Source organism: Nonlabens sp. (genome assembly GCF_039941875.1).
Classification (GTDB): Bacteria; Bacteroidota; Bacteroidia; order Flavobacteriales; family Flavobacteriaceae; genus Nonlabens.
Map to the genome: position 1 here is coordinate 1 of NZ_JBDVDQ010000016.1, position 57671 is coordinate 57671.

The following is a 57671-nucleotide window of genomic DNA, read 5'->3' on the forward strand; positions in this document are numbered from 1 at the left end:
CACCTATTCAAATGCACAAACAAAATCAATTAACAAGAAAAACATACAAATCAAAAAAATCTCAACGAAGCTAGCTTCATTGAGATTTAAATAATAAATTTAATCCTTTAATAATCTGTATCGGTTATTTAGGACTAGACAGGGATAAAATTAATCTACTGAATCTTCTATATCATCAGCGACATCTTCTACCTTGTCCCCTAGTGTTTTTTCTTCTCTACAGCTTACAGTCCCTAGTGTAAACATTGCTGCTATTGCGATAACTACAAATCTCTTGATCATAATAATTTAATTTAGTTAGGTTAATTTAAGTTGATATTATAGAGGCTTTCTACCTGAAATAATATTTATTAGAATTACGATTACTGCAATTACAAGTAAGATGTGAATTAATCCACTCTCTCCCATTCCGCCACCTACGCCTACTAGACCCAGTACCCAAATGATTACACAAACAACTGCTACTAGCCAAAGTATACTTCTCATAATATTTCTTTTTTATTGGTTCGATACAAATGTAGGAATACTCTGAAGTTACTGTTGTTAACAAAATAGCAATTGAATAATTTTTAACAAATATTCGTAAGGAATTCGTAAAAACAAGACGTGAATAAAAATTTAAAGAATGTATTTAGTTTAATAATGTAATAATATCAATTTAATAATTTGAAGGTAAATGAATAACGTCCTGAGCGCGCGCCTGGTGTTTCTTTAACAATTCTGGATCCATTTTTTTAAGTAAAGCCATCATCATGTTCATACGTTGATTGCCTTTAAAATGTTCTTTTTTCTCTTCCAGAAAATTCCAATAAAGAGAATTAAAAGGACACGCATCTTCCTCGGCTTTTTTCTTAGATACTTTGTAAACACAACCTTTACAGTAATTACTCATTTTATTGATATAACTACCACTACTTACATAGGGTTTAGTAGCGACCAGACCACCGTCAGCCCATTGTGACATACCTCTAGTATTAGTAATCTCCACCCATTCTATGGCATCTATATAGATACCCAAATACCACTCGTCTACATAACTAGGGTCTGTCATGGTAAGTAAGGCATAGTTACCAGTCACCATTAATCGTTGTATGTGATGCGCATAAGTGTTATCTAATGAATTATTAATAGAGTGTTTTAAACAATTCATTTTAGTATCTCCAGTCCAATAAAATTCTGGGAGTTTATTTCTATTTTCTAATTTATTCTTAGTTTGATATCCAGGCATGTAACTCCAGTACATTCCGCGCATGTATTCTCGCCAGCCTAGAATCTGTCGTATAAACCCTTCTACTTGAGAGATGTCTATTTGTGGTGTTCCGCTTTCGCGAAAGCGAGATAAAACAGTCTTAATTACCTCGAGCGGAGAAAGCAACTTACAATTCATAGCAAAGCTTAACCTGGAATGAAATAGATAATCCTGATCAGTGTGCATCGCATCTTGAAAATCTCCAAAATGTACCAATAAATGCTCACAGAAATAATTTAAAACATCTAGTCCATCTTGCCTAGTAGTGGGCCAATTAAAATTATTAGCATCTATGCGGCCTATAGTTTTAACTCCTTTTTTTTCTAATAAATCTGTTATTTCTGTTACTTCTTTTCTAAAACCTCTTTCATGTGGTATGGCAGTTTTCTCGTCCCATTTTTTACGATTGCTCTGGTCATAATTCCATTTACCACCTTCTGGTTCTTTATCTCCTTCTATCATGATGTCGTACTTCTTACGCATATCGCGATAGAAATACTCCATAGTCCAGCGTTTTTTTCCTTCAAAGAATTTCTCTACGTCTTTTCTTTTGGTTAAAAAATGCTCTGTATCATACCCCTGCCATTCTATCTCTAGGGATTTACAAAAATCACGTAATTGCTGGTCCAGTCGCCATTCATCTGGTGCGAGGTATTCAAATTTTTCAATCTTATGTTCTTTAATAAGCTTATTAAGATTTTCTATTAAATCCTGAGTGTTCTCTTTATGATCTAATCGATAATAAACACTTTGCCAACCACGGTCCTTGATCCAATCATTAAAACTACGCATCGCCATAAAAAACGCTACCACTTTCTGAATGTGGTGTGTTACATAATCTGTTTCCTGACGCATCTCTGCCATGAAATAAATCACGTGTTCTTGATCTTCTTGAAACCAAGAGTGCTGGTGGTTCAATTGATCTCCTAATATTAATCGTAGTGTTTTCATGGTGGTTTATCTATTAATTTTATTAGTAATGCCATTACAGAACGGCACTACTTTATTACCTCTCAGGTTTTTAAAACTTAAGCTTAAATTTAAGAGATCGTCGGAATAACAAATCTTATTCACTCATTTTGAGTAAGTTATTATTTTATTTCAGATTTTTTCCTATTACAAACCGATCTCGACCATCACTCGACCTAGCATCTTTTATGCGATTCTAACTTTAAGTTCTTTTTTAATTTCAATTTCAAAACAATCCTTCTTGCAACCACAATCGTTGAAACTTTCCATCACTATCATAACGGCTGGCTTGCAACTGGATATTAAATGTTCTATTTCTAGGGTCATTTCCTACACCGCTATTATACATCCAGTTGCCATAATTAGAATGCACGTCATAATCGATGAGAATGTGCTCAAAGTAGGCTGCTCCTATTCTCCAATCTTGTTCTCTGTGCATGGACCAGTAGCTGGCAACATTTTGCCTACCGCGATTACTCATCCATCCTGTTGTGGACAGCTCTTTCATATTTGCATTTACAAAAGCCTCATGTGTAGTACCATTGATCCATTTATCCAGCTCTCGTAAACTAGATTTCCATTCATATTCCTTCTGTAAAATACCACCTAACATGAAAATCTGACTTTCATGTTTAAGGGATACAAACTTGAAAAAATCTCTCCATATCAATTCAAAGATTAACCAGTAGGTATCTTGATTCTTCTTGATCTCTTTTTCAAATCGCTGCACTTCATGATAAATCTGTCGTGCAGATATACAACCTATCGCCAGCCACGCACTGAATTTGCTGCTGTAATCTATACCTAGAAGTCCATTTCTAGTCTTTTTATAGTATTGAAGTTTCTCAGTTTGCCAGAAATAATGATCGAGTCGTTCCCATGCGGCAGTCTCGCCACCTTGCCATGGAAAGGCACTGCGAGTATCTTTTTTAAAATCTTCTAGTCCTAAGTCTTTTAAAGTAGGTATTTGCGTTTCTACTGCTTGTGGTTTTACTTGAGTATATCCAGTTATATCTACTAATTCTCTAACCTTAGACTGCTTCTCACACTTCTTACGGAATTCAGTAAAAACACGCGGTATTTTATTCCAGCTATCAAAAGGAACATCTTCTGGATGGAATAAAAACTGGTCGTACACACGATAGCCTTTTACCTCATTTTTAAGTCCAGCTTTATCGATCGCTTTGCCTAGATCTTCTTCTTGTTGCAATTCATCTCGAGTCCATTCCTTTTGTAGATAGATATTTTTAATATCTAGCTTACCGATTAAGTCTGGAATAACCTGAGCAGGTGACGCGTGAAAAATTAATAACGGAATATTGTATTTCTCTAAATTGGCTCTTAGATTCTCTACGGCTTCTCTTATAAATTGCGCTCTATATTTGCCTGTCTTACCAAATGGCAACTCTATATCTAGATCAAATTTACTCTTCTCGTAAAAATTAGGATCAAAGAAATAAACGCCTATTACTGCACCATCATTCTCACATGCTGCTTTTAAACTATGATTATCTTGTACTCTTAGGTCGTTTCTAAACCAAACTAGGTTACTCATGTGGTGTAAATTAAAATCTAAACTTAAATTTAAACTCAAAAGAAATATTTTGAATTAAAACCTCTATTATCTATCAGGCCTTCGCAGGGCGGTTTAGTTAAATTCTATCTCAATGTTTTTTTTTACATCGTCAACAAATTCTCAAATCACTTATTAGAGCTACATTTCTTACTGCAGTACTTTACTGTTTCCCAGTTCTTTTCCCATTTTTTACGCCATGTAAAATCACGATTACAGACGGGACAGGTTTTAGTAGGTAAATTGTGCTGATTGCGCATGGATTATAATTCCGTTAATTTTTTACCTACCTGAGCGTATGAAAGTCTCTTATCTACTTGTGCTGTGGCATAACCATCTAATCCATTAATAGTAACTGTACCAGCTTTTCCTAGATCTAACCACCCATCTTGCGCCTGAATTTCTTCATTGAAAAATACATCTGTGATTTTACAAATTACTAGAATGCAATTGTTCTCTGCTAGATGGTATTCATTTACATATTCGGCAGCAATTTGAACGGGAGATTCTTTTACAAATGGAGAGTTAAAACCATCTCTTTCTAAAAGCTCAATATTTAATTCTTCAAACTCTGAAATACTAGTATCATACTTAGCACTAGATTGATGTGCACGTTCTACAAGAGTTTTACTCACATGATTAAGCGTTATTTTACCTGTCTCTTTAAGATTATGATAGGTATGTCCTGCACCATGACCCAGTGGCCTTTGGACAAAACTAAATAAGGCAGGATTGCTACCTAAATGCGTCACACTGCTAAATATGGCAACGTTATTTACACCGTCATTTGATCTCGTGGCAAGCAAGTTAGCACTTTTAAAGCCTGTTATACTATTTACAAGATTACCTCTATAAATGCGCTCGTAACTTTTAAGCTCTTGTTGATCTATGTGTTTCATTTGTTTAACTTATTAAGTCAAAGGTAAAACAAAACAACGTCGATAGCTGTTTTTTAACTGTTTAAACTTTCCTAAATTGCTGTCATGGATTTACAGAAAGCATTTGAGATCAATAAAGAAACCTGGAACACAAAGGCAGAGGTTCATTATGAGAGTGATTTTTATGATAAGCACGCTTTCGCGAAAGCGAGAAACTCATTAAACTCTTATGAAATAAACGCAATAGGAGATGTAACCGGCAAGAGTTTACTGCATTTGCAATGTCATTTCGGTCAAGACTCTTTGAGCTGGGTTAATAAAGGTGCTCTAGTTACCGCTGTAGACATCTCTGACAAGGCTATCAATAGAGCAAGAAAACTGAGTGCCGAATTAGAACTGCCAGCAAAATTTGTTTGTTGCAATGTGATGGACACCTCGCAATATGTAAAAGAACAATTTGACATTATTTTTGCTAGTTACGGAACCATAGGCTGGTTGCCCGATTTAAAACCATGGGCACAAATGATTGCAGAGCGATTAAAACCAGGTGGTATTTTCTACTTAGTAGAATTTCATCCTATATTATGGATGGTAGACTATACAGAAGAAGAGCCTTCTTTAAAATATCATTATGCACAAAATGAAGCTATCTATGAAGAATATTCAGGCACCTATGCGGACCAAGATTCAAAAATGATTTCTAAAGAATACGGCTGGAATCATTCTTTAAGCCAGGTTATTCAATCCTTGATAAATGCAGGATTAACCTTAGAGTTGTTTGCCGAACATGATGGCAGTCCCTACAACGTATTCCCTGATATGGAAAAACGAGAAGACGGACTTTATTATATAAAAGATGGCTTGAGCCCCACTCTATTTGAGGTAAAAGTTAGAAAGGGTGAATAATTTAAAATTAAAATACTTAGTCACCAAATCCAAGTTTCAGCAAGTCTTCTATTATTCATCATTTAGATTTTATAGCCTATTTGGCAAAAAATATTACGGCTATAATAAATACTCCGGTCTCGTATTAATGAGTTTTCTTAAGAAGCATAACGACAGTAAAAACACTTTAAGTATATCGGTCGTAGATAAGAACTTAAACCAAGTTAATCTTGAGGAATTACATAATTACGGTTTAAGAGCAAACTATAATGATCATATCACTTTGTTCTTAAATCCTTTAAAACATCAGTTTAAAATTTTCGTTGGAAGAAATCTCAAGTCTCTTATTAATAAAAAGACTTCCTTAAAAATAAGTGGAGATGTCCAACCTTATATTAATAAAGGTGAATTTTTAGTTGGTATAGAAATAGCTTTAATAAATATCAGTAAAAAACTGAAAAAGTTATAATGTGAGTAATCCAAAAAAAAATCCCTTTTCAATTAAAATTGAAAAGGGATTTTTTTTAAACCTAGAATAGTTCTAAGATTCTACCACCTTTGCTTCAGGTGCATTTTTCATAACGCTCTCGATTCCATTATCTCTAGCGGCTTCAGAATTATACATCTCGCTTTTACCTATTACCTGACCGTTAGTTGCAGTAAGGTTGAAATAAGGCTGATCTGATTTACTAACTCCGTTTACAAAACGCTTCTCATCTTGAGAGTTCTTACGTACCGATTCAATACCATTATCTCTAGCTGCTTTGGTTGTATAACCTTCACTAGCAAGAATAGTCTGACCGTTAGATGCTTTAAGTCTAAAACGGAACTCTCCTGACTTATTTTTATATATTTCAAATTTTCCCATGTCTGTATTTTTAATGAATAGCTAAAGGTAGTAAAAAGTAAAAGTTGTTTTGAGGTTTTAGAATATTCTTATCTACTCTACAAGTATTTACACATCTCAAATCATATGTCTAAAAGCTCCATAAAATTCATACATACTAGATTATAATCTTAAAAATTAAATCTTTATCTCTAGCGTCATGTAATAATTACGGTTAGGTGACGGTATAATTCCTGGACCAGGATAACCAGTTGCTCTTCTTGTAAAGTAAGCATTATCCAGTACATTGTTGATTCCTGCTTCTAACTTAAATCGCTTATTAAACTTATAAGAGGTAGAAAAATCCATAATATCATAAGATGGTATAGAACCTATCACACCACTTAAATTACCATCTACGGCATTTGTAGCATCTGTAAATTGCTCTGATAGATAAGAGTATTGAAGACTGGCAAGAAAGTTCTTATACCCAAACTTTAAACCTGTTTTAAAATTGAATTCTGGTATAAATTCTACCTTATTACCTTCTACTCCATTCTCTTCAGAACTGGTGTATTCAGAACTTAAAACTGATGTATTAAAAAACAGATTAAACACATAATCTGTATCATTAATAAATAATTTATTCAAATTAAAATCTACTAGACTCTCTAGTCCATAGATAAAAGCATCACCTACATTACCTCGCTCACTTTTTACACGACCGTCAGACACGATCTGTCTAAAACCTATACGATCTTGATATACTAATGCAAACACACTAGCGTCATAGGATACCAAATCTCTATAATTACCACGAGCACCTACATCTGCTGTAAAGCCTTTTTCATCATCAATATCTGGATCGATCTCAAAAGCTGGATTTGCTGTGCTTATATCTGTATAGGTAACAGATCGGTAGTTTTGAGATATGTTACCGTAAAACTCTAATGATTTATTTGCTTTATAACTGGACCCTAAACCTAGTAATACAAATGTTCTTTCATTAACACGATTCTCATCTACACGTTCATTAAAAATGACATTTCCAGCTGCATCTGTTCTTATTTCTCTCGAGAAACCATCACTTTCAGTTTTTATATATTCCAGTCTAAAACCAGGAGTAATGGATAGCTTATCATTCAAGTAAATGATATTCTCACCAAACAAAGAAACATTTAAATTAGGATACACAAATTCATTTTGATTGGGATAATTAGGAAATTCTTCTGTTTGAAAATCAAAGTTGGCATCACTACCGTCACTTCCAGGACCTTGCTGGCTCGTATTATCTGCCTTATAGAATTTAGAACCTATCAAGAAAATTGATTTTTTACCAGCTAGCTCATAATTACTTAAGAAACGAGCCTCTGCACCAAAGTTGTTGAACTCTCCTTTTATTAAATCACGCTCTGTTCCTGGATCTACTTGATCTACTCTATTAGTTCTAAAACCTAGAGCATTTCTTTGTGCATCGAGTCCAAAGGCACTAAAAGTAAATTTAGTATCCTCAGAAAAATCGTGAGAAAAAGTAACGTTATAAAGTAACCAGTCTACTTCAAACCAGTTGCGCTCTCTATTGCTTTGAAAAGGATCTTCTTGAAACTGATTATCATTTAAACCACCAGCCTGTTGCGCTAGGTAATTCAGGTAAGTAACCTCGGCAGTTACTTTAGTTTTTTCATTGAACTGATAACCTACATGAGCATAAGCATTCTTTGATTCAAAACCAGAATTAGGTCTAAAACCATCACCACGCTTATAATTAAAGAAGGTGTAATAACTCCACTTACCAGCTGTACCACTAAGACTTGTGAAATTAGTATACAGTCCATTACTTCCTACTGTATTACGAGTTATAAACTCAATAGGTTGAGTAGCATTAGGCTTTTTAATAACAAAATTCACTAACCCACCGAATTGTGTTCCATATTGTAAAGAAGCCGCTCCACGTATAATCTGTATGCTACCTAAAGCCTCAGTAGGTGGTGCATAATAACTTTCTGGATAACCTAAAACATCTGCACTGATGTCATAACCATTCTGGCGCGTGTTAAAATTTGCAGTTCTATTAGGGTCTAGTCCACGACCACCTATATTAAGCTGTAAACCTGCATCGTCATTTTGATAAATATTAAGCCCAGCTACCTGATTATAAATTTGTCTCGCATTGTTAGTAGCTAGGTTTGCCGTAGAGTTTTCTATAAGAACAACTTCTGTCTTTTTACCGGCATAAATAGCCGTTCCTTCTACATCTTTTAAACGTTCTATCTGGAATATTTTTTCCTTTCTAGCCGTTATTTCTATCGCTGTTAATTGTTCAGAAAGTTCTTTTAATTTAAAATTATGAACCGCATCGCTAGATATGGAAAGATTGGTTTCCAGCACGTCATATTCATAAGTAAAGAAAACAAGAGTAAGAGTCGTTTTTTGAGTCTCAAATCGATAGTTACCACTAGCGTCCGTAGTAGCGAGTACACCAGCATCTTTATCATAAATATCTACATCATTAATAGCAACACCAGTTACAGCATCGGTTACTTTTCCAGATATTTGAAATTGTGCTATCGCACTACAGCTCATTAATAGAGCTATAATTATAAAACTATAATCCTTTAATCTCATCGTTGAATGGTAAAATCCAGCTTTTATGCTGGAATGATTCTTTAATCGCGTACAAATTTACCGCTTTATCTACGTACGGCTGGCTTAATCTTCCATTAAGAGCTACATAACTATCCACGTAAACAGCCACGTTCTTATGACCTTGTTGGGTAAAATGGTCTCCTAAAAAATGTGCGTATTGTAATATAAAATCTGGCTGGTAGCTCATTTGCTTTTCTTGAAATGGAGTTAAGAAGTCACTGTTTTGTACATAAAATGACTTCCCATCTTCATCAACTATTTTAAACTGAGCACTTCCCATTTTTTCCATAAGCATGACGCGCCATGAAAATCGATACCCTTCTTCTGTCCAGAATAACTCTCCAGGATAGGCTAGATAACGCCATGGCAACAGCAATTGTAAGGCAAAGAAAATACCTAAAATTGGTAAAATGAATCGCTTGTATTTAAGTTCCATTGCTTTTTTGGGTACTCGCTTTCGCGAAAGCGGAATAAAAAACATCTTTAATGGCAACAACAGTCTTCTTATATAATTAATGATTCTTTCATGTAGTCCAGAATCAAAAAAGATAAGTGCGCTTACTATCATAACAAATGGGAACATACCGATAGGGAATAAAACACGTGTTAAGACGTGAAAAACGACCACGGCTACAAATGCTAGAATTCGCGTTCTTTTATAGAGAAGTAAAAAAGGTATGAATAGATCGTACAACATCCCAGACCAGCTGAAGGCATAGTGCACCCATTCTTGTTCCATGAGGTTTCCTAATAGTGGTATATCATATTTAGAAGGCAACCATATTTTTAATGGCATGGCTTTTATAAGCCAGTCGCTATTTAATTTGGCCAGACCTGCATAGAAATAAACTACTCCTAGAAGTAATTTTATACTATCTATAGTCCATTTAGGGATTTGAGGAGTTTGTTTATTTTCATCCTTTGCAACAGTATTATCTAAAGTATCTATGGAAAAATAACGTGCTGCTGGTAAAAAAAGCAGTAAAAAACTTAACGCACTTATAAAGTAATAATGGTTGAGATAGGTGGTTTTATCCATCAACTCGATGTAGGTAAAACTGAGAAAAAACACCAGCATAGATATGCGATATTTATAACCTAGCGCTACAAATAATGCTGCTAGTCCACAAAGTGCAAAAATCAAATAGGTCGCATTACCTACAGGTTGCACCCAAGTAAACCCAAAATAACTAAAATGAAATTGTGGTTCTATATATAAGGTATTGATCCAGCCGTGAGCTGCAAATCTTATAATGCTATATAACATCATGACCCCAAAACCTATACGGAAAATCGCCAGTGGCGCCGCAGATGTTGTTCTATTGAAGTATGTATGAATATTTGATTTCATTCCAAAAAAAAGGTTGCCACAAAGATGGGCAACCTTTTTTAAATATTAGTTATCAATTAGTCACCGTCTGCATCTACAAAGTCAACGCTTATATTTAACGTTTGCAGCATATCTATTTTAAATAAAACAGTGGCAAGTTGCAACTCGTCATAAGTTCTAGTCATTAAAGAGTTATCTGTATTCACCTGATTTGCAAAATTGTCATCTAGTACATTCATTTGTGCTCTTGCCGTTGCTAGTTGGCTATTGATAGCAGTGGTAAGATCTGAAGTACCGCTGTTGGTTCTCAACTCTGTTACATAACTAGCATAACTAGGTCCTGTGGTTGATCCATCATAAGCTCTACCATTAAAGAAATCATCTACTGCTTGTAAACCTTCTAGAGCAAGTTCTTTAGAAAATTCTTCACTGTAAAAGCCTTCTACTCTATCTGCTAGAGGTGTCGTAGAAAACACACCTGCAGGTATACCTACTTTATTAGCTCTAAGTCCTTTTTCATAATAAAAGATAAAGTCATTTATCAATAAATTTACCGAACTAGTTACCGTATTTCCTGTACTATTAACAAATATATCTCTATAAGAACCTGTCCAGTCGTTTAAAACTGCAGTTGTTAAAGAATCCATTTGATCAATAACATCACTCAAGTAATCTTTATATCCTTGAGCATTTGTATTATTTGTGTAAGTATCTAGAATGCTAAGATCATCTGTTGCAACACCATATAGTAAATAGTCTACTGCAGGAAAACCTACTGCGTCATTATTATTAGGGCTTGTTAAATCATAAGACGCGCTTGCAATATTATTTTGAATATCAGTAACATTTGTAGGATAGATATTCATCTGGAAAGAATATAAAATCTCCTCAGCTCTACCTATGTTAAACATTTCTACATATTGCCATGTCATGTAAGCATCTAACCACTCTTCTCTTAGCTCATCTAGGTTAGCCTGATTAGGCGTTGCGATAAAAAGATCTTTAGAAGTTTTAAGTGAATTCAAGTCATCACTTAAATCTTGTAATGCTGGGATAATAATATTATCGGCTGCATTCTCTAGCAAAGCTTTTCTATCAAAGCTATCTGTAGTAGTTGCTACTCCATCATCTTCAGACTCACTACATGATCCTATAGCGATCGCTGCAAAAAGTACTAATACTAAGTTTCTTAACTTCATTTTTTAATTTTAAAAAGTTTGCAAATTTAAGATGGTAGTCGAGAATATGACTCATTAACAACACCAACTTAATGTTAATCTTTTAATCCAGAAAAATTCCAAAACCGCCCGAGGACAGTTTTGAAATTTTTCATTGGCTAATTATGACTTTTTAGTCTGCTGCTTGTGCAGTAGTAAAAGTAAATCTTGCAGAGATCTCATCAGAGATTCTATCTAGAGTTGCTGTATCTACATCCCAGAAACCGTTACCTGTCATTAATTCTGCTAGGTAAGCATCTACTTCAGTTTTTGTGAAGTAAGGTTGTGTAGTACCAGGCTGTCTAGTAAACTGTAAACTGTATATAAAACCATAAGCCTCAGAAAGTGCATGAAAAGCACTAGCAGGATCAGAGCTTAAGTTAGATTTACTTGCTTGCATATAAAACACCGCTCTTACAGCAGGGATTTTAGAAATATTTTCTTTAATGATATTTGCTTGCTCATCTCTTAAATCATAATCACCTTCTACTATTGCAGCACGACCTAATTTAAAAGCGTCATATATAGTTGCAGCAATACCTGTAAAATCGCTATCACCTTCTACACGGTCTAGATATTCACTTAAAAAGCTATCTTGATCTAGAACTGGTGCAGTAGCATCTGCCTCAGCACCGTATAGGTAACCAAAAGCCTCGTCCCATTTATGCTCCATAGTAGTATAGTTCTTACCGGTTTCTAGAACAGCGTTATCATTGTCCACTCTATTATCTCCTGCATCAAGAACAGCTGGACTTAGGTAGTTATTAAGAATTTGATCTGTCATTAACGCACCTAGAAGACCTTTTGCAAAGGCCTGATCGTACTCAAGACCTTTTGCATTTACATATCTTACTGTACCACCACCAGCTTGTTGAATCTGTCCTGCAACACCAGCGGCTGCATTAGAATTCCATACTGGGAATACGTCGTTTACTTGAGAAGAGATAAAACCATCAAAATCTGCTTTGATAGCTGCTGCAACAGTTGTGTTTGCAGAGAAAAAGTCTGCACTAGCAGCTACTTTACTACGTACACTTTTATCAGATGCGTTTAAATCTGCATCAGTAAAATCACTTGCTCCTTCTATATGAGCAAACATGTTATCTAATTGCGCCTCTGTAAGTGCTGTGTTTTTAAAACCAGACTTAATTTCTTCGGCCATTGCGATTCTAGTAGATTGTCCAGAATAGCTTACCGTTGTAGCACTATTTCTTTGGAAAGAATAAGTTGCAGGAGTCTGTACAGCGATAGTCGCTACGTCATCATCACTATCACAAGATGTGAAAAATGTAGCTGTTAATGCTGCGATGGATAAAATAGATATTTTGGTAATTCTCATTTTACTTTTATTTAGACTTGATATAAATAATTGTTATTTGCGAGCGCAAAGATAAAACCCTTATTTAGATTAAATAAACATAACTGATTCTTTTATCAATTGTTATTACTTATACTAAGTACCTGTACTATTGATAAAATATATAGAATGATTCTAAATAGAATAAAGTAAAAACTTACATAACTTATTACTAGTCACATAGTAATAAGTTAATAGATTCTATATGAAGTATATGTGTTCTCGCTTTCGCGAAAGCGGAATCATCAAAAAAGCAAGTCTATTAAACCAACTCTGCTTCAAAAAGCTCTACAAAGTATTTTTGAATTTTGGACTTCACTTCTTCCATATCAACCTCTCTTTTAAGTTCTGCCGCGAGAGAAGTAACGGCCTTATCTTCTATCCCGCAAGGAATGATGTGGTCAAAGTAACCCAAGTTAGTATTTACATTAAATGCAAAGCCATGCATGGTCACCCAGCGACTAGCCCTTACACCTAGTGCACAAATCTTGCGAGCAAATGGAGTCCCTACATCTAGCCAAACACCTGTCTCGCCATCACTGCGTTCTCCTTTAAGTCCATAGTCGGCAAGGATTTTAATGAATACCTCTTCTAAGAAACGTAGGTATTTATGAATATCTGTAAAAAAATTATCTAAATCTAGAATAGGATAACCTGTAATCTGTCCAGGTCCATGATAGGTAATATCACCACCACGATTAATTTTATAGAAAGTTGCTCCTATATTTTTAAGTAAACCCTCGTTTGCTAGTAGATTTTCTAAATCGCCGCTTTTACCTAATGTATATACATGGTCATGCTCTACAAATAATAAATGATTTTGAGTCTCTAGACCAGCGTCTTCTCTCCTATTCTTGATTTTGGTATCGAGAATACTTTTAAAGAGTTGTTCCTGGTAGTCCCAAGTTTCTTTATAATCCTTGCGTCCTAGATCTTGAAAATTCACTTTCTTATTCATGTTGCAAAGGTAGAAGTATGTATTCAGTTTACCTTATAGTAAGAGATAGTATTTACCTATCAGGATTATTTAAAATAATCAAAGCCGCAATTACTCCAGGAATCCAGCCTAGCAATGTTAACAAGAATACTATAATGATAGATCCACAGCCTTTACCTATAACAGCTAGTGGTGGAAAAATGATGGCCAAAATAACGCGCCAAATACTCATACTTTAAAGTCTTTAAATTAATGGTAAGCAACTAGGTGTATATTAACGTTTAACGAATTAACAAAAAGTACCGTTAATAACAGCTGCCTATATAAAAGACTTACAGAATTCTATTTTGTTACACGGTTATACCAAGTTATCTTTGCAAGCTTAATTCAAATAAAAATTATGCAACTTTCTGAACAAGAAATCGTACGCCGTGAGAAACTAGGCAAGCTGCGCGAGATGGGAATAGATCCTTATCCAGCGGCACTTTATCCAGTAGATAATACGTCTAAAAAGATTAAAGCCGATTTCCAGGAAGGTAAACAGGTAGTAATCGCTGGTCGATTAATGCGTAAGAAGATTCAAGGGAAAGCCTCCTTTGGCGAGATTCAAGATGCAGACGGTCGTATACAGGTATACTTTAACCGCGACGAGATATGTCCTGGTGATGATAAATCTATGTATAATGATGTATTTAAAAAGTTATTAGACCTAGGAGATTTTATAGGTATTAAAGGAGAACTTTTTAAAACCCAAGTAGGTGAGATTACGGTTAATATTAAAGAATACACTTTATTAAGTAAGTCTTTAAAACCATTACCATTACCTAAAACAGATGCTGAAGGAAAAACTTATGACGAGTTTAATGATCCTGAAATGCGTTACAGACAGCGTTATGCAGATCTTGCTGTAAACCCACATGTAAAAGAAGTTTTTGTAAAAAGAACTAAACTTTTTAATGCTATGAGATCGTTCTTTAACGACAGAGAGTATTTTGAAGTAGAGACTCCTATCTTACAACCTATTCCAGGTGGAGCGTCTGCACGTCCATTTATAACACACCACAACTCTCTAGACATGCCGCTTTATATGCGTATCGCAAATGAGCTGTATTTAAAGAGACTTATAGTAGGTGGTTTTGATGGTGTTTATGAATTCAGTAAAAACTTCCGTAATGAAGGAATGGATCGCACGCACAATCCAGAATTTACTGCTATGGAAATCTATGTAGCTTATAAAGACTACAACTGGATGATGGACTTCACAGAAAAACTGTTAGAAAACTGTGCTGTAAAGGTAAATGGAGCAACGACTAGCCAGTTCGGCGAGCATACTATAGAATGGAAAGCACCATATCCTAGAGTAACCATGCGTCAGTCTATCATCGATTTCACTGGGTTTGATATCGATGGAAAAAGTGAAGAAGAGTTATTCGCTTTCGCGAAAGCGGAAGGAATAGAAGTAGATGCTACCATGGGTAAAGGAAAGCTTATCGATGAGATCTTTGGAGAAAAATGTGAAGGACAGTACATACAACCTACTTTTATCACAGACTATCCTAAAGAGATGTCACCGTTATGCAAGCAACACCGTGATAATCCAGAATTAACAGAGCGTTTTGAATTAATGGTTTGTGGTAAAGAGATAGCAAATGCTTATTCTGAATTAAACGACCCTATTGATCAAAGAGAACGTTTTGAAGCACAATTAAAACTAGCAGATCGTGGTGATGACGAGGCTATGTTTATAGATCAAGATTTCTTGAGAGCTCTTGAATATGGAATGCCTCCTACTTCAGGATTAGGAATAGGAATGGACCGTTTAATCATGTATCTTACAAATAACCCATCTATACAAGAAGTGCTTTTCTTCCCTCAAATGAAGCCAGAAAACACAACAAGTGTTGAGCTTAATGAAGATGAAAAACACGTTTTTGAACTACTTTCTAAGTCTGGTAAAATAGAGCTAGCTGCTCTTAAAGATCAGGCTGGTTTAAGTGGTAAAAAATGGGACAAATCTATTAAAGGACTTACAGGTAAAAAAGTCGCAAAGGTTTCTAAAACCGATGATGGACTTTTTGTAGAGGTAGTTTAATTTACATATTTAAATAATTATAAATCTGCTTGTTATAACTAATAAGCAGATTTTTTTTGTTAAATAGTATAAGTCATTTCTAGAAAAAATTTTCTACAAAAGTCACAAAACCAGTTATAGACATGCTTAATAAATAACGCATGATCGATCTCTATGACGTTGTTTTAAATGATTAATATGAATACATTTGGCAAAATTTAAAAAACCACAAATGAAAAAAATTATCGCTCTAGCAGTTATTTTAATAGGCGCAGCATCTTGTCAAGAATCACAAAAAATAGCATTTGTAGACAGTGAAAAAGTTTATGAAGAATATCAAGAAAAAATAGATCTTGAAGCAGCTATAACAAAAAAGCAAGAAGATTTTAAAAAGAAAACAGACAGTCTAGGAATGGCTTACCAAATGGAAGCAGCACCTATGCAGGCTAAATTCAGTAAACTGAGCCAGCAACAACAACAAACTAATCCTGAAATAGCAGCATTTAGTAAAAAATGGCAAATGATAGAGTCTCAAATCAAGGCTCAAGAGCAAAGTTTACAAGAGCAGCTAGACAAAGACTTAAAAGAACTAAATACTAACGTAGAAGAGTTTATTGCGTCCTATGCAAAAAAGAATAATTACTCTTTTGTATTAGGTAAAAATAACTCTGGAGGATTAGTTTATGGAAATGAAACTAGTAACATTACTGAAACGGTAATCACAGAATTAAATAAAGCTTATAACAGTAAAGATGACTCAAAAACAACAAATTCTGAGACATCAACAAAAACTGAAGAATCGGATAAATAGTCATCATTATCAACTATTTACACATTGTAAAAAAATTAAAGTCATGCCTAGAGCATGACTTTTTTTTGCACTTTAATTAAACCTTATTGAAAATATCATGTCATAGAATTGTAACATTAAAACATAAACACATGAAAAAGATATTGTTTTTATTAGCTATTTTAAGTGTAGGAATTACACAAGCTAACAACGGAAAAAAAGATCGTACTCCAGAGCAAATTGCTTCTATACAGTCTAAGAAAATGACTCTAGCTTTAGACCTAGATGCTAAACAACAAACTCAAGTTGAAAAACTATTATTAGTTGAAGCGAAAGATCGCAAGTCTAACAAAATGAATAGAGAAGATAGACAGAAACTTACTGAAGAACAAAAATTCACAAAGTCTGAAGCTGCTCTTGAAAAAAAGATTGCCATGAAACGTGAAATGAAAAGCATTCTTAATGCCGATCAATATGCTAAATGGGAGAAAATGATAGCTAAAAGATCTAGAGGAAAAAAAAGAGGTGGCAAGCACAGAAAAGGACAAGATGAAAAAAGAGGAAATCGTAACTAGTCAATCTTAAAGTAATTAACTAACAACGTATTACTTTCCCTTTTTACTAAAGCTGGATTCTTAATTGAGTCCAGCTTTTTATTTTATTATCCAAATAAATTCTTATTTTTAAACACTAGAAAACTCCCATCATGAAAAAAGTATTATTTATTGCGGCTATTCTTGCCAGTTCTGTAACGTTTGCACAACAAGAAATAAGCCCAGCACAACAAGAATTAAGTAGAAAAACTACCGCTAGAGTCCAAGATTTTAATTCTAAAATGGATGCTAAAGTGGATAAGATTATGGATATTACTAAATTAGAAAGTGATAAACGCAGTCAACTTAGTGAAATCGTTACTAATAAAGAAAGTAGATTAGATCGCCTTGCTCGTGAAGGAAAAGAAGCTACTGATGTTCAAGGTAGGAAAAATGATATCATGAATACGTATCAAACAGAATTAAAGCAACTTCTAGGTGAGGATAAATACACTTTACTACAAAGTAAAGTAAGCACTAAATAGTTATTATTTTACAAGCATAAAAAAACCGCTCTTTTCAAGAGCGGTTTTTTTTTATATCTGAAATATTTAAATCTAGTATTTACCAACTAGCAACCACTTCCTTTGTTGCTTGTATAGTCCTGTCTAGATCTTCATAACTTAATGCATCATTTAAGAAGTAAGATTCAAAAGCACTAGGTGGTAAATAAATACCACGGTCTAATAAACCATGGAAATATTTCTTAAACCACTCATTATTACCTGTCGCAGCACTTGCAAAATCCACTACTTCTTGATCTGTAAAATGAACAGACATCATAGAACCGATACGGTTAATTTTATAATCCATTCCTTTTTCAGAAAGTACGGTATCAATTCCTTTATGTAAATACTCTGTCTTTGCAGCTAGATTATCATAAACACTAGGGTTGTTATTTAAATGAGTCAACATCGCCAGACCAGCACTCATCGCTAGTGGATTACCACTTAAAGTTCCCGCTTGATACACTGGACCTAATGGCGCTAGATGATTCATAATTTCTTGACGCGCGGCAAATGCACCTACTGGTAAACCACCACCTATCACTTTACCATAAGTAACGATGTCTGCTTTAACCCCAGTAACTTCCTGAGCGCCACCACGAGCTAACCTAAAACCAGTCATTACCTCATCAAAGACAAATAATGCTCCATGTTCATCACATAAAGATCTGATACCTTCTAAGAAACCGTCTTGTGGTAAAACACAACCCATGTTACCTGCAATAGGCTCAATGATTACACAGGCTATTTCACCTTTATTTTGCTTAAATATATCTGTTACTTGTTCTAAATTATTATAGTCTGCAAGTAGTGTGTCTTTTGCCGTTCCTTGAGTAACGCCAGGACTATTAGGACTACCGAAGGTTACCGCACCACTACCAGCTTGTATCAAGAAAGAATCACTATGTCCATGATAGCAACCTGCAAATTTTATAATCTTATCACGTCCTGTATAACCACGTGCTAGTCGTACAGCACTCATACATGCCTCTGTACCAGAGTTAACCATTCTTATCTGGTCTACATTAGGCGCCATAGATACCGCTAGCTTTGCTATTTCAGTTTCTATTGCAGTAGGCATTCCATAAGAAGTACCTTTTTCTGTAGCTTTAATAACCGCTTCTACAACTGGCTCAAAAGCATGACCTAAAATCATAGGTCCCCATGATGCGATGTAATCTATAATCTGGTTTCCATCTTCTGTTTGTAAATACGCACCTTTTGCACGTTCTACAAATACAGGATCTCCACCTACCGCATTAAATGCACGTACTGGAGAGTTCACCCCACCGGGAATATATTTTTTTGCTTCTTGAAAAAGCGCACTACTTCTTTGGTATATAAATGACATGAAAAATGTGTAATTATTTAACGATAAGTGCTTGACCTACACTTAGCACGTTAGTTTTTAATTTATTAAGCTTTTTAAGCTTATCAACTGTTGTATTGTATTTCTTTGAGACGCTGTATAACGTATCTCCTTTCACCACTACATGCTGCTTAGTAAATCCAGATGTATTGTTTTCTTTTACCTCTTCTATAACCCTTGGCTTCTCATCTACTGCTTTACCTAAAGCAATATTATCATACTGATACAATTCATATCTCTCGATAAGGCTTATTAATTTTTGAGGATACCTCTTATCTGTAGCATATCCTGCTTTTCTTAAGCCTTTAGCCCATCCTTTATAATCATCCTGATCCAGCTCAAAAAGACTTGCGTATCTTTTACGGTCTTTTAAGAATAAAGAATGATCGCGATAAGAGTAACTAGCATCGTTATACGTGCGGAAACATTCTTGATCTTCATCATCATCGTGATAGATACGTCCACCAGTCCAGCCCGTATGGCATTTGATACCGAAGTGATTATTTGCCTCTACCGCTAGTCTACCGTTTCCAGAGCCACTTTCTAAAACTCCTTGCGCCAGTGTGATACTCGCTGGTATTTTATAAAGTTTCATTTCCTTCATTGCGATATCCTTAAAGTCATCTATGTAATTAGCGACCTTATCTTTACTACGTGGACTTGTGGTAGTCGTTACTTTATCCTTCTCATCTGTAACACCTACTGGCGTATTAGTTTCAGATGTTGTTGTTTTAGTTGTTTTAGGCTTTGTGGTTCTTACACTCTTTTTTGATCCACATGAAGTAAGTAGCATTCCTGCTACCATTAAAGAGCAAAGTAGTCTATAGTTGGTTTTCATAGTTTATCTTAAGACGTCGTTTTTTTTCTAACACTTTGTTATATCCAGTGATAGATTGTAAACCACCAGTATGAATGGCTAAAATACGAGTTTTCCCATTGATAACGCTACTCTCCACCATTTGTTCTATGCCGTACATCATTTTTGCGGTATAAATAGGTTCTAGTGGTATTCCGCTTTCGCGAAAGCGGATATTCATATAATCTATCAATCGATCATCTGACTTTGCATAACCACCAAAAGCTGTTTCATTAATCACCTCAAAATCTTTTCCATGAGTATATTTTTCAATTTCAGATCGCATAAAATCTCCCTTTAAGGCAGAGAATACCATAACTTTTTGATGTGGTGCAGCACTGTTTATGATTCCAGCAGCTGTACCGCCAGTTCCTGCAGCAACGCAAATGATATCATAGTTCTCTTTATCACTTTCTGTAAGAATTTCTTGTGTTCCTTTTACAGCTAGCTCATTAGTACCACCTTCTGGAATATTATAAAAACTATCGAATAAGCCTTTCATTTCTTCAAGAAAAGAATCTGTTTCTTTATCTCGATATTTCTCGCGCGTGACAAAATGAAATCTCATTCCATCTGTATGTGCTTGTCTTAAGGTAGCATTTCCTGCAAGTGTTTTATTGAGGTCTGCTCCTAACTCTTCACCACGTATAATACCTATGGTATTAATTCCTAGCAATTTACCTGCAGCTGCAGTAGCCGCTATATGATTAGAAAAAGCACCGCCATAAGTTAGAACAGTATCTTTTCCCAATTCTTGTGCCGCGAGAAGATTGTATTTTAACTTACGCAATTTATTACCAGACACTTCTTTATGTAATAAATCGTCTCTCTTTATGTCTACAATTATATCTAGATCTCGATAAGATTTAAACTTCTCGATAACGGAATCTTGAGATTTAAAAAGTCTATTCATGTACATACTTTTTATCATAGAATTTAAAAAAGGAAAATAACTTTCTCTTTTTTAAATAATCTAAATCACTTTCATTTAAATATGCCTCTCTTTCAAACACTATGTTTCTATAAGCCACATGATGATTCTTATAACGTATGAGATTAATTGCATAATCGAGACCATACCATAAATAGAAAAATAAGACTAATAATTCCTTTTGTTGTACGGCATGAATGTTCTCATGATTCATAAAAACAACATCCTTTAATTTACCTTTATTACTCACTAGTAAAAAAGGCCACAGCGTCATGCCATTATATTTTTTAAGATATTTTGATTTTAAAGGAATCATATCGCAAAGTTATTGAATTAGCCAGTGCTATCGTTAATCCTAAGAAATCATTTGCTCTTACTTAAAACCAATCTCTTTGCAATTCTTATATCTCTAGCAACTATTGTATTTTTATAGCATGAAGAAGATTATTCCCGTAGAAGAAGGCGATTATTACTTAACACCAGAAGGATACCGCTGTTTTACAGAGCAATACCACCTTAAAAGAGGTTATTGTTGTGAGAGCGGTTGCCGTCACTGCCCATACGGATACGATAAAAAGACAAACAGCCAAAACTAAGAATTCATGAATGAAGATATTTCTATAGCACGCTTTCGCGAAAGCATACAAACAGGAATCCCTGAAAAACTACCAGCACCACACGTTTATGATACTAATGTCAATCATGCTCCTAAACGCAAAAAAATACTCAATGCTGAAGAAGAGAAACTAGCATTGCGCAATGCACTGCGTTATTTTGACCCAAAACACCATGAAATTCTTTTACCAGAATTTAAAGAAGAGTTAGAAAAGTACGGTCGTATTTACATGTATCGTTTCATGCCTAATTATAAAATTAAGGCTAGAAACATTGCGGACTATCCTGCAAATTCTCAACAAGCAGCAGGTATCATGCTCATGATACAGAATAACCTAGATCATGCCGTAGCACAACATCCACATGAACTAATTACTTATGGTGGTAACGGTGCTGTTTTTTCTAACTGGGCACAATATTTACTGACCATGCAGTACCTAAGCCAGATGACTGACGAGCAAACACTGGTCATGTACTCTGGTCACCCTATGGGATTATTCCCTTCTCATAAAAAAGCACCGAGATGTGTAGTTACTAATGGAATGATGATTCCTAATTACTCACAACCAGACGACTGGGAAAAGTTTAATGCTCTAGGTGTTACTCAATATGGACAGATGACAGCAGGTTCTTTTATGTACATAGGACCACAGGGAATAGTACATGGAACTACCATAACGGTACTCAACGCATTTAGAAAAATAAAACAAGAACCTACAGGAAACATATTTGTAACCTCAGGTCTAGGCGGTATGAGTGGTGCACAGCCCAAAGCTGGTAATATCGCCGGCTGTATCACTATTTGTGCAGAGATGAATCCTAAAGCTGTACACACCAGACACTCACAAGGTTGGGTAGATGTAGTTATTAAAAACACAACAGATTTAATCTCTCGAGTACAACAAGCTCAGGAACATAAAGAAACCGTATCTATAGCCTTTGAAGGAAACATAGTTCACGTTTGGGAAGCGCTTTACGATGCAGGTATTCACATATCGATAGGTAGCGATCAGACCAGTTTGCACAATCCATGGGCTGGTGGCTACTATCCAGTAGATCTTACTTTTGAAGAATCTAACGAGATGATGAGCAATCAACCTGATGACTTTAAAAAAGAGGTTCAAAGATCTTTGAGACGTCATGTAGATGCGATTAATAAACACACAGAAAAAGGAACGTATTTCTTTGACTACGGTAATGCATTTTTGCTAGAATCTAGCCGTGCAGAGGCTGATATAACAGGAACAGACACTGAGTTCCGTTATCCTTCTTATGTACAAGACATAATGGGACCTATGTGTTTTGACTACGGTTTTGGTCCATTTAGATGGGTTTGCGCATCAAATGATCCAGAAGATCTTAAGAAAACAGATCAAATTGCGACTCAGGTATTAGAGCAACTATCAAAAGAGGCTCCAGAGCGCATCCAGCAACAAATGCAGGATAACATAAAGTGGATAAAAGGTGCACAAGAAAACAAACTAGTAGTAGGCTCACAGGCTAGAATTTTATATGCAGACGCAATAGGTAGAATAGAAATTGCTCGTGCCTTTAATAAAGCCATAGAAGCTGGCGTTATAGGACCTATAGTTCTAGGTCGTGACCACCATGATGTATCTGGTACAGACTCTCCATATAGAGAGACTTCAAATATCTATGATGGCTCTCGATTTACTGCAGACATGGCTATACAAAACGTTATAGGTGACAGTTTTAGAGGTGCAACATGGGTTTCTATTCACAATGGCGGCGGCGTGGGCTGGGGCGAGGTGATGAATGGAGGTTTTGGAATGGTAATTGATGGTACTAAGGAATCAGAAGATAAGCTAGAATCTATGCTTTTTTGGGATGTAAATAACGGTATTGCTCGTAGAAACTGGGCGCGTAATGAAAATGCTGTTTTTGCTATTAAGAGAGCGATGGACATAAATCCTGCTTTACAAGTCACGATACCACATATGGTAAATGATGATTTGATCGATAATAATTAATCCGTTTTTAAGAAGGTGGTTTTAGGTTCCGCTTTCGCGAAAGCAAAAAAAACAAAAAGCAATGAAAAAAGTATTAACTCTTCTCGCAGTAATTACATTATTAGTAAGCTGTCAAACGGTACGTGTTTCTCAAGATTATGCTATAGGAACCGAATTCAACAACTACAAGACCTATGCTTTCTTTAAAAAAGGAATAGACGAGGCTAAAATATCTGAGCTAGACAAGAAACGTATTCTTAGAGCTATCGATACAGAAATGGCAGCCAAAGGTTTTGTAAAGTCTGAAAATCCTGATATTATGGTTAGTATTTTTACCGACTCAAAAGAACGTGTAGACGTTTACAACAATAACTGGGGCTGGGGCTTTGGTTACGGCTGGGGCTGGGGCGGCGGTTTCTGGGGTAATAACAGGAATAACGTAAGCAGAACCACAGAAGGTATTCTATACATTGATTTAATTGATGCACAAAAGAAGGAACTTATCTGGCAAGGTGTAGGAAAAGCACCGCTTAAATCTACACCAGAAGAAAAGGTAGAACGCACTAACGAGATCGTAAAAGAGATCTTAACGCAGTATCCACCTATGCCTAACAATTAAGAAAATATAATTAATCACATATTGAAAACCCCTTTTCATTGAGTTGAAATGGGGTTTTTAAGTATTTAAAAAAAGAATTGATAGCTTAAAATAATTTGTCTCCCTAAAAGTGGAAAGCTATTGATAGATGTAATATTTGAAGAATTGTTAATACTCGTAAATCTTTTTTGATTTCCTAGATTAAGAATTTTAAAATTAAGTTCTCGGTCAGATTTTAACTTCCAGACATATCTAAAGTCAAAAAGGTTATTATAATTATCATTTTCTAGAAAAATGTTTCTTTGCCCATTCCAAGTAACTTCCGTAAAATGATTCTCATTCCATTCTTGACCAAAAACAATGTTCGTATCGAAACTATAAGAATTTAGTGTACTGTTGCTTGTTTGTGACTGACTATTATAAAAATCCATTTTAGCAATGATATAATACCAGCCTAATGGATCATAGCTTATGCGAAGAGATGAGTTATAACCTCTAGAATCTAATTCTATAAGTTCATCATTAATAAATATGTCATTTAAAAATTGATTGTAAGAAAAATCTAGTTTTAGATTAAGGCTTTTACCTATGGCCTTTGAAAAGTTTGTGCTTATACTAACAGAGCTATTGGAATTCACTAAATCCCTGAAAGAATTCACTCTAAAACCCTGTTCATCAAAACTTAGTGAAGATACTAATTTGTTTTCATTCACATTATAATTTGTATCTATGTTAAAGAAAAAGCCATTTAAAATATCCTTATACCTTGTATTAAAACTTATATTATAATTTCTAGTTTCTTGAATTCTATTCTCAAATCGTGAAGAAGAATTATAATCCGTAATTAAAAAACTTGTAGGAGTCTGGTTGATGTTTGAAAATGTATTCTCTAAACTTGTCGATATTCCAAAACTCCATTTGGAACTTGCGCTATAATTTAAATAAGCACTGGGCTCTATATAAACTCCATTAATGCTTTCTTTACTTTGTGAAATATCTTTATTTAAAATATCGTTATAATATATGTCGGATGTAACTGACAACCTTAACTTTCCCCATGTTTGATTAAGTCGTGCTTTTAAATTCAATTTGTTCCTTTTATATTTTTGTAGGTTATCAAAAGGAAATACATCATAAGAATTATCATTTACAAGTCCAAAGTCAGACGAAAGCTTTTGTTTTCTATAACTTCCTTGCAATTGAAATTCTAAACTCCCGTTTTTAATGTCGTTATAAAGACCTGCTTTTAGTTCATAAATATTTTCTTGTGTGTCTATATTCTGAAAAGTACCATTAGAGGATCCAGTTTGAAGAATATCGAATACGGTACGGTCTATAAATAATTCACCATCTGTATCTTTAATTTGTGCTTTAGCATCCATTGAAAACAAACCCAAAGACGTCTTTTTATCAAACTGTATACTACTAAAAATAGTCGTACCCAAATTCTCTAAACGTCTTTTAAAATTCACGCCATTTAGTAATGTATTTGCATATTGATCCTTATGAAAACTTTGAGCATAAAGATCAATTTTTAAATAAGACTCCAGCTTATTACGTTCATAATATCCTTTTAAATAATGATTACGCGTTATACTAGTTATATCATTAAATTGATTATTCGTTATATTTTCATCTCCTAATTGTATGACTTCTTCAAAAGAATTATCAATCTGTACTTGATCAAAATCTGTAGAATAACTTAATTTAAAAAGTTCATTTTTTTTCTTGTTCGTTAGATAATCTAATGAAGTATTTCCTGTATAAGTATCACGCCAGTATTGCTGTTTTAAATTGCTTCGTTGCTTGTTATAAAACTGAAAACGTTCTATAAAATCTAGCTCAGGCTCAGGTTTTCCTAAAGTAAGAACGTTGATACTGCGATCGTTAAATATATAATCATTTCCAAAATTTGTACCTTTTAAAGAACCTATTAGTTGCGATTTAGGATTGATAACTATAGGTGTGGCATCAAATCCACCACTTAAAACAGGATTTGCTAGTTGAGTTGTTGCAATACCTGTCAAGATACTTTTATCTTTTGTTTCTAGGTTGATAGAAACACCTTTAGACTTACCTGTATTCCTATTAATTTGTTTGTGAGAATGTTGTTGCAATACTTCTACATTTTTGATCACACCTGCAGGAAGACCTTTTGTAGCGATTGTGTACCGATTTTCCAATAAATCGATACCATTAATATAAAGATGGTTGATACTGTTACCATTGTGTTTAATGTAGCCATCATCATCGACTTCTATTCCAGGAATACGTTTCAGCACATCTTCTATACTGACATCTTTTTTATCTTTCCATTGACCCACTGCATAGCTTAAGGTATCGCCTTTTATTCTAAGAGGTTTTTCAGCTTCAACAATTACTTCCTTTAGCTTGTTAGTCCGTTGTTCTAATACTATAGATACCGGTTTATTAATCTCGACAATGATCTTTTTATCATTATAATTGAGATGCTTAATTTCTAAATAATAAGAGAATTTTAAATCGACGTTATCCAATCCAAAATCAAATCGACCTTCAAAATCACTGATTTTGAATTTAAGAAAATTTAAAGAATCACTTTTTTTGTAAAGTAAAACAGTAGCTGAAGACACAGACTCTTTAGTATTATTTAAAAGAATACCTGAAATCTCGTTATTTTGAGCTTTAGTAAAGAAGACACAACAAAAAAGCGATAAAACAAATATCGCTTTTGGAATTAAATATTTATATGATAATATTTTTGTAATGTTATTTAAATTTTAAAATTATTTCTCAATAAATAAAATTATAGGTTACATTTTATTCTATTTCGATCATAATTCTATTTTTTAATCTCCGAGAGAGTCTTCGTGAAATAGCCTGATCAAAAGTTACAGTAACTCCATCTGCCTCATTAAATGTTTCAATACTTGATCTTGCTTTTTGTTTAGCAACGATAAATTTTGTTCTATTAGTAGTGGAAGCTTTTCTATCACGTGATCTGTATTTTAAATCTAAAGTAGCATCAAATCGTAAACTATGAAAACTGAAAACAAAAAACTTCTGCTCATCAGATATTTCTAATATTAACCCAGGAAGTCCTGAAAATTTATAAGGACCATCTTGAACAGGTATTTCAACAGTATACCATGCTGTCCACAATCTACCTCCATAAGAAATTTTAGCAGATTTGCATTTATATCCTTTAATAGTTTTTATGCTATCATCAATATATTCCCATTCTTTCAGTTTTTTTTCTTGATAACGTGAATATTCTATACTTGATGCTTTATCATAGGTAACTAAATTATCAGGTGATTTAATAATAGTAAAATCAAAATTAGGGATATACAAGTTTTTTATTTCTTGTCTAGAAATATTCTTTTTATTTTCAATAAGACTATCTCGTTTAAAATTACTTTGATTATCAAAAGCAGATAAACTTTTACCTATAACCAAATTAAAATAATCCTTTGAACGAATGGTATCAGAACTTGAAGTTCTATAATCAAGTTCATAAACAACATTTAAAATCTCATTCTCTTGTGAGAATGAGATTTGAATGTTACAAATCATTAATAAAATTATTAATTTAAAATCGCTAATAATCAAGCTCATATTAGGCAGGTTCTATAGAAGGGTTTGGCTTTGAATCACAAATACGAGCGTCTGTTCTTTCTACCCAATCAATCATTTGTCCAAATGTCCAACTTGAATTAAACGTTACGCAACTTTTGTTAGGAATACAAGACCATGTTATTTCTGTTGACCCATCAGGACAAGCATAATCATAATTTTCAGATTTATCTACCGTAGTAAAACTAAATAAGGATAGAGCCAAAGCCCCAAAAAATAAATTTTTCATAAATAATTGATTTTGGCTATGCCCTAAAGAAATAAAGAAATAAAGAAATTTTACGACAATTATTTTTGACAATTATTCCATTGACCAATATCTTAATTAACAACATTCTATTTATCAACAAGTTAAGCTATTGTGTTTTCTTAATTCACATAATTCTTAAACCAAGAACATTCTTTTAAAACCTCTCGATAATACTTCGTATCGGAATATTCATTATTCAATTGATTGAAGTAGTCTTTGTGCTGTCCACAAATATTAAAGGTGTACGTATTTGTATCATAGTCATAACGACCATCTTCACAGCTGTTTGTTTTGGCCAGCATAAATAAGATAGCTGCCTTAGTTTCTCTAGAACCGCTTTCTGCTTGTAATCCTTTTAAGAAATAATCATTTGCTTGGTACATGATAAAACTATCATCTATTTTACTCTCGTCACTGTCATCATCTCCATAGCTAGATCCTGCTAGTTCATTACGGTTATTATTACCTACATAGTAACTGTTATTCATAAACCAGCCTTTATGACTCATGTTATACCAGGCATTACCTATCATGTAATAATAATCGGCAGTTTTACCAGGTTGTGTTTGTGCTAGCTGCTTTAATTTTATTAAAATTTCTGTTAGTTTTATCTTATTATCTTTATAATTTTCACGTTCTAGATCTTCCTCTTCTATCAAAACATTCTCACCTAAAACAGCACTATAGCCTTCATGAAAACCGTTAGACATAGAGATAAATGGAACATTCATATATTCTTTAATAGATGCTGAGAATATTTCTGTACGCAAGCCTTTTTCCCAAAACACCTCAGGGCTTTTTACTTGTTTAAACTCAATTACAGCATCTTCCAGTAAATCTTTTCTCATGTAATAAGTACCTCTTAAATCATGAACATAATCCTTAGGCGCCGCTTTCATTCTTTTTAAAATCGTTTTTTCAAAAGCTGTAGGATTAGAACGACTAATAAAAAGGTCAAAATTATTAATGTAATCATCTCTTAAATAATGATATTTTGAATCGTATTCCCAACTATAACCGTGTGTTGCACCTACTCCTGCCCAATCGTACTTTTCATTATTAGTATAAGAGTCATAATTTATAGAAGTAAGAATACTGGCTATAGGATTATCAGCTTCATTATATAAAGCGCTTATATGATTAAAAAATGCAGCAACTGTAGGCTTGTGAATATGCAAATCTACATCGCTAGCTATAGTTTCATAACTGCGATTAATAGCCTGTCTATCTAGTGACTTAATTGCCATAAAAGAAATGGCTGCTTTAAGTCTCTTAAAATGTTTTTTAAACCCAACTGCTGGTTTGTGATTTTCTAAAGTGGCTAGTGCTTTATTATTTTCTTGATTATATAGTTGAGTAGTGGCTAGTATCAACGTCCATAAATCTCTATTCTTAAGGTTTTTATTTTTCAGTAAATCTTTGGCAAAGAAACCCAAAGCTGCAGTATTAGAGTCAGCAGAATCTTCATCATCACCATAATAATAGTTAGAAGTATGTTCAAAAACCTCTGACTGCATCTGGTCCAGCCATCTTACTGCTAGTACATCTAGATAAGGAGAATTCACATTTTCTCTAGAGATGTTCTCCATTTCTCTCAACACATTACCACGACCGTGAAATGCTTTGAAAAAACTCTTCACATCGTTATTATCATTAAGCTTTTTAAAATCATAACTATTTTCTAAAAGATCCCAATTTAAAAACCTCAGACTTACACCTGCGGTATATCTTCTATCTGGTAGCTGATCATAAACATCTAAATAAGAAATTGCTGCAAGAACTTGATTATTGTTATTAAAAGCTGCACCAGCCATTTCTTCCATAGCGCGGTAATACATGTAATTACCTGTTGGAGACTTTTTAAGTATGGTATTAAAATACCTTATAGCTACCTCATTTTCTTGTAAATAATGCGACAGTTTTACCGCTTGAAAACCGGCACGATTACGCATAAAATCATCTGGTGCTGTAGCAACCAGCTCTAGTGCCTTAGAAAGTAATTCTCTTTTATCTATCTTTCCTGCATCACCACCATAATAATCACGTTCTCCTTGGTACCAGCCACTACCATTTGATTTATCACTAGAGGCATGTTGAGATATTTTAGCTAGCGCGAGGTATTTCTTAAAAAATAGATTTTCTGGTTTATTTAATTTGTCACCTATTTCATCGTTGTAAGATTCAAACCCTTCTTGATCTAGAAACCACCCTACGGGACGTTTATAAATTATATCAATAAGCTCTTTTTCTGTAAAAACACCTTTGTAGTACGTTGTCCATTCTGCCATGTTTTGTGACTTTTGATCATCTACTGTAATAGAACAAAAAGGTGAATCCGGACAATTTAAAAATGCATGAAAATCTGGGCTTACCAGCGAGAATTGATCTACAATAGGATAATAATTATCTTCCCATGCAGGATCCCAACCGCAAAAAGCTCCATTTGTATTATTAACTGTATTCCCAAAAGCAACTACCGGCAGTACCAGTAACCATAATTTACTTAGCAAAAGACGAAAGATCATCATATGAGAATTTTGAAGTTAATGAAGTATTGATGTGGTAATAAATAGTCTGATAATCTCTATTAGACGGCGCTGCATCCTTAATCATAGCGGCCAGCTCTTCCAGTTTATCTTTGGTAATGGTTTCCACTCTTAGATGGTCTCCTTTATAAATAAAGATGCCGTTTATGTAGGAGTCTGATGTTGCTGTATAGCTATTTTCTTTTTCCGCTTTCGCGAAAGCGGACTCTAACAAACCAGGAGTAAGATCTCTTAAAAGACCTTTAAGTTTTCCATCTCTGTATAAAACACCCCACTCAAAAAGAGGAAGCGCAACATCAAACGGTAACGGATATTCATCTAACTCTTCTAAATATTGAGCGGTAATCTGGTTGCTTAAAATAGAATTAATCTCTTCTACACTGCCTAAATCTCCCACATTATAGGCCATCAAAACTACTTTATCCACTGGCGGCACACCAGTACGATCTTTGTATTTCACCTGATGCAACCTCAGCGTAGAACTGATACTGTAGCCAGGCATTTGATTTTTAAGGGATTTTAAGAACGTGAAAAAATTATCTCTCGTACTATCTGTCCAGTCGCAATCTATTTGTATTTCTCTTACTGCAACTTCACCAGTTAAATGCTTATTCTGGATTCTTTTTATTTTATCGGCCGTATTTAAAGCTAATTTTTGAATATTATTCCCACTACCTTCTTCATGTAAAAATACCTCGTTACGTAAGTAAATAACAGGCACTATTTCAGTGGCTAGAAAACTTGTATTTTCTTCAAATTGGACAGTTGCAACTGGATAAACTTTATCTGCATTTTGATCTATAACAAGATCAAAGAAGCGCACATACTCCTTAAAAGTACCACCCTGTTTTATGAGCTGGTCCGTTTTATTAGTAGGCTTAAAGTTTGTACTCCAGTGGTAAAAAGAATAGTTTTTACCTTCATTTTTCACATCTTCTTTACAAGATATAAGCAATAAAGCAGAGCATAATATTAGGAAAATATAGCGCATGTAATCGTGTTGAAAATCAATGACAAATATACTATTTACATCAGTTGACAATCAAAGAATTAACAAACTTAAAAATGATAAAAATTAATGAATTTATTAATTCACCTTAATCTCATAAGTAATCTCAACACACTTATCAAAACTCTTTGAAACAGAACAGTATTTATCAAAACTTAAATCGGCTGCTTTTTGAGCTTTATCTGGATTGATGTCTCCTTCTAATTTCACAAGAACATGCATAGATTTAAATGGTTTAGAATCATCTAATTCATAACGCTCTCCAGTGACCTCAACTTTATAACTAGTAATATCCTGACGTTGCTTTTTTAAAATCGCGATAATATCTATCGCACTACAAGAACCTACACCCATGAGAAGTAACTCCATAGGACTCACTCCTTGAACTGTTTCCATACCGCTATGGTCTATCATTACGGTGTTTCCTGAAGTTCCTTTTGCTTCTAGTAGATATTCTGTGTTTTTTCTTTCTAGGGTTACTTTCATTTTAATAATTTAGGGTTTGCCGCCACAGGCTATTTTAATAATATCACTATAATTTCGAGTGAAATCTATACTCTTACATATCTTTATAAAATCTTCATCATTTGGTTTAAAGCCATAAGACTTCATTAGTTTGACTTTAATAGATTCTTTAAATTCTACGAAGTCTAAATTGTCAACTTCTCTTTTCAAAATAAATTCTCCTTTATAAATACAAAGAGTATTTTTAAATATTTTTTTCCAACTAGACTCGTTGAAGTAATGATCAATTATTTCATAAACATGACCATTACCATCTACATATTTCTGATGAATGAGTTGCTCTCTTTTTGAATAGCAAACTTCTAGATCAGACAAAAAAACCGTATCGTATTCAGCGAAACCTTCTGTCCAGCTTTCAAAAGTTATATTCATCAATGGAAACTTAATCAACTTGATTAATAATTAAGAATCTCCTCAATCTTCACCTTCACTTTCTCTGTACTCGGTATCATCGTTTCCTCTAGAACAGAATTTAATGGAATCGCTGGCATGTTTTCAGAACCTATCACCATTACTGGTGCATCTATGTATTTAAAACATTCTTCTTGAATGCGTCCTTGTAATGCCCGAGAAAAACTATTATCGCTAGGTTCTTCAGTTACAACTAGACATTTACCACATTTCTTTACACTAGTAAAAACGGTTTCATAATCTAGCGGATGCAGCGTTCTTAAATCCACAACCTCTACTCTATCCTGCAAACCTAGTTCTTCTGTAGCATTCATTGCCCAATGCACACCCATTCCATAAGTGATGATACTCAAGGTTTCTTCTTCCTCTTTTTTCCAAATTTCTTGAAGTACCCATGCTTTACCGAATGGCAATACATAGTCCTCACTAGGCTCTACACTCGTAGCTCCTTTAGTTCCTTTTACCTTAGACCAGTACAATCCTTTGTGTTCAAAAATTACCACTGGATTAGGATCATAATAAGCAGCTTTCATCAATCCTTTTAAATCGGCACCATTTGATGGGTAAGCTATTTTTAAACCCCTTATGTTAGAAACCACACTTTCCATAGAACTAGAATGGTATGGACCACCAGAACCGTAAGCTCCTATCGGCACTCTCAAGACCATAGAAACCGGCCATTTTCCATTACTTAAGTAACAAGAACGAGAAACTTCTGTGAACAGCTGATTCAATCCAGGCCAGATGTAATCTGCAAACTGCACCTCTACGATAGGTTTTAAACCTGCCGCACTCATTCCTACGGTACTACCTACTATAAATGCTTCTTGAATAGGCGTGTTGAATACACGATTATCACCAAATTTTTGCGCTAGCGTTGCTGCTTCCCTAAAAACACCACCTAATCTACCACCTACATCTTGCCCATATAACAAGCATTCTGGATGTTTTTTCATTAATTCTTCAATGGCAAACAGTGCACAATCTACCATCACGACTTTATCAGCACCTTCTGGAGAACGCTCTCCTTTTTCTTCCGTTATCGGTGTTGGTGCAAAATCGTTTGTGTATAAATCTGCCGGCTCAGGATCTGGCATTTTCATTGCTTGATCCAGAGCTTTTTTAGATTCCGCTTTCGCGAAAGCGTCATAATCATCCACATCTTGCTCACTAAATCCATTATCGAGAAGCAACTGTCTCATACGCGGATACGGATCACGGCTTCTCGCCTCTTCCAAATCATCGCGATAAAACTCCATTCTTACACCACTAGTGTGGTGGTTTAATAATGGCACTTTAGCGTGAACCAAAAACGGCCTGCGCTCTGTTCTTATTTTTTCAATCACCTTATTTAAGGTATTGTAACTTTCTTCAAAATCAGTCCCATCTATAGAAATAGCTTCTATACCATGGAATCCTGCAGCGTATTCAGCAGCATTTTGCGCACGAGTTTCGGCAGCACTAGCACTAATATCCCAGCCATTATCTTGTACTAGATAAAGAATAGGCAATTGCTTTAAAGCCGCCATTTGAAAAGCCTCAGCAATCTCACCTTCGGTCACAGATGCGTCACCTAGAGAACAAACGACAACAGAGTCTGATGTTACACTAGAGTCAAAACTTGAATCTATAGCTGCACGCTGCTCGTCAGTTAAACTCTCGCGATAATGAAAACCTAACGCCACACCTGTGGCAGGAATAGCCTGCATTCCTGTAGCACTAGATTGATGTGGAATTTTAGGCTTATCGATATCATTCAACGATGGATGCGAGTAATAGGTACGTCCACCAGAGAAAGGATCATCTTTTTTGGCCAGTAACTGCAACATTAAATCATAAGGTTTCATACCTATGGAAAGTAACATCGCGTCATCACGGTAATATGGAAAAGCATAATCCTGTGGCAACAACTGCATTCCTAGAGCCGTCTGAATCACCTCGTGACCACGACTAGTTGCATGCACATACTTAGAAACTGTTTTAAAGTTCTCTTCGTAGAGTTCTGCCATAGCTTTGGCAGTGGTTAGGTTTTTATATCCGAATTCTAAAATTTCTTTACTTATTTTCATAATATCTTGAATTTCCGCACTTGATGCGGAATCTGATTATACTTACTCCATACTAATTAATAATTCTCATCATCCCACCAGGCCTCTGCTAGATCTAGCCATTCTGGATTATCCTTTTCAATAAGGTCTATTTTCCATTGCCGCTTCCACTTCTTCAATTTCTTTTCTCTTGCTTGTGCATCTTGAACCCATTGAAATTCTTCAAAATAGACCAGTTTTTTAGTCTGGTATCTTTTAGAGAAAGCTTTTTTATATTTTTCTTCCTTGTGCTGATTTATTCTATGTTTTATATCATCCGTCATTCCTAAATATAAAACACCATCTTTCTTGTTAGAAAGTAAATAGACGTAATATTTGTGCTCATATCCAGCCATGAGATAAAACTAGCAGTTTCCGCGTCGAGCGCGGAAAATCAATTTCTTTAATAATCCTCACTAGGCGCAGCTTCCAAATTCAAAGCAACTTGCTTTAAAAAACTACCTCCTAAAAATCCATCTACTACTCTATGGTCAAATGATAATGATAACATCATCATACTTCTTATCTCAATACTGTCCACACCATCTTTAGTCATGACCTCAGCACGTTTTTTAATAATTCCAGTAGCAAGAATCGCCACCTCTGGCTGATTAATAATAGGTGTTCCCATTAATGATCCAAAAGTTCCCACATTTGATATCGTAAAGGTTCCTCCTTTAATATCGTCTCCACCTAATTTATTCTCACGTGCTAGATTTGCCATGCGATTCACATCTGCAGCGATTTCTTGTAGTGATTTCTGGTCTGCATTTTTAACTACAGGTACTATTAAGTTTCCTGATGGTAATGCAGTCGCCATTCCTACATTGATATTTTCTTTAACGATGATATTGGTACCATCTACACTAGCATTAATATTAGGATATTCCTTAATCGCTCTAGCTACCGCATCTACAAACAAAGGAGTAAAAGTTAAGCGCTCGCCATACTTTTCTTGAAAAGGTGCTTTATTTTTGTTACGCCAGTTCACTAAATCTGTCAGGTCTGCTTCTACATAAGCCGTCACGTGTGGACTGGTATGTTTAGAATACACCATATGATCTGCAATCATAGAGCGCATGCGGTCCATTTTTACAATGGTTCCTGTTCCTTTATCTAGTTTTAATTGTGGTATGCGATAAGCGGTAGGATCTGGCTCATTTGAGACTGCCTGTGCAAATTGAAATGGCCTACCTTCATTAATATAATTTACCACGTCACTCTTGCGCAATCTACCTTCATGACCAGTTGCTGGTATCCGAGCTAACTCTTCATAAGACATATGGTGTTTGCGCGCCATACTATCTATGAGCGGACTCACAAAAAGATCTTGATTTACATAAGAATTAGAAACTGAAGTGGTTTTTGAACTTGCTTTTACCGCTTTAGGCAACTCATTTACAAGTACATCTTTTTTAGCTGTTTTATTAGAATCTGCAGATTTTGGAGCCGCTACCGTCTTTACAGACCCATCCGACTCTTCAAATTGAGCAATCACGCTACCTATCTCCACCACATCACCGTTTGCACATAAATGCTTAGACATAATACCTGCCGCTGGTGCTGGCACTTCATTATCTACTTTATCGGTACCTACTTCAACAAGAATATCACCTTCTTCAAAGGCTTCTCCTTCTTGAACGAGCCAGTTAAGTATCGTTCCTTCCGTTATTGATTCTCCCATTTTTGGGAGCAAAAAATCCATAGTCTTTGCCATGGTATAAAAATAAGAAAACTAACGCTTGTTAGTTGCATAAATTTTGTTGTAATTCCGCTTTCGCGAAAGCGGACACAAAAAAAACGATATTATAAATTAATGAATCATATATTTTTATTAACTATTTTCGAATTTTTTAAATATTCTTTGATGAAGTTCTTTTGTACATTCGTTTTATTAATATCACTAAATTGTTTTTCCCAAACAACACTTACGTATAATAATTGTGATTTCATAAATGGAATGCAACAGTCCTGCTCTTACACTCCAGCTGGTTACGCGCGAAACTACTATCTTACTGATTTTGGAATAGGACCCAATGAAGCGTTTACTATTACAGATATAGACTTTGCTTTAACATATGCAGAGTTTGGAGCAAATTATAGTATAAATATATATTTAATCGATAATGGATTTCCCGCAAACTTCAATGCTGTTGCAACAACACCACTATATAGAAGTGCGTCAGAGAGATTGCCGCCAATAAGTTTTCGCACTATGCCTCCTGTAGAAATAAATCATACCATTTCTTCACCTCTTACAATACCTTCAGGAAATAATAGATTTCTGGTAGAAATAGTCAAAGGATCAGAGTTTGGGTCTGGTTTAATTCATCTCGCCGGAACGACCATTGACAGCGGACAAGATTGGTTTTACGCGTGTCATCCTGCTAACGCAACTCATTCTGGGAGTTTTAGAAATATTGACCTCATACAAAATGCAAATCCTGCAGGAATAGACTGGAAAATATACATGAAAGTCAATGGGTATGTTTATGACCCCAGTGAGGATTATTCTTTTGATTATGATAAGGAGTGTGGTTTAGAAATAAATTTCACTACTATTAATCAAAATAACATTCAAAGTATATCTTGGGATTTTGACGACTTAGCTTCTGCTACTAATAATAACTCTAACCTAGTAGACCCTTCTCATGTCTTTTCTTCTTCTGGAACGTATAACGTAACCGCAACTATCACGAGAATGGATGGAACGACATACTCAACAAACAATGTTGTAGAAGCTTTTGAAGCACCTACTGCGCTACCTATAAATGATTTAAACGCTTGTGAAGTTGGGCTTTCTGGATTTTCAGATAACTTTGACACCTCAAATCTTGTTAGTTCTATCTCTGGAGGACAAAACAATGTAATTGTCACTTTCTATAGACAAAATGGAGTCCCTTTACCTTACCCTCTACCATCTAGAATATCAAATAACATAGCTAATTCAGAAACAATCACTGCTAGGGTGGCATACCTTTCCGATTTATGCTGCTATAGTGAAACAACCTTTAGTTTAATAACTAAACCGGCAGTAATAATTAATCCTATCCCAAACCTCGTAGCCTGCGAAACCACAACTACCAGCGGTTTCAGCAACTTTAATCTTAACCAAATAATAAATACTCCACAAAACAATATATCCCAACCGACGTATGAATTTTATGATAGCAACAATAATTTAATCCCACAATCTAGTATTTCTTCATATCGTAATATTATTCCAAACAATGATTTTATTACCGTTAGAATTACCGATGGAAATTCTAATTGTTACTCAGAGTCTAATGTATCTTTATCTGTAAACTCTTCTCCTATTTTACCTCCATTACCGACAATATATAGCTGTGACTCCGACAACGATGGAATATCAAATTCTTTTGATATATCGGGAGTTGAATCTACTTTACTTAATAATAGGACAGATTTGAGTGTTTCCTATTTTGACGCAAATGGAAACGATATTTCTTCAACATTTATTAGTCCTTTTACAAACACAGTTGCATTTAATCAAATAGTAACTATAGAAGTTACTGACAATAATACAAATTGCTCATCTACCGCCTACTTAGCTCTAGAAACTATTAGTCAACCAATAGTGAATATTCCTAATAATATTTATTCGTGTGACGAAGGAAATGGTTTTTCAACTTTTGACATTAGTCAAGTTACATCTGAAATTCTGAATGGGCAAACAAACTTGACCGTTCAATATTATGATGACAATGGTCTAATAAATTCATTATCTAATTATCAAAATATTACTGCCTATAACCAACCTATAACTGCAATTGTCAGTTTCCTATCTAATGATCAATGTAATACTAGTATTACATTTGACTTAATTACCGAAAACTTACCAGAAATAAATTTAAATACTAATTACATAATTTGTGGTACCGATCCATATATAGACATAACTGTTTCCAGTGAATTTGATAACTATATTTGGACTCAACTAGATACAGGAATTGTCATCTCTAACTCTCCTGCAACTCAATTAATAGACAATGGAAATTATAGTCTAGAAATTTTCAAAACAAATAATGGTATTAATTGCTCTAATATATATTTTACAAACTTGAATAGATCTCAATTACCTACCATCACATCTGTTAATACAGGATCTTTAGGCAATAATTATGCAGAGATTATTGCAATAGGAGATGGAGATTTTGAATACTCTGTTGATGGAATCAACTATTTTCAAACTAATTATTTTGATAATTTAGAGGGTGGTACACATCAAGTTTATGTTAGAGATAAGAACGGTTGTGGAAGTGATAGTCAAATTATAAACATTATAGATTATCCAAAATATTTTACGCCTAATGGTGATGGATACCATGATTATTGGAAAATTAAAGGTTTAAATAATGATGACTCCGCAAAAATTTATATTTACGATAGATACGGTAAACTCTTAAAACAAATCAGTGGAAATAGTGTAGGATGGAATGGAAATTTCAACTCATCTCCTTTACCATCAGACACCTATTGGTTCAATGTAATACTTGAGAATGGAACAGGGTTCAAAGGGTATTTTGCATTAAAAAGATGATTAGTGAAAAATAACTTCTTTCACACACGGTATTGCAATACGTTAACATTTTTGATTATTAACTGCTTTTTCCTAAGTGATTAATAATTCCGCTTTCGCGAAAGTGAGAAAAAATCATATTACGTTAATTTAATATTTTCACTGTTTATTTACCAATCATGCAAATTCATTACAAAGAAAAAGCGCTGCTGGCAAATCAATATAAAATTGAAAAAGCAGAACGCTCCAAAAATTGGATAGGACGCAACTGGATTAATGTTTTATTGTTTGGCGTTTTTATCAGCTTTGTAGGCCCCTCGTACACAAGTGTTGCTGACGGTGTTTATAGAAAAGAGAGTGTCATGGCGTTAGATCTTAGCGATTTTGGATATTTCGGAACTGTACTATGCATCGCTATATGGTACGCTGCATGTATGACTATCGCTTATTTTGCATGGAACTATCAAGACAATCGAAAGATTAAAAACCTGAAAAAACAAAGGACTGAACTATTAAAAGAACTAGAACTTTTAAAAGAAGAGTTTTAAGTTATCCCTTTTTAATTTCTTGTAAAGTCTTATAAAAATCTTCTTGAGCTGGTCTGTTTTCAGGAATTTCACGCAGAGGCTCAACTTCTTTCATAGTTGAGTGACAGTCTGCAGGAAGTTGTTGATATAATTTAGTTCCAGCGGTTTTCCAAGCGATCATTTGATCAGAAACCTCTTTTATCTTTTTTGCTGGATTACCTACTATTAATGATCTTGGTTCAAAAATAGCCTCGGCTTTTACAAATGCCATTGCTCCTACTATACATTCATCTCCTATAATAGCATCATCCATAATAACGCTATTCATTCCTATCATACAATTGCTCCCTAGATTTGCACCGTGGATAATTGCGCCATGACCTACGTGCGCTCCTTCTTTAAGCGTGATGCTTTTTCCAGGGAACATATGTATGGTACAATTCTCTTGCACATTAACACCATCTTCTAGAATGATCTCACCCCAATCACCACGTATCACTGCGCTCGGTCCAACATAACAATGTTTACCTATAATCACATTACCGATTACCGTTGCTTGTGGATGAACGAAACTGGTCTCGTGAATTACTGGAATGTGGGATTTGAAACTGTAAATCATGTGGTATGTGGTATGGGGTATGTGGTATGTGGTATGTGGTATGTGGTAAATTATTATTTATTCAATCGTTGACGTATTTTAGATCGCAAACTTGTCAACATTTTCTGTATTGTGGTAATTTGTTTACGAATTTCCTCTCTTTGTTCATAAGAGATATACTCACGCATTAAAGCTTTCTCATTTGCTGACACACATTCGTTTGAACTATACAATGCGTGATTAATATGCTTCACAAATTGTGCATCACTTCCAGGATAACCTTCAGCGATGTTGAGTGCAATAGAGTCAGCTGCTCTTCTAAATTGAGAACTTAAAGCATATAATTCTCGTTGCGGAAAATTAATTACCAATTGGTCTACTTCTTCACCAAAATGCATAGCTTTTTTATAAACCAACAAATCTTCAAATTTAAAATGATACCGACTATCCATAACGTTCTACCTCATCCCACATTGCTCATTCCTAAAACCTAAGCAAAGCGCTTCAACGTCTCCTTAGTAAACTCACTCAAGACCAACCTTCCTGAAATCTTTGCTCTTTCAAAAAGTAATTGATCCCAGTTTTCACAACCAGACCAAAACATCTTTTTCATCTCTGCCATAGCATCTGGATTATAAGTACATAGATTCTCAGCAAACGCTTTTATTCCTGCATCCATCTCTTCTGTGGATTCATAAACCTCTGCAAAAAGACCGTTATCTTTTGCCCATTGCGGTGAATAGAATTCGTTTGCGTTTATGGCAATCTGGCTCATACCTGTTAAACCTAGTTTGCGCTCTACCGCTGGACCTACTACAAATGGACCTATTCCTATGTTGAGTTCGCTCAGTTTAATACTTGCAAATTTAGTCGCAAAACAATAGTCCGTTGCACTAGCTATACCTACTCCACCACCTACTGTTTTACCTTGTACACGTCCTAGTATAAATTTAGGACACTTGCGCATGGCATTAATCACATTTGCAAAACCAGAGAAGAATATCTCACCTGTTTTCGCATCGTTTACAGCTATTAATTCTTTAAAGCTAGCTCCTGCACAAAAAGTACGTTCTCCACCAGATTTTAAGATGATCACCTTAGTAGCGTCATCGTTACCAGCATCAGTAATGGCTTGTGCCAGCTGTGCTAGAATATCACCTGGTAGCGAGTTATGTGCTGGGTGAAAGAATTCTATGGTTTGTATTTGATTTTCTGTAGTTGTTTTTACGTATTCTTTAGTCACAATATATGTCTTAATGTCAAGCCGCTGTAGAGCGGCTTCGGTTATAATTTATCTCCAGAGCTTTTAAATATCAAGCCCTATTTAATTTATCTCAATTTTATTCAAATCTCTTTTTACTGGTAATGTATCCAGTGAAATCCCAATCATCAGCTAGATCATTCCAATCTGGATTTATACTCTCTATCAAATTAATCTTATATTCTCGTTTCCACTTTTTAATAAGCTTTTCACGCTTAATTGCTTCTGTTGGGTTGTCATGTTTTTCAAACCAAACTAATTGTTTAATATTAAATTTACCAACATGAGTTTCAAATGTAGCATTCTTATGGTCAAAGACTCGTTGTTTAATGTTGTTAGTCACACCGACATAAAATAATTTATTCTCAATATGAGACATTAAGTATGTATACATTATTTTCATAATCTTCTCGTTTAATATTGAGCGAAGCCGTCCTGCGACGGCTTGACATTCTTAAGGTCAATCCGATCTATAACGGCTAAGATTAGTCAATCAGCCCAAACTGACTTAGATGGTGATATACATGTTTCCTTTCCAACAAGCACCATTCATACTTACTCAATTCCCCAAAAACAGCATTCTTCGTAGTTGCTTTTGGATTCTTTTTATAGAAGTCTAGATATTCATTTCTAGCTTCTAGCATTTTAGATTTTGCCGTTTCTAAATCTTCATGTTTCAGGTCTTCTAGTTCGCCATCTTTCATTAATGGCATTTTGTGATTTTGTGGCATTTTATCATAATTCCACAAAGTCGCTGCTATTTTTTCTAGATATTCATCTGGGGTAGCAACTTCAAAATCTTGAATCTCTCCACTTGCGATACGGTAACTCATCTCTAAGTGTTCTACCATATGCTGCGGTGTCATTGTACCCCATTGAGGTTTTGAATCAGCACTCATTTCAGCGAAAGCGGACTTGATATAACTCTCTGTAATTTCTGGAAAAACAGTTTGCTTTTTCTCTACCATAGTTAAGATAGTGGCTACACAAACTAACGCCTCAGCCTCTTCATCTATCTTACCATTTTCATAATCTACTGGCTCTGCATCAAAAACCTCTACATACCATTTTACAATTCCAGATGGATGCTCACGACCAGCGACGTCTCTTTCTCTTTTTTCTTTACAAGTTAATCGTACATAAATCGTATCATTATGATACAAAGGTCTCAAGAAACGGATGTCTTCTAGACCATAATTGGCACTTACAGGCCCTTTATTAGGATATACAAAAAGTCCTGCTGCGGCACTGATTATAAAGTAACCGTGCGCGGTACGTTTCTTAAAAATACTACCATCTAAACTAGTAATATCTGTATGTGCATAGAAATGATCCCAAGTCAAGTTTGCAAAATTCTGGATATCATTATCAGTCAGTGTTCTTTTATGAGTCTCTAGGCTCATTCCTGGTTTTATATCTTCATAATGGTATGAGAATGGATGATTCTCTGCTTTTTTATAAGCACCATTAGGCTGATATATTCCGGTGATTTCAGTTAACGAAGTTGGACTTCCCTGAACTGCACAACGCTGCATGTAATGTTTAATGCCTCGCAGTCCACCCATTTCTTCACCACCACCAGCACGTCCTGGTCCACCATGCACTAACAGTGGTAATGGAGAGCCATGTCCTGTGGATTGTGGTGCACTATCTCTATTTAAAGTCAATATTCTACCATGTGACGATGCTGCGTTTATGGTGTACGCTTTCGCGAAAGCGTCATCACTAGTAACTACACTGCTCACCAACGAGCCTTTTCCCATGTGAGCCAATTCAATTGCCTCATCTAGATTTTTATAAGGCATCAACGTACTCACAGGACCAAAACATTCTACTTCATGAGCCGCGGTATTTTTAAACGGTTGATCTTCTCGCATTAAAATAGGAGACATAAACGCTCCTTTTTGCGCGCGATCTCCTAAAATCTCTACCTCATCTAAGTTACCATAAACCATTTGTGCGGTCTGAGCAATTTTTGAGATTTGTGATTTAGTAGTTTCTCTTTGATCGTTATTAATAAGAGCACCCATACGAGTTTCTCTTAATAATGGATCTCCTATCACTGTTTTAGAAAGTTGTTTCCCTAATGCGATTTGCACGTCCTCCATTAAGTTTTCTGGGACAAGAATTCTTCTAATAGCAGTACATTTTTGTCCAGCTTTAGAGGTCATCTCTTTACGTACTTCTTTTACAAATATGTCAAATTCTGGAGTTCCAGGAACAGCGTCTGGTCCTAAAACAGAAGAATTTAATGAATCTGCTTCCATCGTGAATGGAACTGATTCTTCTAATAATCGTGGATGTGCTTTTAATTTCCTACCTGTATGCGCACTACCTGTAAAGGTCACCACGTCTTGCGAATTTACCGTATCTAGAATACTTGTGGTAAGTCCACTTAAGAGTTGTAAAGATCCTTCTGGTAAAATTCCTGAATTGATAATCTCGCGTACTACAGCTTCAGTTAAAAACGCTGTTTGCGGCGCTGGTAATACTACTGCTGGCATACCAGCCATCCAGTTTACAGCACATTTTTCTAACATTCCCCAAACAGGAAAATTAAATGCATTAATATGCACGGCGACACCTTTGCGAGGTACTAGAATGTGATGTGCCATAAATCGACCACCACGCGATAAATCAATAGGATCACCTTCCACCGCATAGGATTGATCTGGAAAGAGTTTTCTCAAACTAGCATTTGCAAATAGATTTCCAAAACCACCCTCTATATCTACCCAACTATCTGCTCTAGTCGCACCTGTTTTGTAACTGATCTCGTAAAACGCTTTTTTTCTTTTATTGAGATAAAGTGCTAATTTTTTAATCATGTTACCACGTTGCTGAAACGTCATATCTCTCAACACTTTACCGTGGTCACGACCATATTGTAACGCACTAGCGATATCTAAACCTTCCGTACTTGTAAGACCTATGATGTCACCAGTAATGGCGTCATACATATTACGTGTAGATTTTTCCTCACCAGCGATCCACTGGCCATTGATGTAACTTTCTAGAATCATAATTTCTTAATAGATGGTTGTGACCTCGCTTTCGCGAAAGCGTAACACTTATATGCCTACGAAAATACAAAAAGCAACCGAATAGACTAACACTTGTTAGTTAAAGTAGATAAAGCCTTTATAAAATTAAGGAGAATAAAAGATTTGATAAGTAGTTTTACCGCATTTTATCCGTAAAAAATAACTACTGGTAGAAAAGATTTAAGCTTTTCTAATAACTGCATTTTTGAAACTGTATTATTCATTAATTTCGATCTTCCAAAATTTTACAAACTTCAAATTGAAATATCATATAACACTCATAACTATACTCTTAGCCATGTTAAACATGAATGCTCAAGTAGGAATAGGAACCATAAATCCGTCAGTAGGAACCACCCTACATATTGATGATTCAACTGGTAATAAAGGGGTGAAGTTTGCCTATGTAAACATCATTGATTTAAACACTGTATCACCATTACCTATAAATACTGAAATAGGAACAATGGTTTATAATACAAATGCTTTTACAGGAGAAGGCTTCTTTTATTGGAATGGCTTTTTATGGGCACCCAATCAATTATTTGAAAAAAGAGCTGCAAAATTTGAACATGCAAAAGCCGTAGAAAACATCCCTGAAGTGAGCCTGAGTAAGGATATTACCACTGGTGGCGTGGATGTCGAATTAATGGATCGTACTGTTTTTAATGAATCTAATGCATTGTTTGTTCCTATTACAGATGCAAATAACCGTGTAAATAGTGTACAAATAAATAAAGATGGTAGATACAGAATATCTGTTTTTATAAGTTTAGAACAGGATGACTCTAATATTTCTGTAGGTTCTACTGCTATACTTGCTAGATTTAAAATAACAGATTCTTCTAACTCTATAACTTATGATGGAGGAACTCATAGAAGTACGGAAATGGATAAAAACGGAACTGGTGATGATGATGGTACCTTAAATTTTACTGAGGTTATTGAATTACACCAAGGAGATACATTAGCTATAAATTGTATAAAAGCAGAAGGCACATCTGCAGTATACCAGCGTGCTTCTCATCAATCTGCTTTTATCATTGAAAAACTAAGATAACCTATACAACCACCTCTTTTTAAACACTCCTAAAAATGAAATCTGTATTACTAACCTTATTCTTCTCACTATTTGCTTTGAGCTACCTTCAGGCTCAAGTAGCTATAGGAACGAGCACACCTGCACCTGGAACCATTTTACATATGGAAGACTCTACAGGTACAAGTGGTGTATTATTCCCTAAAGTAGATATTCAAGATCTCAATACAGTAGCTCCATTACCTACTGGCTCTCAAGATGGTACCATAGTTTACAACACTAATACTAGCACAGGAGCGGGATATTACTTTTTAAAAGATAACAGATGGCAACCTATTTTTGGTACTATAGGAGGAATGGCCAAATTTACCAACGGAATATCAGGCAACTCTTCTCATAATTTGAACAATGGAGGCGTTTATGTACAAATAGCTGGCGCGACTTATTTCAATGATAATGCGGTGGTATATCAAGTACCTACCTCAACACCTGGCAACAGTACAGTAACTATAGGAGAAACTGGCAGGTATAAAATCATTGTCAATTTATCACTAGAAGGTATTTCTAACAATACAAATCAGAGATTGCTTGCTATAGAAGGAAGGTTAAGAGTAAATGGTAATAATACAGGTGGTATATACCGTAGTCAAGAAATGATCTCACCTAATAATACTACTCCTGACTATAGTAGCATCTCATTTACAGAAATAGTAGACCTTAGTATTAATGATCAAGTAACTGTCTATGTAAATAGAACACAAGACAATGGTAATGTCTATTTGAGAAGTGATAACACCTCTTCTATTTTTATAGAACGTCTTAACTAATTGATCTTAACCTCTTAAAAAAAAGCCTCTAAATCTTAATGGATTTAGAGGCTTTACTTTTAAAATAAGAAATCGTATTTTGATTAACTAACATTCTCAATCACCATCGCATAACCTTGCCCTACTCCTACACACATAGTTATTAAGGCATACTTCTTATTAGTCAATTGAAGTTCTAAAGCGGCACTATAAGCAAGTCGAGTTCCAGTAACACCCAGTGGATGACCTATCGCGATAGATCCACCATTAGGATTTACACGAGCATCATCATCTGCAAGTCCCCATGCTCTTGTGCAAGCTAGTGCTTGCGATGCAAATGCCTCATTAAGTTCTATCACGTCCATATCTTCTAAAGTTAGACCTGCTTTTTCTAGGGCTTTATTACTAGCCGTAACTGGACCTATTCCCATTATGCGCGGCTCTACACCTACCACCGCACTACTTACCACTCTCGCTATAGGCTTTAAGTTGTATTTCTTTACAGCATCTTCACTTGCAATAATTGTTGCTGCAGCACCATCATTCAAACCGCTGGAATTCCCTGCAGTTACAGATCCACCTTCTTTCTTAAAGGCTGGACGCAGTTTTGCTAGAACTTCTCTTGTAGTAGTTGGTTTGATGAACTCATCATCTTTAAAGATAATTGGATCTTTTTTACGTTGTGGTATTTCTACAGCAACAATTTCCTTAGCAAGTCTTCCTGATTGTCGAGCTGTTGTGGCTTTTTGTTGGGACCATGCTGCAAAGGCGTCTTGATCTTCTCGAGAGATCGTAAATTTCTCTACTAGATTCTCTGCAGTGTTTCCCATTCCGTCTACACCATACATCTCTGCCATTTTATGGTTAACAAATCTCCATCCAAAACTAGAATCATACATTTTAGAATCTGTACCAAACGCACTACTAGGTTTTGCAATTACCAGTGGTCCACGAGTCATGTTCTCTACTCCTCCAGATATAAACACATCTCCATCACCGGTTTGTATTGCTCTATGAGCGTGAACTATGGCACTTAAACCAGAACTACATAATCTGTTTACCGTTTCTCCTGGAACTGTAACTGGTAACCCAGCAAGCAATCCTGCCATACGAGCGACATTACGATTATCTTCTCCAGCCTGATTTGCACAACCCATTATCACATCTGCATAAGCATCTGTTGGAATATTAGGGTTTCTTTCTACTACGGTTTTTATAACATGTGCCGCAAGATCATCTGGTCTTATGGTAGATAATGTTCCTTTGTAGTTTCCTATCGGTGTGCGAACACCGTCTATTATATATGTGTTTTTCATTTTGTTTTTATTGATTAGTCAATTTGATTCTTTAGTTTATCATACAGAAGAAATAAATACCTTTTCTCCTTGAGGAAAATACTCTGGTGGAATAAAAAACTGTTCCGTTTCCTTTTTAAACTGTAATTGTCCATTTTCATTTACAAGATTTCCTACTTTATTCCTGAATTGAATATTAAACAACTCTAACAATTCCTTACTTGCATTAGGATCTTGATAAATAATTTTATCAAAACTATTACTTTTTCCACTTAATAAACGTGAATCAATGGCTCTATTAAAAGTTGGAAAGGAATATCCAATGATGACAAGAATATCTGTCTCATTAAATATCCGTTTTGCCTCCTCTATTTTAGAATCATTGTTATCCCACGCATAGTTTATTAGACTTTCGCTCTTACCAAAATTAGAAGGTTTATATAGCTCAGAGATACGTTGAATAATTGATTCAATCTCTAATTCATCATTATTTTGAAAAATTCTTTTTAAATCTTTATTATCATCTATCCAAAAGTTGGAAATTCCATTCAGATGAAGAATTCTATTTTCAGCATAAACATTTTCACTATCAGGTAAGAATTTTATTTGTTCATTTATTTCTGTTAGGTTTAATTTATTCTTGAAAAATAGCGAAAAAGCGCTCTCTAATTGATGATCGTAATTCCAACTAACAAAATTAATATTTGGATCAAGTTCTGGTAAAGAGTCCTTCGTTTTAATTAAATAATTTGATATTAAACTTTTGTATCTTGAATCTATATCTGAATAAAAAATTGTGTCAAAATCGTTTCCTCTTAAGACTTCTTTGTTATAAAAATAACCTTGCCAAATAGTAAAGAAGATACTCACTAAAAACTTCAACTTTGTAAGCTCCTCTTTTTCTTCATTCAAATCTAATTTTTTGGCATACGTATCAATAGTACCGTATTCATTGCTTTTATCAGCCAATGATCTTAAATCTTTACAAAATTCTGAAACTATAGTTCGAAAAGGCGAATAATCAATAATATCATTTCCTGAGTTCTGAACTCTATTGACTTCTTTTTCTAACTTATCAGCAACACTGTACATTTTATAGGACAAAGAATTCAAAATAGGTACAGCATTATAACTTGCTCCTGCTCCAAATAAATAAGTAATCTTCTTAGCTTTCTTCATTATTCCCAATCCTTATTAGTCCTATAAACCACACCTTTAAAAAGCGCTACAAGCTCATCATCTTTTTTTACCTCAACGATGTTAAAACCTACTTTGGTTTTGGTTTTGTCTAGTGTACATTCTGCTGTGATGTAATCGCCTTCTTCTAATGCTTCTATATGATTGATGCTGGTTTCTATGGACACGGCAAATTTACCATGCGTGTTTGATGAAAAACCAAAAGCAGTATCTGCCAGTGAGTATGCAATGCCACCATGTGCTTTCCCCATACTATTGAGCATTTCTGGTCTTATGGTCATACCTAACTTCACACAACCTATTTCTACAGACAAGATCTCAATACCTAACCATGTAGAATATGGATCAAGTGAAAGCATTTTTGCTGGAATCTTTTTTCCGTCTATCATCTTTTTAAAGTTCTGTCAATTTAAGAGTTGTGTTATAATTTCTCATGGTAGATGTCACACCAAGTTTCTTTTCAAACCAAGCATTAGTCATTTTAGTCTTGCCAAAACCTACTCCACAATAGAAATAAATAACGTCATCTATTATTTTAAAAGTTTCCACGTCATTTGAACATTCTTCCGTAGCTGTTACTTTCTCTTGAACAGGACATTCACTCAAAAAGCCGAAACTCATAAATTTTAAGTTCTCTATAGTTCTCGTTTTAAAAGGATTTACTTTTAAAGTGTCAGAAATCACTTCTTGTTTCTTTACCATAACAGGAACGACTAAATCAAATTCTGATTTCAATAATTCACTAATAATATCAGCACATTGCGCAGACTTTAAATCACTATTAAAAACAATATTACCAGACTGGATATAAGTAGTCACTCCATAAAAGGACGTTTTATCTAAAGCATCGCGCAGTAACGCCATAGGAAGTTTATTTTTCCCGCTAACATTAACGCCACGCAATAGTGCTACATACCTTGTCATTATAGAGAGAATTGAGTTCCTGCCGCTTTCATTTTGCGCAATATCGGTGAGCATCTATAGCGATCTTCTCGGTATAAATCATACATGGCGTCCAGTCCGTTTACACACCATTCTATTCCTTTTTCGTTTGCCCAGGCGAGTAATCCTTTAGGGTAATTTACACCTTTGGTCATCGCGCTATCTATTCCTTGCGCCGTTGCGATGTTTAAAAATAACGCATCAGCCGCTTCATTAATGATCATTAATAAAACTCTATCTTGTATTTCTTTAGTGAGTTCAGGAGATTTTTCTGGGTCCGCTTTCGCGAAAGCGTGCTCACTTTCCACATTTACATAATCATAAAATCCTCGTCCAGATTTACGACCCAGCCAGCCGGCTTCCATCAATCGTTTCTGAGTCAACGCAGGCTTATATCTTGGGTCAAAATAGAAGGCCGCAAAAACAGTTTCCGTCACTACATAATTCACATCGTGACCTATATAATCCATCAATTCAAAAGGTCCCATTTTAAAACCTAATCCTTTTAAAGCGTAATCTATAGTGGCAAAACTCGCCATTCCTTCTTCATAAATACGCAACGATTCACTGTAAAATGGACGCGCCACACGATTGACTATAAAGCCTGGAGTATCCTTTGCTACGGCAACTACTTTTTTCCAATTCTCGATAGTAGCCACACAAGTATCTGTAACGTTTTGGTCAGTTTGTACCGCAGGAATTACCTCAACGAGTTTCATCAACGGCGCTGGATTAAAAAAGTGAATTCCTATACAGCGCTCTGGTTTATAGAGTGATGCTGCAATACTCGCTATACTTAAACTAGAAGTGTTGGATGCAATAATACAGTTGTCAGACACGTGAGATTCCAGTTCTTGAAAAACCTTTTTCTTAATATCTAGATTCTCAATGATCGCCTCTATAGTCAGATCAGAATCTGCGAGATCTTTTACTGTATTTACATAAGAAATATTAGATTGAATACGGTTTTTCTCAACAGCATCTATTCTACCTTTCTCAATAAGTCGGTTCATTATCTTTTCAAGAGCTGCTTGCGCTTTTTCTAACTGTGCTTGATTAACATCAAACAGTTTTACTTGACAACCAGCCGTGGCAGCTACTTGAGCAATTCCACCACCCATTGTTCCTGCTCCTATGACGCCTACTCGACTAATTTTTGATTCTTGATCTTGCATTTCTTTGATTAACGAATTAAGATTAACGATTTTTGATTAACGAGTTACTGTGATTTTGAAGTACTCGTTTTTATACTCACGACAAAGATGGAGATCAATTGGTTGTTTTCATCTAATAATTTATCGATCATTTCGAACTTTGTTATGGTTTTAGCACCTTTTTGGATTTTGAGATTGACAAATGTTTCTCTTAACTCTTTTAAAGCAATTTTCATTTTATCTAAAAAGTCACGATTTGATTCTGCTGATCTTGCCTCTCCATAATTTAAAGCAACTGATGTTGCTGATCTTATTAATTGTTTTGATAAATGTTGAGATGCAAAACTTTGGTCGACAAACTGACAAGTTTTTATAACTTCAATAGAAAAATTTATCAGTCGATCTTCAAGTTGGTTAGGATTCATAAATTAAATATTAAAGCTACAACAATCAATCAGAAATCGTTTATCGTTAATCTCCAATCGTTAATAAATTATTTACTTTCCTTTAAAAACAGGCTTACGTTTCTCCATAAAACTAGCAACACCTTCGGCATAATCTTCTGTAGAAGCGCTTTCTATTTGTAGTTTAGACTCAAGCGTTAGTTGCTCTTCTACCGTATTGTAAAATGATTGATTCAGTGCTTTTTTAGTATTAGCTAAAGCTACTGTAGGTAATGCAGCTAATTTTTGTGCTGTTTTTTGAGCTGTTGATAGAAAATCTGCATCAGAAACGGCTTTATAAATCATTCCCATTTGGTCAGCTTCTGGAGCTGTAATTTTATCGGCAAGCATCATCGCAGCACTTGCTTTTCCAAAACCTATTAATCTAGGTAAAAAGAAAGTACCTGCACTATCAGGAATTAGCCCTATTTTAGAAAATGCTTGTATAAACGCAGCACTTTCTGTGGCGATTACGACATCGCAACATAAAGCAATATTTGCTCCCGCACCAGCGGCAACACCATTTACAGCCGCAACTACCGGTTTTGCTAGGTCTCTAATTTTGAGCACAATCGGATTATAATGATCGTCTAGAATCGCTTTAAAACCTGGATTCAACTCTGGATCGGTAATTTCTTGAATGTCTTGTCCAGCACAAAATGCTTTTCCTTCTCCTACAATCATTACAGCTCTCACCTCATCTTTTACCGCACATTGATCAAGTGCGTCCTGCATGGCAAATGCCATCTCGCGATTAAAGGAATTAAATACTTGTGGTCTATTTAAAGTTATAGTTGCAACGCCGTTATCGACTTGTAATAGGATAGAATCTGACATATTATTTTATTATTGTTCCAACCCTAATCTGATTAAAAGGTTGTTGTTTTTTAAGTTGATTATAAAGATAGTGGTTGTTACGCTTTCGCGAAAGCGAGATTACTTCAAACACTTAAAGTAATCAAATGGCTCCAGACAATCCTCACATTGAAACATTGCTTTACAGGCTGTAGAACCAAACTGACTAACCAACTTCGTATTCTTTGAGCCACAATTGGTACATTTCACGAGTTTCTTCTCATTGAGAAGCACATCTTTATCTGCTGTTTCTTCTAGTGGAGCGGCGATTCCATACTCTTCGAGTGCTTTGCGACCACGCTCGGTAATCCAGTCTGTAGTCCACGGCGGACTCATAATTAATTGAGTCGTTACAGAATAACCATGAGCTGCGAAAGCACGTTCTAAATCATCACCTATCACATCCATCGCTGGACAGCCGCTGTAGGTAGGTGTGAGTTTTATGATAATTTCTTTTCCTTCAACTATAACTTCTCGGATTACCCCAAGGTCGACCACGTTTAATACAGGTATTTCAGGATCTTTTACAGATTCCAGAATATCCAGAAGCTCTTGTGGTATGTTATAGTTTTGGATCATTAGAATATCGAACAAGGATTAACGAATAATGAATAACGAAATTTTGATTTAGGAATTTTTAGCTTTTGAAGTTTTGATACTGGCAACAAAAATTGAAATAAACTGATTATTCTCATCTATGAGTTTATCTATATCTGCTATGTTTTTAATGAGTTCTGCCCCTTTTTGAATCTTGAGATTTACCATCGATTCTCTCAACTCCTTTAAGGCTATTTTCATTTTATGAAGAAAATCTTTGTGAGACTCTGCGCTTTGCGCTTCTCCATAATTTAATGCTGCTGCCGTTGCGCTTCTTATTAATTGCTTAGATAAATGGTTTGCTGCATAACTATTATTCATTGAATGATCTGCAACTTTAATAATATCGACAGAAAACTGAATTAATCTACCTTCCAAATCAAACTTCATAAATTCAATATTTTAATTCGTTATTCAATATTCCGTAATCGATATTTGATATTCTTAAAAACCTAAGTTCAAAAAATCACCACTTAGAGTCAGGATACGTTCTCTGCATATATTGCATATCAGCAAGAATGTAGCCCATGTGTTCACTGTGTAAACCTTCTTTTCCTCCTTTTTGGAAATACTCAATTTCTGGAATTTCTAGAGTTGCTGTAGAAAGTAATTCGCCTACCTTTTCATAGTAGTATTCTTTTAACTGTAACATATCTGGTGCTACACCAGCTTCAATCATAGCATCATCTGCATTGGTGGTGTGAAACAACTCATCTGTATAAATCCACAGATCGTTTACAGCTTGTTGCACACGTGTTTTACTTTCCTCAGTTCCATCACCTAAACGTTTTAACCAATCTCCAGAAAAACGCTCATGATAGCTCGCTTCTTTGATACCTTTAAAGGCCAAAGCTCTTAAAGTCTCGTCTGCACTTTGTTGTAATGCTCCTAAGAACATTCTGTTGTATACATCAAAGAAAAACTGACGTACAATCACGTATCCAAAATCTGTATTAGGCTGTTCTACCAGTAATACATTCTTATACTCACGTTCTTTTCTTAAAAAAGCGATATCATCTTCAGTAGTTTTATCACCTTTCAATTGCGCGATATACTGATAAAAGCTACGCACTTGCCCTAACATATCTAGTGAGATATTAGTCAATGCAATATCTGGCTCTAGATTAGGTCCGTGACCACACAGCTCTCCTAGACGCTGACCAAGAATCAAATAGTTATCTGCCACACCCAGTAGATAGTCTATTAGGTGTTTTTTATTTTCTGTTGATTCAAGGAATTGTGGGTTTAATTCTTTTATTGGTTTCATATAAAAGTTTAAGTTGAAGTTTAAGATAAAGCCTAACTCAGCCTTATTTAACTCTATGACTTAGATTTGATTATTGCTCGTAAAATTTTAATTAATTCTAAAGACTCTTTCGATAATTGCTCAAGCTCAGTTTTATCATTTAATTCTGCTCCTATTTGGATTAAAAGGTTGTTACGACATTCTTTTATCTCTTTATGAGCAATGTTGAGCTTATTTAATTTGTCTTTTTGACTACTTGCGCCTAAGAATTCACCAAAGTTTAATGCCACAGATCCAGAAGAACGAATGATTTGTTGCTGATAATAACGAGAAGCATAATCAGTCCAGTCCGCTTTACGTGAAACTTTCACCATATCTACGGCAAACTTGATTAACCTATCCTCTAAATCATATTTCTTTCCATCCATATTTTAAACTTGATCTTAAACTTAAGTTTATGCTTAAAGAATTACATATGTTTTAATTCTTCAGGCAACTCATAAAAAGTAGGATGTCTGTAAACTTTATCTGTTGCAGGTTCAAATAACTCGCCACTTGCTTCTGGACTACTGGCTGTTATATTTTTAGATTCTACTACCCAAATGCTGACACCTTCATTTCTACGTGTATAAACGTCACGCGCATTATTCATTGCCATTTCAGCATCTTCAGCATGCAGGCTACCGCAGTGTCTGTGTTCTAATCCGTTTTTAGATCTTATAAAAACTTCCCAAAGTGGAATTTCTTGACTCATATTATTTCATTTTTAGTTCGCGCGCATTGCATGCGCTACACTCAAAATGGGCACATGCGATGCACCCTTGCTAGCGAGCTAGCTATACGGCTTACGCAGTTTGTTGTTTTCTATCTTTTTGTTTAGCTGCATATGCAGTGGCTGCTTCACGTACCCAAGCGCCATTATTCCATGCATTACGTCTATCATCTAGACGTTTTTTATTCATAGGTCCATGGCCTTTTACTACTTGCCAGAATTCGTCCCAGTCAATTTCACCAAAATCATAACTTCCCTTTTCATCATTCCATTTTAAATCTGCATCTGGAATAGTAAGACCTAAAAGTTCTGCTTGTGGTACTGTTTGATCTATGAATTGCTGGCGTAATTCATCGTTGGTCTTACGCTTCAACTTCCATTTCATGGATTGCTCTGTATGCGTACTTGCCGCATCTGTAGGACCTAACATCATTAATGACGGCCACCACCAGCGATTTAATGCATCTTGTGCCATTTCTTTTTGCTCTTCACTACCATTACATAGGGATAACATAATTTCATATCCTTGTCTTTGGTGAAAACTTTCTTCTTTACAAACACGTACCATCGCACGGGCATAAGGTCCAAAAGAGGTACTACATAATGGCACCTGATTAATAATCGCAGCACCATCCACTAGCCATCCTATCGCTCCCATGTCTGCCCAAGTCATCGTAGGATAGTTGAAAATCGAAGAATATTTTGCTTTACCAGAATGTAAATCTTCATAAAGTTGCTCACGAGTAATACCTAAAGTTTCACAAGCGCTGTATAAATAGAGTCCATGTCCAGCCTCATCCTGTACCTTTGCCAGTAGCGCTACTTTGCGTCGCAATGACGGCGCACGAGTAATCCAGTTACCTTCTGGCAACATCCCTACTATTTCGGAATGGGCATGCTGGGATATTTGTCTGATGTGCGTCTTACGATACTTCTCAGGCATCCAGTCCTTAGGCTCAATCTTTTCATCTCTCGCAATTTTTGCATCAAATTGCGCTTCTAAATTTTTGATTTCTGCTTCACTCATGGTTTATATGTTATTAACGCATCGCATGCGTCGTTGATACTTTGTTCATGTTCGCATGCGATGCGAACTTACTTTTCTTTCTATATACTTGTTGCGGTTCCGCTTTCGCGAAAGCGATATAACAACATATTTTTTTCATTTTCTAGACGTCGTAATCTACAACCAGTTTCTTACTCGTTGGTACACTTACGCAACTAAGCACAAATCCCTTTTCTACTTCTTCATCAGTCAGTGCATAGTTCACTTTCATGGCCACGCTACCTTCTACCACTTTACATTTACAAGTACTGCAAACGCCACCTTTACAGGCATAAGGCAAATCTGCACCAGCTCCTATAGCACCATCTAGGACGTTATCAAAGTCTTCACCTAGTACAAAATGAAATTCTTTACTACCATCTATAATGGTCACATCTACTCCATCTACTTTTTTCTCTAACGCTGCAGCGGCACGGGCTTTATCGGCATCGCTTAATCCGCTTACAAACAATTCAAAATGAACATTTTCTTTTTTCATTCCTGCAGCGACTAACTCATCTCTTATTAAGAAAATCATTTCTTCTGGACCACAAATAAAAGCGTGATCTGTATGCGGTGCATTTATTAAAGTCTTAGTAAGCGTTTGTAATTTTTCTTGGTCAAAACGCCCATTAAACAATGGAATATCTCTATGCTCACGACTTAAAAAATAAAAGACTTCAAAACGACTTAAATACTTATTTTTCAGCGCTTCTATCTCTTCTTTAAAGATAATTGATTTTACAGTTCTATTAAGATAGAATAACTTGAATTTGGCATTAGGCTCGCTAGCAAGGTGTGTTTTAATGATGCTCAACATAGGAGTAATTCCACTACCTGCGGCAAATGCGATATAGTTTTTGGCATCATTCTCTTCTGACACTTCGATTCCAAAATCACCACTAGGTGCTGAAACTTGTAAAACATCGCCAGTTTTTAACTCGCGATTTACATAGCTAGAAAACTTACCTTCGAAGATTTCTTTAACGGCTACTTTCCACTCATCATCCAGCGGACTGCTGCATAAAGAATAGCTGCGACGCAAATCTTCACCGTTAATCATAGCGCGCAAGGTCAAAAACTGACCTGGACGATAGTTAAATTCTTCTTTAAGTTCTTGTGGAACGTCAAAGGCGATTACCGTGGTATCATCTGTCTCTTTATAGACTTGAGATAATGTTATGTTATGAAAATTGCTCACAGATATTAGGTCGTTAAGTTTACACAAAACTAACACTTGTTAGTTTGGAAAGCAAGTGCCTTTTTTAAGTATGTCTTTTATGGTATCGTTAATTAACCTTTAACGCGATTTTCACGACCATAAATAATGTGATCTCGTATATTGCTTTTATGAAGTATCCTTATATCACAGCACCAGATTCTATTTTAAAAGAAGCAGAAAAAGCGATGTCTTTTTATCCTGCTTTAAAGAATACTGAAATAGAATTTAAGTTCAATGATATGGTGCGCAAAAATTTCATGCAAGCACAACCTACTTATAAAAGTATTTTTAGAAGTAAAGAAAATCGCAGTTACATCATCTTAATAAGTAAAGAATTTAAAGTAGAAAATGAGATCTTTACTATAAATGAAATTCCAAGCGACGTCCTTACAGGATGGTTGGGTCATGAACTAGGCCATGTTATGGATTATCGGTCTAGATCTACCATAGACATGATTTTCTTTGGATTAAAGTATTTA

At 35.1% G+C, this 57671-nt stretch carries 60 protein-coding genes (1 of these 60 running past the window's edge); 14 read left to right on the forward strand and 46 right to left on the reverse strand.

The annotated features are described in order from the left end of the window. Window positions 1-150 precede the first annotated feature (150 nt). The 6 genes from ABJF08_RS09865 to ABJF08_RS09890 all read right to left on the reverse strand — a co-directional run bounded on the left by ABJF08_RS09865 (window position 151) and on the right by ABJF08_RS09890 (window position 4690). Entirely contained in the window at window positions 151-282 is a 132-nt protein-coding gene (locus ABJF08_RS09865; protein WP_348115993.1) for a hypothetical protein, read from the reverse strand. Window positions 283-318: 36 nt separating this feature from the next. Next, a complete protein-coding gene (locus ABJF08_RS09870) occupies window positions 319-486 on the reverse strand; it encodes a lmo0937 family membrane protein (RefSeq protein ID WP_348115994.1) in 168 nt (55 codons plus the stop codon). 172 nt (window positions 487-658) lie between these two features. Beyond that, a complete protein-coding gene (locus ABJF08_RS09875; protein WP_348115995.1) occupies window positions 659-2200 on the reverse strand; it encodes a cryptochrome/photolyase family protein in 1542 nt (513 codons plus the stop codon). Window positions 2201-2444: 244 nt separating this feature from the next. Continuing rightward, window positions 2445-3773, reverse strand: coding sequence for a DASH family cryptochrome (locus ABJF08_RS09880; RefSeq protein WP_348115996.1), 1329 nt, complete (start codon window positions 3771-3773; stop codon window positions 2445-2447). A gap of 146 nt (window positions 3774-3919) precedes the next feature. Continuing rightward, complete coding sequence (locus tag ABJF08_RS09885; RefSeq protein ID WP_104515565.1) at window positions 3920-4051, reverse strand: DUF2256 domain-containing protein; 132 nt, start codon at window positions 4049-4051, stop codon at window positions 3920-3922. Between the two features lie 3 nt (window positions 4052-4054). Next, the gene (locus ABJF08_RS09890; protein WP_348115997.1) at window positions 4055-4690 is read right to left on the reverse strand and encodes a flavin reductase; all 636 of its coding nucleotides are present in this window, start codon (window positions 4688-4690) and stop codon (window positions 4055-4057) included. A gap of 84 nt (window positions 4691-4774) precedes the next feature. On the opposite strand from ABJF08_RS09890, the gene ABJF08_RS09895 reads away from it, so the two are divergent. Together ABJF08_RS09895 and ABJF08_RS09900 are read left to right on the forward strand one after the other, a co-directional pair. Beyond that, window positions 4775-5575: a class I SAM-dependent methyltransferase gene (locus ABJF08_RS09895; protein ID WP_348115998.1), complete on the forward strand. Its 801-nt coding sequence runs from the start codon at window positions 4775-4777 to the stop codon at window positions 5573-5575. Then, window positions 5568-6023 carry a hypothetical protein gene (locus tag ABJF08_RS09900; RefSeq protein ID WP_348115999.1) on the forward strand — a complete coding sequence of 152 codons (456 nt, stop codon included), beginning with the start codon at window positions 5568-5570 and terminating at the stop codon, window positions 6021-6023. Before ABJF08_RS09895 ends, ABJF08_RS09900 begins: the two co-directional genes overlap by 8 nt. A gap of 72 nt (window positions 6024-6095) precedes the next feature. Here ABJF08_RS09900 and ABJF08_RS09905 read toward each other — a convergent pair whose 3' ends face one another. From ABJF08_RS09905 to ABJF08_RS09935, 7 genes are all read right to left on the reverse strand, one after another. Further along, the gene (locus tag ABJF08_RS09905; RefSeq protein WP_104515569.1) at window positions 6096-6422 is read right to left on the reverse strand and encodes a YegP family protein; all 327 of its coding nucleotides are present in this window, start codon (window positions 6420-6422) and stop codon (window positions 6096-6098) included. Between the two features lie 156 nt (window positions 6423-6578). After that, the gene (locus ABJF08_RS09910) at window positions 6579-9005 is read right to left on the reverse strand and encodes a TonB-dependent receptor (protein ID WP_348116001.1); all 2427 of its coding nucleotides are present in this window, start codon (window positions 9003-9005) and stop codon (window positions 6579-6581) included. Continuing rightward, on the reverse strand, window positions 8986-10377 hold the full coding sequence (locus ABJF08_RS09915) for an HTTM domain-containing protein (protein ID WP_348116002.1): 1392 nt from the start codon (window positions 10375-10377) through the stop codon (window positions 8986-8988). The genes ABJF08_RS09910 and ABJF08_RS09915 overlap by 20 nt, the downstream gene beginning before the upstream one ends. A 56-nt stretch (window positions 10378-10433) precedes the next feature. Further along, window positions 10434-11555, reverse strand: coding sequence for an imelysin family protein (locus ABJF08_RS09920; RefSeq protein ID WP_348116003.1), 1122 nt, complete (start codon window positions 11553-11555; stop codon window positions 10434-10436). 151 nt (window positions 11556-11706) lie between these two features. Beyond that, a complete protein-coding gene (locus tag ABJF08_RS09925; protein ID WP_348116004.1) occupies window positions 11707-12912 on the reverse strand; it encodes a DUF4856 domain-containing protein in 1206 nt (401 codons plus the stop codon). A 280-nt stretch (window positions 12913-13192) separates the two neighbouring features. After that, window positions 13193-13888: a lipoyl(octanoyl) transferase LipB gene (gene lipB, locus ABJF08_RS09930; protein WP_348116005.1), complete on the reverse strand. Its 696-nt coding sequence runs from the start codon at window positions 13886-13888 to the stop codon at window positions 13193-13195. 52 nt (window positions 13889-13940) lie between these two features. Next, window positions 13941-14099, reverse strand: a complete 159-nt coding sequence (locus ABJF08_RS09935) for a YqaE/Pmp3 family membrane protein (RefSeq protein ID WP_015362843.1) — start codon at window positions 14097-14099, stop codon at window positions 13941-13943. Between the two features lie 168 nt (window positions 14100-14267). Between ABJF08_RS09935 and lysS the strand changes: the two genes are divergently transcribed. The 4 genes from lysS (at window position 14268) to ABJF08_RS09955 (ending at window position 17806) form a co-directional block, all read left to right on the forward strand. Then, the gene (gene lysS, locus ABJF08_RS09940) at window positions 14268-15959 is read left to right on the forward strand and encodes a lysine--tRNA ligase (RefSeq protein WP_348116006.1); all 1692 of its coding nucleotides are present in this window, start codon (window positions 14268-14270) and stop codon (window positions 15957-15959) included. A gap of 211 nt (window positions 15960-16170) precedes the next feature. Then, window positions 16171-16749 (forward strand): OmpH family outer membrane protein, encoded by a 579-nt coding sequence (locus ABJF08_RS09945; protein ID WP_348116007.1) that lies wholly within the window; start codon window positions 16171-16173, stop codon window positions 16747-16749. A 131-nt stretch (window positions 16750-16880) separates the two neighbouring features. Continuing rightward, entirely contained in the window at window positions 16881-17303 is a 423-nt protein-coding gene (locus ABJF08_RS09950) for a hypothetical protein (RefSeq protein ID WP_348116008.1), read from the forward strand. Between the two features lie 131 nt (window positions 17304-17434). Continuing rightward, on the forward strand, window positions 17435-17806 hold the full coding sequence (locus ABJF08_RS09955) for a hypothetical protein (protein WP_348116009.1): 372 nt from the start codon (window positions 17435-17437) through the stop codon (window positions 17804-17806). Between the two features lie 79 nt (window positions 17807-17885). Here ABJF08_RS09955 and hemL read toward each other — a convergent pair whose 3' ends face one another. Genes hemL through ABJF08_RS09975 form a run of 4 tightly spaced genes read right to left on the reverse strand, consistent with a single transcriptional unit; the run spans window position 17886 to window position 21299 of the window. Further along, window positions 17886-19178 (reverse strand): glutamate-1-semialdehyde 2,1-aminomutase, encoded by a 1293-nt coding sequence (gene hemL / locus ABJF08_RS09960; RefSeq protein WP_348116010.1) that lies wholly within the window; start codon window positions 19176-19178, stop codon window positions 17886-17888. A gap of 13 nt (window positions 19179-19191) precedes the next feature. Next, window positions 19192-20034, reverse strand: a complete 843-nt coding sequence (locus ABJF08_RS09965; RefSeq protein WP_348116011.1) for a glucosaminidase domain-containing protein — start codon at window positions 20032-20034, stop codon at window positions 19192-19194. Then, complete coding sequence (locus tag ABJF08_RS09970; protein ID WP_348116012.1) at window positions 20018-20965, reverse strand: pyridoxal-phosphate dependent enzyme; 948 nt, start codon at window positions 20963-20965, stop codon at window positions 20018-20020. The genes ABJF08_RS09965 and ABJF08_RS09970 overlap by 17 nt, the downstream gene beginning before the upstream one ends. Continuing rightward, window positions 20958-21299 carry a hypothetical protein gene (locus ABJF08_RS09975; protein ID WP_348116013.1) on the reverse strand — a complete coding sequence of 114 codons (342 nt, stop codon included), beginning with the start codon at window positions 21297-21299 and terminating at the stop codon, window positions 20958-20960. The genes ABJF08_RS09970 and ABJF08_RS09975 overlap by 8 nt, the downstream gene beginning before the upstream one ends. 118 nt (window positions 21300-21417) lie before the next feature. On the opposite strand from ABJF08_RS09975, the gene ABJF08_RS09980 reads away from it, so the two are divergent. The 3 genes from ABJF08_RS09980 to ABJF08_RS09990 all read left to right on the forward strand — a co-directional run bounded on the left by ABJF08_RS09980 (window position 21418) and on the right by ABJF08_RS09990 (window position 24187). Beyond that, window positions 21418-21579, forward strand: coding sequence for a DUF5522 domain-containing protein (locus ABJF08_RS09980; RefSeq protein ID WP_170034585.1), 162 nt, complete (start codon window positions 21418-21420; stop codon window positions 21577-21579). 6 nt (window positions 21580-21585) lie between these two features. Continuing rightward, a complete protein-coding gene (locus ABJF08_RS09985) occupies window positions 21586-23589 on the forward strand; it encodes a urocanate hydratase (RefSeq protein WP_348116014.1) in 2004 nt (667 codons plus the stop codon). Between the two features lie 61 nt (window positions 23590-23650). Beyond that, entirely contained in the window at window positions 23651-24187 is a 537-nt protein-coding gene (locus tag ABJF08_RS09990; protein ID WP_348116015.1) for a DUF4136 domain-containing protein, read from the forward strand. Between the two features lie 65 nt (window positions 24188-24252). Here the strand turns inward: ABJF08_RS09990 and ABJF08_RS09995 are convergent, their stop codons facing one another. The 10 genes from ABJF08_RS09995 to ABJF08_RS10040 all read right to left on the reverse strand — a co-directional run bounded on the left by ABJF08_RS09995 (window position 24253) and on the right by ABJF08_RS10040 (window position 36326). After that, window positions 24253-26778 carry a hypothetical protein gene (locus ABJF08_RS09995; protein ID WP_348116016.1) on the reverse strand — a complete coding sequence of 842 codons (2526 nt, stop codon included), beginning with the start codon at window positions 26776-26778 and terminating at the stop codon, window positions 24253-24255. A gap of 187 nt (window positions 26779-26965) precedes the next feature. Next, a complete protein-coding gene (locus tag ABJF08_RS10000; protein ID WP_348116017.1) occupies window positions 26966-27763 on the reverse strand; it encodes a GLPGLI family protein in 798 nt (265 codons plus the stop codon). A gap of 1 nt (window position 27764) precedes the next feature. Further along, entirely contained in the window at window positions 27765-28010 is a 246-nt protein-coding gene (locus ABJF08_RS10005) for a hypothetical protein (protein WP_348116018.1), read from the reverse strand. A 140-nt stretch (window positions 28011-28150) separates the two neighbouring features. Further along, window positions 28151-30556 carry a hypothetical protein gene (locus ABJF08_RS10010; protein WP_348116019.1) on the reverse strand — a complete coding sequence of 802 codons (2406 nt, stop codon included), beginning with the start codon at window positions 30554-30556 and terminating at the stop codon, window positions 28151-28153. Next, the gene (locus tag ABJF08_RS10015; protein WP_348116020.1) at window positions 30531-31568 is read right to left on the reverse strand and encodes a hypothetical protein; all 1038 of its coding nucleotides are present in this window, start codon (window positions 31566-31568) and stop codon (window positions 30531-30533) included. Before ABJF08_RS10015 ends, ABJF08_RS10010 begins: the two co-directional genes overlap by 26 nt. A 96-nt stretch (window positions 31569-31664) precedes the next feature. Continuing rightward, complete coding sequence (locus ABJF08_RS10020) at window positions 31665-32072, reverse strand: OsmC family protein (RefSeq protein ID WP_348116022.1); 408 nt, start codon at window positions 32070-32072, stop codon at window positions 31665-31667. Between the two features lie 9 nt (window positions 32073-32081). Continuing rightward, window positions 32082-32483, reverse strand: coding sequence for a hypothetical protein (locus ABJF08_RS10025; protein ID WP_348116023.1), 402 nt, complete (start codon window positions 32481-32483; stop codon window positions 32082-32084). 23 nt (window positions 32484-32506) lie between these two features. After that, complete coding sequence (locus tag ABJF08_RS10030) at window positions 32507-34591, reverse strand: thiamine pyrophosphate-dependent enzyme (protein WP_348116025.1); 2085 nt, start codon at window positions 34589-34591, stop codon at window positions 32507-32509. A gap of 56 nt (window positions 34592-34647) precedes the next feature. Continuing rightward, window positions 34648-34965 (reverse strand): GIY-YIG nuclease family protein, encoded by a 318-nt coding sequence (locus ABJF08_RS10035; protein WP_348116027.1) that lies wholly within the window; start codon window positions 34963-34965, stop codon window positions 34648-34650. A 47-nt stretch (window positions 34966-35012) separates the two neighbouring features. Further along, window positions 35013-36326, reverse strand: a complete 1314-nt coding sequence (locus tag ABJF08_RS10040; protein ID WP_348116028.1) for a dihydrolipoamide acetyltransferase family protein — start codon at window positions 36324-36326, stop codon at window positions 35013-35015. Between the two features lie 99 nt (window positions 36327-36425). Here ABJF08_RS10040 and ABJF08_RS10045 point away from each other — a divergent pair, with 99 nt between their 5' ends. Both ABJF08_RS10045 and ABJF08_RS10050 read left to right on the forward strand, forming a co-directional pair. Next, window positions 36426-39170: a T9SS type B sorting domain-containing protein gene (locus tag ABJF08_RS10045; RefSeq protein WP_348116029.1), complete on the forward strand. Its 2745-nt coding sequence runs from the start codon at window positions 36426-36428 to the stop codon at window positions 39168-39170. Between the two features lie 158 nt (window positions 39171-39328). Then, window positions 39329-39697, forward strand: coding sequence for a hypothetical protein (locus tag ABJF08_RS10050; protein WP_348116030.1), 369 nt, complete (start codon window positions 39329-39331; stop codon window positions 39695-39697). 1 nt (window position 39698) lies between these two features. On the opposite strand, the gene ABJF08_RS10055 is transcribed toward ABJF08_RS10050, so the two are convergent. From ABJF08_RS10055 to paaZ, 5 genes are all read right to left on the reverse strand, one after another. Beyond that, on the reverse strand, window positions 39699-40295 hold the full coding sequence (locus ABJF08_RS10055) for a transferase hexapeptide repeat family protein (RefSeq protein ID WP_348116031.1): 597 nt from the start codon (window positions 40293-40295) through the stop codon (window positions 39699-39701). 53 nt (window positions 40296-40348) lie between these two features. Next, window positions 40349-40726 carry a four helix bundle protein gene (locus ABJF08_RS10060; RefSeq protein ID WP_348116032.1) on the reverse strand — a complete coding sequence of 126 codons (378 nt, stop codon included), beginning with the start codon at window positions 40724-40726 and terminating at the stop codon, window positions 40349-40351. A gap of 38 nt (window positions 40727-40764) precedes the next feature. Beyond that, entirely contained in the window at window positions 40765-41517 is a 753-nt protein-coding gene (locus ABJF08_RS10065) for an enoyl-CoA hydratase/isomerase family protein (protein ID WP_348116033.1), read from the reverse strand. 97 nt (window positions 41518-41614) lie between these two features. Further along, complete coding sequence (locus tag ABJF08_RS10070) at window positions 41615-41938, reverse strand: GIY-YIG nuclease family protein (protein WP_348116034.1); 324 nt, start codon at window positions 41936-41938, stop codon at window positions 41615-41617. Between the two features lie 82 nt (window positions 41939-42020). Further along, window positions 42021-44561 carry a phenylacetic acid degradation bifunctional protein PaaZ gene (gene paaZ, locus ABJF08_RS10075; protein ID WP_348116257.1) on the reverse strand — a complete coding sequence of 847 codons (2541 nt, stop codon included), beginning with the start codon at window positions 44559-44561 and terminating at the stop codon, window positions 42021-42023. A 277-nt stretch (window positions 44562-44838) separates the two neighbouring features. On the opposite strand from paaZ, the gene ABJF08_RS10080 reads away from it, so the two are divergent. Both ABJF08_RS10080 and ABJF08_RS10085 read left to right on the forward strand, forming a co-directional pair. Beyond that, window positions 44839-45639, forward strand: coding sequence for a hypothetical protein (locus tag ABJF08_RS10080; RefSeq protein WP_348116035.1), 801 nt, complete (start codon window positions 44839-44841; stop codon window positions 45637-45639). A 35-nt stretch (window positions 45640-45674) separates the two neighbouring features. Beyond that, window positions 45675-46445 (forward strand): hypothetical protein, encoded by a 771-nt coding sequence (locus tag ABJF08_RS10085; protein WP_348116036.1) that lies wholly within the window; start codon window positions 45675-45677, stop codon window positions 46443-46445. Between the two features lie 83 nt (window positions 46446-46528). On the opposite strand, the gene ABJF08_RS10090 is transcribed toward ABJF08_RS10085, so the two are convergent. From ABJF08_RS10090 to paaE, 14 genes are all read right to left on the reverse strand, one after another. Further along, on the reverse strand, window positions 46529-47740 hold the full coding sequence (locus ABJF08_RS10090; protein WP_348116038.1) for an acetyl-CoA C-acyltransferase: 1212 nt from the start codon (window positions 47738-47740) through the stop codon (window positions 46529-46531). Window positions 47741-47779: 39 nt separating this feature from the next. After that, entirely contained in the window at window positions 47780-48898 is a 1119-nt protein-coding gene (locus ABJF08_RS10095) for a hypothetical protein (protein ID WP_348116039.1), read from the reverse strand. Next, window positions 48898-49305 (reverse strand): PaaI family thioesterase, encoded by a 408-nt coding sequence (locus ABJF08_RS10100; protein WP_348116040.1) that lies wholly within the window; start codon window positions 49303-49305, stop codon window positions 48898-48900. Before ABJF08_RS10100 ends, ABJF08_RS10095 begins: the two co-directional genes overlap by 1 nt. 4 nt (window positions 49306-49309) lie before the next feature. Next, the gene (locus ABJF08_RS10105) at window positions 49310-49894 is read right to left on the reverse strand and encodes a DUF1697 domain-containing protein (protein ID WP_348116041.1); all 585 of its coding nucleotides are present in this window, start codon (window positions 49892-49894) and stop codon (window positions 49310-49312) included. Further along, entirely contained in the window at window positions 49840-51033 is a 1194-nt protein-coding gene (locus tag ABJF08_RS10110; RefSeq protein ID WP_348116042.1) for a 3-hydroxyacyl-CoA dehydrogenase NAD-binding domain-containing protein, read from the reverse strand. Before ABJF08_RS10110 ends, ABJF08_RS10105 begins: the two co-directional genes overlap by 55 nt. A gap of 44 nt (window positions 51034-51077) precedes the next feature. Beyond that, on the reverse strand, window positions 51078-51437 hold the full coding sequence (locus ABJF08_RS10115; protein WP_348116043.1) for a four helix bundle protein: 360 nt from the start codon (window positions 51435-51437) through the stop codon (window positions 51078-51080). Between the two features lie 72 nt (window positions 51438-51509). Beyond that, a complete protein-coding gene (locus ABJF08_RS10120) occupies window positions 51510-52292 on the reverse strand; it encodes an enoyl-CoA hydratase-related protein (RefSeq protein WP_348116044.1) in 783 nt (260 codons plus the stop codon). Between the two features lie 99 nt (window positions 52293-52391). After that, window positions 52392-52889, reverse strand: a complete 498-nt coding sequence (gene paaD / locus ABJF08_RS10125) for a 1,2-phenylacetyl-CoA epoxidase subunit PaaD (protein WP_348116259.1) — start codon at window positions 52887-52889, stop codon at window positions 52392-52394. Window positions 52890-52937: 48 nt separating this feature from the next. Continuing rightward, window positions 52938-53297, reverse strand: a complete 360-nt coding sequence (locus ABJF08_RS10130; protein WP_348116045.1) for a four helix bundle protein — start codon at window positions 53295-53297, stop codon at window positions 52938-52940. A gap of 76 nt (window positions 53298-53373) precedes the next feature. Continuing rightward, on the reverse strand, window positions 53374-54174 hold the full coding sequence (paaC, locus tag ABJF08_RS10135; RefSeq protein WP_348116046.1) for a 1,2-phenylacetyl-CoA epoxidase subunit PaaC: 801 nt from the start codon (window positions 54172-54174) through the stop codon (window positions 53374-53376). Window positions 54175-54227: 53 nt separating this feature from the next. Beyond that, a complete protein-coding gene (locus ABJF08_RS10140) occupies window positions 54228-54581 on the reverse strand; it encodes a four helix bundle protein (protein ID WP_348116048.1) in 354 nt (117 codons plus the stop codon). Window positions 54582-54622: 41 nt separating this feature from the next. Further along, window positions 54623-54907 (reverse strand): 1,2-phenylacetyl-CoA epoxidase subunit PaaB, encoded by a 285-nt coding sequence (gene paaB, locus ABJF08_RS10145; RefSeq protein WP_036581638.1) that lies wholly within the window; start codon window positions 54905-54907, stop codon window positions 54623-54625. 91 nt (window positions 54908-54998) lie between these two features. Then, window positions 54999-55952 (reverse strand): 1,2-phenylacetyl-CoA epoxidase subunit PaaA, encoded by a 954-nt coding sequence (gene paaA, locus ABJF08_RS10150; protein ID WP_348116049.1) that lies wholly within the window; start codon window positions 55950-55952, stop codon window positions 54999-55001. Between the two features lie 142 nt (window positions 55953-56094). Further along, window positions 56095-57171 carry a 1,2-phenylacetyl-CoA epoxidase subunit PaaE gene (gene paaE / locus ABJF08_RS10155; protein ID WP_348116050.1) on the reverse strand — a complete coding sequence of 359 codons (1077 nt, stop codon included), beginning with the start codon at window positions 57169-57171 and terminating at the stop codon, window positions 56095-56097. 149 nt (window positions 57172-57320) lie between these two features. Between paaE and ABJF08_RS10160 the strand changes: the two genes are divergently transcribed. After that, a protein-coding gene (locus tag ABJF08_RS10160) for a hypothetical protein (protein ID WP_348116051.1) crosses the window boundary here: on the forward strand, window positions 57321-57671 show its 5' portion. 252 nt of this gene lie beyond the right edge of the window; 351 of the gene's 603 nt are visible here — the first part of the coding sequence; the start codon lies at window positions 57321-57323; the stop codon falls past the right edge of the window.

Excerpts from the sequence above, each read along its gene's own strand:
- ABJF08_RS09870 (WP_348115994.1), bottom strand. The coding sequence starts at position 486 with ATGAGAAGTATACTTTGGCTAGTAGCAGTTGTTTGTGTAATCATTTGG.
- ABJF08_RS09955 (WP_348116009.1), top strand. The coding sequence starts at position 17,435 with ATGAAAAAAGTATTATTTATTGCGGCTATTCTTGCCAGTTCTGTAACG.
- ABJF08_RS09970 (WP_348116012.1), bottom strand. The coding sequence starts at position 20,965 with ATGAATAGACTTTTTAAATCTCAAGATTCCGTTATCGAGAAGTTTAAA.
- ABJF08_RS10010 (WP_348116019.1), bottom strand. The coding sequence starts at position 30,556 with ATGATCTTTCGTCTTTTGCTAAGTAAATTATGGTTACTGGTACTGCCG.
- ABJF08_RS09920 (WP_348116003.1), bottom strand. The coding sequence starts at position 11,555 with ATGAAGTTAAGAAACTTAGTATTAGTACTTTTTGCAGCGATCGCTATA.
- ABJF08_RS10140 (WP_348116048.1), bottom strand. The coding sequence starts at position 54,581 with ATGGATGGAAAGAAATATGATTTAGAGGATAGGTTAATCAAGTTTGCC.
- ABJF08_RS10055 (WP_348116031.1), bottom strand. The coding sequence starts at position 40,295 with ATGATTTACAGTTTCAAATCCCACATTCCAGTAATTCACGAGACCAGT.
- ABJF08_RS09935 (WP_015362843.1), bottom strand. The coding sequence starts at position 14,099 with ATGAGTATTTGGCGCGTTATTTTGGCCATCATTTTTCCACCACTAGCT.
- ABJF08_RS09985 (WP_348116014.1), top strand. The coding sequence starts at position 21,586 with ATGAATGAAGATATTTCTATAGCACGCTTTCGCGAAAGCATACAAACA.
- ABJF08_RS10110 (WP_348116042.1), bottom strand. The coding sequence starts at position 51,033 with ATGCAAGATCAAGAATCAAAAATTAGTCGAGTAGGCGTCATAGGAGCA.
- ABJF08_RS09890 (WP_348115997.1), bottom strand. The coding sequence starts at position 4,690 with ATGAAACACATAGATCAACAAGAGCTTAAAAGTTACGAGCGCATTTAT.
- ABJF08_RS10115 (WP_348116043.1), bottom strand. The coding sequence starts at position 51,437 with ATGAATCCTAACCAACTTGAAGATCGACTGATAAATTTTTCTATTGAA.
- ABJF08_RS10095 (WP_348116039.1), bottom strand. The coding sequence starts at position 48,898 with ATGAAGAAAGCTAAGAAGATTACTTATTTATTTGGAGCAGGAGCAAGT.
- ABJF08_RS09895 (WP_348115998.1), top strand. The coding sequence starts at position 4,775 with ATGGATTTACAGAAAGCATTTGAGATCAATAAAGAAACCTGGAACACA.
- ABJF08_RS09925 (WP_348116004.1), bottom strand. The coding sequence starts at position 12,912 with ATGAGAATTACCAAAATATCTATTTTATCCATCGCAGCATTAACAGCT.
- ABJF08_RS10105 (WP_348116041.1), bottom strand. The coding sequence starts at position 49,894 with ATGCTCACCGATATTGCGCAAAATGAAAGCGGCAGGAACTCAATTCTC.
- ABJF08_RS09915 (WP_348116002.1), bottom strand. The coding sequence starts at position 10,377 with ATGAAATCAAATATTCATACATACTTCAATAGAACAACATCTGCGGCG.
- ABJF08_RS09905 (WP_104515569.1), bottom strand. The coding sequence starts at position 6,422 with ATGGGAAAATTTGAAATATATAAAAATAAGTCAGGAGAGTTCCGTTTT.
- ABJF08_RS10130 (WP_348116045.1), bottom strand. The coding sequence starts at position 53,297 with ATGAAGTTTGATTTGGAAGGTAGATTAATTCAGTTTTCTGTCGATATT.
- ABJF08_RS10045 (WP_348116029.1), top strand. The coding sequence starts at position 36,426 with ATGAATCATATATTTTTATTAACTATTTTCGAATTTTTTAAATATTCT.
- ABJF08_RS10060 (WP_348116032.1), bottom strand. The coding sequence starts at position 40,726 with ATGGATAGTCGGTATCATTTTAAATTTGAAGATTTGTTGGTTTATAAA.
- ABJF08_RS10040 (WP_348116028.1), bottom strand. The coding sequence starts at position 36,326 with ATGGCAAAGACTATGGATTTTTTGCTCCCAAAAATGGGAGAATCAATA.
- ABJF08_RS10035 (WP_348116027.1), bottom strand. The coding sequence starts at position 34,965 with ATGGCTGGATATGAGCACAAATATTACGTCTATTTACTTTCTAACAAG.
- ABJF08_RS09880 (WP_348115996.1), bottom strand. The coding sequence starts at position 3,773 with ATGAGTAACCTAGTTTGGTTTAGAAACGACCTAAGAGTACAAGATAAT.
- ABJF08_RS09980 (WP_170034585.1), top strand. The coding sequence starts at position 21,418 with ATGAAGAAGATTATTCCCGTAGAAGAAGGCGATTATTACTTAACACCA.
- ABJF08_RS09990 (WP_348116015.1), top strand. The coding sequence starts at position 23,651 with ATGAAAAAAGTATTAACTCTTCTCGCAGTAATTACATTATTAGTAAGC.
- ABJF08_RS09910 (WP_348116001.1), bottom strand. The coding sequence starts at position 9,005 with ATGAGATTAAAGGATTATAGTTTTATAATTATAGCTCTATTAATGAGC.
- ABJF08_RS10100 (WP_348116040.1), bottom strand. The coding sequence starts at position 49,305 with ATGATAGACGGAAAAAAGATTCCAGCAAAAATGCTTTCACTTGATCCA.
- ABJF08_RS09875 (WP_348115995.1), bottom strand. The coding sequence starts at position 2,200 with ATGAAAACACTACGATTAATATTAGGAGATCAATTGAACCACCAGCAC.
- ABJF08_RS09950 (WP_348116008.1), top strand. The coding sequence starts at position 16,881 with ATGAAAAAGATATTGTTTTTATTAGCTATTTTAAGTGTAGGAATTACA.
- ABJF08_RS10070 (WP_348116034.1), bottom strand. The coding sequence starts at position 41,938 with ATGAAAATAATGTATACATACTTAATGTCTCATATTGAGAATAAATTA.
- ABJF08_RS10085 (WP_348116036.1), top strand. The coding sequence starts at position 45,675 with ATGAAATCTGTATTACTAACCTTATTCTTCTCACTATTTGCTTTGAGC.
- ABJF08_RS10020 (WP_348116022.1), bottom strand. The coding sequence starts at position 32,072 with ATGAAAGTAACCCTAGAAAGAAAAAACACAGAATATCTACTAGAAGCA.
- ABJF08_RS10030 (WP_348116025.1), bottom strand. The coding sequence starts at position 34,591 with ATGAAAATAAGTAAAGAAATTTTAGAATTCGGATATAAAAACCTAACC.
- ABJF08_RS10090 (WP_348116038.1), bottom strand. The coding sequence starts at position 47,740 with ATGAAAAACACATATATAATAGACGGTGTTCGCACACCGATAGGAAAC.
- paaC (WP_348116046.1), bottom strand. The coding sequence starts at position 54,174 with ATGAAACCAATAAAAGAATTAAACCCACAATTCCTTGAATCAACAGAA.
- ABJF08_RS09865 (WP_348115993.1), bottom strand. The coding sequence starts at position 282 with ATGATCAAGAGATTTGTAGTTATCGCAATAGCAGCAATGTTTACACTA.
- ABJF08_RS10120 (WP_348116044.1), bottom strand. The coding sequence starts at position 52,292 with ATGTCAGATTCTATCCTATTACAAGTCGATAACGGCGTTGCAACTATA.
- ABJF08_RS10015 (WP_348116020.1), bottom strand. The coding sequence starts at position 31,568 with ATGCGCTATATTTTCCTAATATTATGCTCTGCTTTATTGCTTATATCT.
- ABJF08_RS09945 (WP_348116007.1), top strand. The coding sequence starts at position 16,171 with ATGAAAAAAATTATCGCTCTAGCAGTTATTTTAATAGGCGCAGCATCT.
- lysS (WP_348116006.1), top strand. The coding sequence starts at position 14,268 with ATGCAACTTTCTGAACAAGAAATCGTACGCCGTGAGAAACTAGGCAAG.
- paaA (WP_348116049.1), bottom strand. The coding sequence starts at position 55,952 with ATGAGTGAAGCAGAAATCAAAAATTTAGAAGCGCAATTTGATGCAAAA.
- ABJF08_RS10005 (WP_348116018.1), bottom strand. The coding sequence starts at position 28,010 with ATGAAAAATTTATTTTTTGGGGCTTTGGCTCTATCCTTATTTAGTTTT.
- ABJF08_RS10025 (WP_348116023.1), bottom strand. The coding sequence starts at position 32,483 with ATGAATATAACTTTTGAAAGCTGGACAGAAGGTTTCGCTGAATACGAT.
- ABJF08_RS10000 (WP_348116017.1), bottom strand. The coding sequence starts at position 27,763 with ATGAGCTTGATTATTAGCGATTTTAAATTAATAATTTTATTAATGATT.
- lipB (WP_348116005.1), bottom strand. The coding sequence starts at position 13,888 with ATGAATAAGAAAGTGAATTTTCAAGATCTAGGACGCAAGGATTATAAA.
- hemL (WP_348116010.1), bottom strand. The coding sequence starts at position 19,178 with ATGTCATTTATATACCAAAGAAGTAGTGCGCTTTTTCAAGAAGCAAAA.
- ABJF08_RS09975 (WP_348116013.1), bottom strand. The coding sequence starts at position 21,299 with ATGATTCCTTTAAAATCAAAATATCTTAAAAAATATAATGGCATGACG.
- ABJF08_RS09965 (WP_348116011.1), bottom strand. The coding sequence starts at position 20,034 with ATGAAAACCAACTATAGACTACTTTGCTCTTTAATGGTAGCAGGAATG.
- paaB (WP_036581638.1), bottom strand. The coding sequence starts at position 54,907 with ATGAGTCAAGAAATTCCACTTTGGGAAGTTTTTATAAGATCTAAAAAC.
- ABJF08_RS09885 (WP_104515565.1), bottom strand. The coding sequence starts at position 4,051 with ATGCGCAATCAGCACAATTTACCTACTAAAACCTGTCCCGTCTGTAAT.
- ABJF08_RS10050 (WP_348116030.1), top strand. The coding sequence starts at position 39,329 with ATGCAAATTCATTACAAAGAAAAAGCGCTGCTGGCAAATCAATATAAA.
- paaD (WP_348116259.1), bottom strand. The coding sequence starts at position 52,889 with ATGATCCAAAACTATAACATACCACAAGAGCTTCTGGATATTCTGGAA.